45 protein-coding genes, 1 tRNA gene and 2 pseudogenes (2 of these 48 cut by a window edge) are annotated in these 57,671 nt (G+C 73.8%); 22 read left to right on the forward strand and 26 right to left on the reverse strand.

The annotated features are described in order from the left end of the window. The 3 genes and pseudogenes from ACIO92_RS04950 to ACIO92_RS04960 form a co-directional block, all read right to left on the reverse strand. A protein-coding gene (locus ACIO92_RS04950; RefSeq protein ID WP_402282264.1) for a DUF2637 domain-containing protein crosses the window boundary here: on the reverse strand, positions 1-198 show its beginning. Its footprint begins 594 nt before the window's first position; only the first 198 of its 792 coding nucleotides appear in the window; its start codon is at positions 196-198; the stop codon falls past the left edge of the window. Between the two features lie 108 nt (positions 199-306). Next, a pseudogene (locus ACIO92_RS04955) lies at positions 307-1,009 on the reverse strand (ATP-binding protein). Continuing rightward, a pseudogene (locus ACIO92_RS04960) lies at positions 1,006-1,913 on the reverse strand (hypothetical protein). Before ACIO92_RS04960 ends, ACIO92_RS04955 begins: the two co-directional pseudogenes overlap by 4 nt. Before the next feature lie 268 nt (positions 1,914-2,181). Between ACIO92_RS04960 and ACIO92_RS04965 the strand changes: the two are divergent. The 3 genes from ACIO92_RS04965 to ACIO92_RS04975 all read left to right on the forward strand — a co-directional run bounded on the left by ACIO92_RS04965 (position 2,182) and on the right by ACIO92_RS04975 (position 4,208). After that, a complete protein-coding gene (locus ACIO92_RS04965; RefSeq protein WP_402282266.1) occupies positions 2,182-2,466 on the forward strand; it encodes a helix-turn-helix domain-containing protein in 285 nt (94 codons plus the stop codon). A 111-nt stretch (positions 2,467-2,577) separates the two neighbouring features. Then, positions 2,578-2,790, forward strand: coding sequence for a helix-turn-helix transcriptional regulator (locus tag ACIO92_RS04970; protein WP_402282268.1), 213 nt, complete (start codon positions 2,578-2,580; stop codon positions 2,788-2,790). Then, complete coding sequence (locus ACIO92_RS04975) at positions 2,787-4,208, forward strand: tyrosine-type recombinase/integrase (RefSeq protein ID WP_402282270.1); 1,422 nt, start codon at positions 2,787-2,789, stop codon at positions 4,206-4,208. Before ACIO92_RS04970 ends, ACIO92_RS04975 begins: the two co-directional genes overlap by 4 nt. A 55-nt stretch (positions 4,209-4,263) precedes the next feature. On the opposite strand, the gene ACIO92_RS04980 is transcribed toward ACIO92_RS04975, so the two are convergent. Beyond that, on the reverse strand, positions 4,264-4,632 hold the full coding sequence (locus ACIO92_RS04980) for an Imm21 family immunity protein (RefSeq protein WP_402282495.1): 369 nt from the start codon (positions 4,630-4,632) through the stop codon (positions 4,264-4,266). A 360-nt stretch (positions 4,633-4,992) separates the two neighbouring features. On the opposite strand from ACIO92_RS04980, the gene ACIO92_RS04985 reads away from it, so the two are divergent. Further along, entirely contained in the window at positions 4,993-5,712 is a 720-nt protein-coding gene (locus ACIO92_RS04985) for a DUF317 domain-containing protein (protein ID WP_402282272.1), read from the forward strand. A gap of 187 nt (positions 5,713-5,899) precedes the next feature. Here the strand turns inward: ACIO92_RS04985 and ACIO92_RS04990 are convergent. Then, a tRNA-Arg gene (locus ACIO92_RS04990) sits at positions 5,900-5,972 on the reverse strand. Between the two features lie 302 nt (positions 5,973-6,274). Here ACIO92_RS04990 and ACIO92_RS04995 point away from each other — a divergent pair. From ACIO92_RS04995 to ACIO92_RS05035, 9 genes are all read left to right on the forward strand, one after another. Next, positions 6,275-7,885 (forward strand): dynamin family protein, encoded by a 1,611-nt coding sequence (locus tag ACIO92_RS04995; RefSeq protein ID WP_366440681.1) that lies wholly within the window; start codon positions 6,275-6,277, stop codon positions 7,883-7,885. A 502-nt stretch (positions 7,886-8,387) separates the two neighbouring features. Beyond that, positions 8,388-10,160: a GTPase gene (locus tag ACIO92_RS05000; protein WP_402282497.1), complete on the forward strand. Its 1,773-nt coding sequence runs from the start codon at positions 8,388-8,390 to the stop codon at positions 10,158-10,160. 406 nt (positions 10,161-10,566) lie between these two features. After that, positions 10,567-11,070, forward strand: a complete 504-nt coding sequence (locus ACIO92_RS05005; protein ID WP_402055692.1) for a single-stranded DNA-binding protein — start codon at positions 10,567-10,569, stop codon at positions 11,068-11,070. A gap of 222 nt (positions 11,071-11,292) precedes the next feature. Then, entirely contained in the window at positions 11,293-12,759 is a 1,467-nt protein-coding gene (locus ACIO92_RS05010; protein WP_366440629.1) for an LAETG motif-containing sortase-dependent surface protein, read from the forward strand. A gap of 307 nt (positions 12,760-13,066) precedes the next feature. Further along, positions 13,067-14,731, forward strand: a complete 1,665-nt coding sequence (ettA, locus tag ACIO92_RS05015; RefSeq protein ID WP_366440628.1) for an energy-dependent translational throttle protein EttA — start codon at positions 13,067-13,069, stop codon at positions 14,729-14,731. Positions 14,732-14,736: 5 nt separating this feature from the next. Beyond that, complete coding sequence (locus ACIO92_RS05020; RefSeq protein WP_366440627.1) at positions 14,737-15,162, forward strand: thioesterase family protein; 426 nt, start codon at positions 14,737-14,739, stop codon at positions 15,160-15,162. Next, positions 15,159-15,833 (forward strand): hypothetical protein, encoded by a 675-nt coding sequence (locus ACIO92_RS05025; RefSeq protein ID WP_366440626.1) that lies wholly within the window; start codon positions 15,159-15,161, stop codon positions 15,831-15,833. The genes ACIO92_RS05020 and ACIO92_RS05025 overlap by 4 nt, the downstream gene beginning before the upstream one ends. Beyond that, positions 15,830-16,006, forward strand: coding sequence for a hypothetical protein (locus tag ACIO92_RS05030; RefSeq protein WP_402282276.1), 177 nt, complete (start codon positions 15,830-15,832; stop codon positions 16,004-16,006). Before ACIO92_RS05025 ends, ACIO92_RS05030 begins: the two co-directional genes overlap by 4 nt. After that, positions 16,003-16,260 (forward strand): GNAT family N-acetyltransferase, encoded by a 258-nt coding sequence (locus ACIO92_RS05035; protein ID WP_366440624.1) that lies wholly within the window; start codon positions 16,003-16,005, stop codon positions 16,258-16,260. Before ACIO92_RS05030 ends, ACIO92_RS05035 begins: the two co-directional genes overlap by 4 nt. A 41-nt stretch (positions 16,261-16,301) precedes the next feature. On the opposite strand, the gene ACIO92_RS05040 is transcribed toward ACIO92_RS05035, so the two are convergent. The 18 genes from ACIO92_RS05040 to ACIO92_RS05125 form a co-directional block, all read right to left on the reverse strand. Continuing rightward, entirely contained in the window at positions 16,302-17,291 is a 990-nt protein-coding gene (locus ACIO92_RS05040; RefSeq protein ID WP_366440623.1) for an ABC transporter ATP-binding protein, read from the reverse strand. Continuing rightward, positions 17,288-20,122, reverse strand: a complete 2,835-nt coding sequence (locus ACIO92_RS05045) for an FtsX-like permease family protein (RefSeq protein ID WP_402282279.1) — start codon at positions 20,120-20,122, stop codon at positions 17,288-17,290. Before ACIO92_RS05045 ends, ACIO92_RS05040 begins: the two co-directional genes overlap by 4 nt. Positions 20,123-20,595: 473 nt before the next feature. Next, complete coding sequence (locus ACIO92_RS05050) at positions 20,596-23,949, reverse strand: FtsX-like permease family protein (RefSeq protein WP_402282281.1); 3,354 nt, start codon at positions 23,947-23,949, stop codon at positions 20,596-20,598. A 226-nt stretch (positions 23,950-24,175) separates the two neighbouring features. Further along, on the reverse strand, positions 24,176-24,580 hold the full coding sequence (locus tag ACIO92_RS05055) for a globin (protein WP_366440621.1): 405 nt from the start codon (positions 24,578-24,580) through the stop codon (positions 24,176-24,178). Positions 24,581-24,698: 118 nt separating this feature from the next. Then, a complete protein-coding gene (locus ACIO92_RS05060) occupies positions 24,699-26,312 on the reverse strand; it encodes an FHA domain-containing protein (protein WP_402282283.1) in 1,614 nt (537 codons plus the stop codon). 41 nt (positions 26,313-26,353) lie between these two features. Next, the gene (locus ACIO92_RS05065; RefSeq protein WP_366440619.1) at positions 26,354-27,685 is read right to left on the reverse strand and encodes a VWA domain-containing protein; all 1,332 of its coding nucleotides are present in this window, start codon (positions 27,683-27,685) and stop codon (positions 26,354-26,356) included. Between the two features lie 62 nt (positions 27,686-27,747). Beyond that, complete coding sequence (locus ACIO92_RS05070; RefSeq protein ID WP_366440618.1) at positions 27,748-29,043, reverse strand: PP2C family serine/threonine-protein phosphatase; 1,296 nt, start codon at positions 29,041-29,043, stop codon at positions 27,748-27,750. A gap of 2 nt (positions 29,044-29,045) precedes the next feature. Continuing rightward, positions 29,046-31,616, reverse strand: coding sequence for a tetratricopeptide repeat protein (locus tag ACIO92_RS05075; RefSeq protein ID WP_402282286.1), 2,571 nt, complete (start codon positions 31,614-31,616; stop codon positions 29,046-29,048). Further along, positions 31,616-32,890, reverse strand: a complete 1,275-nt coding sequence (locus ACIO92_RS05080; protein ID WP_366440616.1) for a hypothetical protein — start codon at positions 32,888-32,890, stop codon at positions 31,616-31,618. Before ACIO92_RS05080 ends, ACIO92_RS05075 begins: the two co-directional genes overlap by 1 nt. A 70-nt stretch (positions 32,891-32,960) precedes the next feature. Beyond that, positions 32,961-33,998, reverse strand: a complete 1,038-nt coding sequence (locus ACIO92_RS05085) for a glutamate ABC transporter substrate-binding protein (protein WP_366440615.1) — start codon at positions 33,996-33,998, stop codon at positions 32,961-32,963. Between the two features lie 11 nt (positions 33,999-34,009). Then, positions 34,010-35,443, reverse strand: coding sequence for a hypothetical protein (locus ACIO92_RS05090; protein ID WP_402282289.1), 1,434 nt, complete (start codon positions 35,441-35,443; stop codon positions 34,010-34,012). A gap of 402 nt (positions 35,444-35,845) precedes the next feature. Then, positions 35,846-36,835, reverse strand: coding sequence for an N-acetylglucosamine kinase (locus ACIO92_RS05095; RefSeq protein WP_401237927.1), 990 nt, complete (start codon positions 36,833-36,835; stop codon positions 35,846-35,848). Further along, positions 36,826-38,091: a 6-phospho-beta-glucosidase gene (locus ACIO92_RS05100; RefSeq protein WP_402282292.1), complete on the reverse strand. Its 1,266-nt coding sequence runs from the start codon at positions 38,089-38,091 to the stop codon at positions 36,826-36,828. The genes ACIO92_RS05095 and ACIO92_RS05100 overlap by 10 nt, the downstream gene beginning before the upstream one ends. An 8-nt stretch (positions 38,092-38,099) precedes the next feature. Further along, entirely contained in the window at positions 38,100-38,987 is an 888-nt protein-coding gene (locus ACIO92_RS05105; RefSeq protein ID WP_366440611.1) for a carbohydrate ABC transporter permease, read from the reverse strand. Between the two features lie 3 nt (positions 38,988-38,990). Further along, the gene (locus ACIO92_RS05110; RefSeq protein WP_401237931.1) at positions 38,991-39,989 is read right to left on the reverse strand and encodes a carbohydrate ABC transporter permease; all 999 of its coding nucleotides are present in this window, start codon (positions 39,987-39,989) and stop codon (positions 38,991-38,993) included. A gap of 13 nt (positions 39,990-40,002) precedes the next feature. After that, complete coding sequence (locus ACIO92_RS05115) at positions 40,003-41,349, reverse strand: ABC transporter substrate-binding protein (RefSeq protein WP_366440610.1); 1,347 nt, start codon at positions 41,347-41,349, stop codon at positions 40,003-40,005. Between the two features lie 65 nt (positions 41,350-41,414). Next, positions 41,415-42,629 (reverse strand): ROK family transcriptional regulator, encoded by a 1,215-nt coding sequence (locus ACIO92_RS05120; protein WP_366440609.1) that lies wholly within the window; start codon positions 42,627-42,629, stop codon positions 41,415-41,417. A gap of 309 nt (positions 42,630-42,938) precedes the next feature. Beyond that, positions 42,939-44,000 carry a mechanosensitive ion channel family protein gene (locus ACIO92_RS05125; RefSeq protein WP_366440608.1) on the reverse strand — a complete coding sequence of 354 codons (1,062 nt, stop codon included), beginning with the start codon at positions 43,998-44,000 and terminating at the stop codon, positions 42,939-42,941. A gap of 258 nt (positions 44,001-44,258) precedes the next feature. On the opposite strand from ACIO92_RS05125, the gene ACIO92_RS05130 reads away from it, so the two are divergent. Beyond that, complete coding sequence (locus ACIO92_RS05130; RefSeq protein ID WP_366440607.1) at positions 44,259-44,822, forward strand: HNH endonuclease; 564 nt, start codon at positions 44,259-44,261, stop codon at positions 44,820-44,822. 315 nt (positions 44,823-45,137) lie between these two features. Here ACIO92_RS05130 and ACIO92_RS05135 read toward each other — a convergent pair whose 3' ends face one another. Beyond that, entirely contained in the window at positions 45,138-48,368 is a 3,231-nt protein-coding gene (locus ACIO92_RS05135; protein WP_402282499.1) for a beta-N-acetylglucosaminidase domain-containing protein, read from the reverse strand. A 260-nt stretch (positions 48,369-48,628) separates the two neighbouring features. Here ACIO92_RS05135 and ACIO92_RS05140 point away from each other — a divergent pair, with 260 nt between their 5' ends. From ACIO92_RS05140 to ACIO92_RS05150, 3 genes are read left to right on the forward strand one after another with little or no spacing between them, the layout of a single operon-like run. After that, complete coding sequence (locus ACIO92_RS05140; protein WP_366440606.1) at positions 48,629-48,826, forward strand: hypothetical protein; 198 nt, start codon at positions 48,629-48,631, stop codon at positions 48,824-48,826. Position 48,827: 1 nt separating this feature from the next. Then, positions 48,828-50,969, forward strand: coding sequence for a 4-alpha-glucanotransferase (gene malQ, locus ACIO92_RS05145; RefSeq protein WP_401237937.1), 2,142 nt, complete (start codon positions 48,828-48,830; stop codon positions 50,967-50,969). A gap of 20 nt (positions 50,970-50,989) precedes the next feature. After that, on the forward strand, positions 50,990-51,217 hold the full coding sequence (locus tag ACIO92_RS05150; RefSeq protein WP_351791975.1) for a hypothetical protein: 228 nt from the start codon (positions 50,990-50,992) through the stop codon (positions 51,215-51,217). 256 nt (positions 51,218-51,473) lie between these two features. On the opposite strand, the gene ACIO92_RS05155 is transcribed toward ACIO92_RS05150, so the two are convergent. Next, positions 51,474-51,986, reverse strand: coding sequence for a MarR family transcriptional regulator (locus tag ACIO92_RS05155; RefSeq protein WP_366440604.1), 513 nt, complete (start codon positions 51,984-51,986; stop codon positions 51,474-51,476). A gap of 141 nt (positions 51,987-52,127) precedes the next feature. Here ACIO92_RS05155 and ACIO92_RS05160 point away from each other — a divergent pair, with 141 nt between their 5' ends. The 5 genes from ACIO92_RS05160 to alc all read left to right on the forward strand — a co-directional run bounded on the left by ACIO92_RS05160 (position 52,128) and on the right by alc (position 56,082). Further along, the gene (locus ACIO92_RS05160; RefSeq protein WP_366440603.1) at positions 52,128-53,165 is read left to right on the forward strand and encodes an EamA family transporter; all 1,038 of its coding nucleotides are present in this window, start codon (positions 52,128-52,130) and stop codon (positions 53,163-53,165) included. A gap of 22 nt (positions 53,166-53,187) precedes the next feature. Further along, positions 53,188-53,559: a hypothetical protein gene (locus tag ACIO92_RS05165; protein WP_402282511.1), complete on the forward strand. Its 372-nt coding sequence runs from the start codon at positions 53,188-53,190 to the stop codon at positions 53,557-53,559. A 22-nt stretch (positions 53,560-53,581) separates the two neighbouring features. Then, a complete protein-coding gene (locus ACIO92_RS05170) occupies positions 53,582-53,872 on the forward strand; it encodes an EamA family transporter (RefSeq protein ID WP_402282501.1) in 291 nt (96 codons plus the stop codon). 10 nt (positions 53,873-53,882) lie between these two features. After that, positions 53,883-54,800: a LysR family transcriptional regulator gene (locus ACIO92_RS05175; protein WP_366440602.1), complete on the forward strand. Its 918-nt coding sequence runs from the start codon at positions 53,883-53,885 to the stop codon at positions 54,798-54,800. Positions 54,801-54,945: 145 nt separating this feature from the next. Beyond that, positions 54,946-56,082 carry an allantoicase gene (gene alc / locus ACIO92_RS05180; RefSeq protein ID WP_366440601.1) on the forward strand — a complete coding sequence of 379 codons (1,137 nt, stop codon included), beginning with the start codon at positions 54,946-54,948 and terminating at the stop codon, positions 56,080-56,082. A 187-nt stretch (positions 56,083-56,269) separates the two neighbouring features. Here alc and pepN read toward each other — a convergent pair whose 3' ends face one another. Beyond that, positions 56,270-57,671: the 3' portion of an aminopeptidase N gene (gene pepN / locus ACIO92_RS05185; RefSeq protein ID WP_366440600.1), read on the reverse strand. Its footprint extends 1,172 nt past the window's final position; 1,402 of the gene's 2,574 nt are visible here — the last part of the coding sequence; its start codon lies beyond the right edge, outside the window; the stop codon is at positions 56,270-56,272.

The following is a 57,671-nucleotide window of genomic DNA, read 5'->3' on the forward strand; positions in this document are numbered from 1 at the left end:
GACGACGAAGGCGTCGAGGGTGGCGGGCCAGGCCCACATGCGGGCGGGGGAGTTGCCGAGGCCGTGTTCTCCGGCGACCTCGGCGAGGTGGGCGCAGGAGAGCCAGAAAGATACGGCGGTAAGGGCGATGATCACGGCACCGGCGGAGAGGAGGACGTACCGGTCGGCGGGGTGCGGGGCAGGGGAAGGCGTGGTCAAGCGGAGATGCTCCAAGGGCAGGGCAGGGCAGGGCAGGGCGTGATGGCGAGGTGTCCGTGGCGATGGGACCGGATAGCCGGGAGAGGGGCCGCGATAGAGCGGCGGGCGTCAGGCGGCGGGTCTGGTGCGGCGGCGGTCGGGGCCGTCGAGGGTGACGCGCTCGGTCATCTGAGCCAGGCGGGAGGCGACGCGGTCACCGAGGGCCGCCCGCAGGGTCTCGGTGGTGAGGTTGCTGGTGATCAGGGTGGGGCGCAGGTGCTCGTACCGGTGGTTGATCAGCCGGTAGGTGAGCTCCTCGGTCCACTCGCTGCTCTTCGCCGCGCCGAGGTCGTCCAGGAGCAGCAGCGGGCAGCGCATCAGGCCCTGCAGGTCGCGCTCACTGTCGAAGCCCGGACGGGGGCGTAGGCGGGCGTACAGGTCGGCGGCGGTGACGGCTTCCCACCGCAGGCGGACCCCGGCGGCCAGCAGGGCGCGGACGGCTCCGTACGCCTGGTGGGTCTTGCCGGTACCGGTCGGGCCGACGATCCGCAGCGAAGGCCCTTCCGCGATGCCCGGTGCGCCGGCGGGGCCGGGGCGTCCGGCGCGGGCGATCTCGTCCACCCAGGCGGTGATCTGGGGGTGGTCGGCGAGGGCGTGGCGATAGCGGGCGGGGATACGGGCATCGGCCAGTTCCAGTGCAGTGACCCGGCTCAGGTACTGGCTCCTGGGCGGCAGTGCCGGGGGCGATGCCGCGCCGGGCCAGGATGTCGCCGAGCCGGCCGGTGATCCGGGCGGGCTGCTGCGGAGCGCGGGTGAGGGCGGTGGTGGTCAGAGGTCGCCTCCGTAGGCAGCGGCGGTGTCGGTGGGGTTGGTCCACGGCCTGTGAGCAGCGGCGGCGGGGGTGGCGTTCATGGTCTCGTGCACGAGGCTCGCGTGCAGGCCCTTGGCGCGGTGGCGGTCGAGGCCAGCGCGGATGTGGTCCGGGGCGATGCCCTCGTCGAGGAGCTTGTTCACCTCGCGGCCGAGGTGGCCGAGCACGTCCTGTGGCGGGCGATGAGGGCACGCGGCGGCGTACTCGCCGATCAGATCCTTCGCCGAGACCGAGTCGGGCGCGGGGGCGCTCGCGCCCCCAACGGAGTAGATCCTAGATCCCTGTTCCTAGGTCCTAGATCCGGACGGTGAGGGCTCATGGAGGGCTCGGGGAGTCCTCCATGAGACTGCGGCGAGTGCTCATGGAATCGGGCCTGACCTGCGGATTCGCCGTCCACGGAGGGCTCGGTCAATCCTCCCGGTCGTGTCACGGAAGGCTCAGTGAGTCCTCCTGGACGACTCGCGGAAGTCTCCGCGAGGGTTCCCCGCATCTGCGGTGAGGGCTCGCGCGGAATCCCGAGATCATGGTGCGGGCACGGGGAAGTGCGGACACCGCTGGGCCGGTTGATCTTCTGGTGCTGGGCGAAGGTGACGATGTGCAGGTACCGCTTGCCGTCTCCGCCCTCGTACCGGCAGATCAGCCCGGCCCCGTCGAGCTGGATGAGGTCGTCCTCGACCGCCTCGGGGCCGTGCTCGCGGCGCAGCGACCACAGCTGGCCGGCGATGACGGCGGCCTGGTCGCGGAACCGGCCCTGATCGTCGGCCTGGGTGAGCAGCCCGAAGAAGGTCCGCTCGGCGGACAGGGACACCGCCGCGAGCGACTCGGACGAGAACGCCTCGGGCTTGATGGTGCGGATACGGGCGATGGCGATCGACCACCTTTCGGGAGGGGGAGGGGAATCCGGTGTCGCCGGGGTGCATGGCCAACACAGCCACACCTGGTGCGCAGAAGTCCAGACTTTTCTGGGAATTCTGAGCAACTTTCCGGCGTACCGCGCCGACGGGTTCGGTCACTGTAGGGCCGAATTCCCGGTTGGCGAAATCACCGACGGAAATTGCTATGCGGTCCGCATCGCTCACGGCAGACAGGAATCCCCTTCCGGACCGGCGGGCGTGCAAGCTACAACACCACCCATGCCGCCACGCCCTCTCGTCATCGGACCCGCCGGCCACGCCGCCGCTCACGCCATCGAACGCACCCGCACCGCCCGCGGCTACTCCCAGCGCCAGCTCGCCGCCCGCGTCACCGCACTCGGCCGGCCCATGACCTTCACCGCGCTCTCCCGCATCGAACGCACCGTCCGCCGCTGCGACATCGACGACCTCGTCGCCATCGCCGCAGCCCTCGGAATTGCCCCGCAGATGCTTCTCGTCGAGGCCCTCACGTGCTCAGGGGTGGCCGGACTGGGCGAAACATAGCCGACGATCCCCGGTTTCCCTAACCGGGGATTCTCCGGATCATTGTGCGTCCCGGAACGCCCGTCGTGCCGGTCCCTGCCAGAGCCATGCCCTTTTCCCGAAAGAGACACCTTGCGTCGACCCCCGATAACCACCACCCGCCGCTCCGAAGAAAAGCTCGCCGTCGACGAGCTCTGCGAAGAGCTCCGTATTTCCCGGTCGACCTTCTACGACTGGCGCCAGAAAGGACGCGCACCCCGCTGCGTGAAACTCCCGAACGGCAGCCTGCGCGTTCGCCGCAGCGACCTGGAGAACTGGCTCACCGACTGTGAGGCCGCTGCGTGACCAATCGGTCCTACAAGGTCCGGTTCCGTAAGACCGAGGTCTACAAGGGGAAGCGCGGCACCACCTACACCGTGCGATGGTCGGTCGACGGCCAGCGCCACGGAGAGACCTTCAAGACGAGCGCTGCCGCAGACTCCTTTCGCGCCACCCTCCTCGTCGCCGCCAACAACGGTGAGCCCTTCGACCAGAGCACCGGTCGGCCGGTCTCCCACGCAGCACCGGCGGCCGGGACCACCTGGTACGACTTCGCCCTGCAGTACGTCGACATGAAGTGGCCACGGATCTCGGCGAACAACCGCATCAGCACCGCCAAGGCCCTGACCAAGGTCACGCTCGCGCTCCTGCGGACCGAGCCCGTCCAGTACGAGGGCGTCGACGTCCGCAAGGCGCTGCGCGAGTACGCCTTCAACAGGAACCGCCGGGACGAGGCCCCGCCCGAGTACCGGGCGATCTTGGCTTGGGTCCGGCGCAACTCGCTGCCGATGAGCGCCTGGGAGGACAGCAAGTACGTCGACGCCGTCCTCCAGGCCCTCGACACCATGCTCGACGGCACGCCGGCCGCCGCCAGCTCGGCCAAGCGCTACCGCCGGATCCTGAACGTCGTCCTCAACTACGCCGTCCGCCAGAACGTCCTCGAGTCCAACCCCATGCCCAAGGGGAAGGGCGAGAACACGGCCCCGAGGACGTCCGGCGCCGTCGACAAGCGCTCCCTCCTCAATCCCCACCAAGTGGCCGCCCTGCTCACCTGGATCGCGGCCCGCCCCCGCACCGGTCACCGGCTCATGCCCTTCTTCGCGACCCTCTACTACGCAGGGCTGCGCCCCGAGGAAGCGGTCGCGCTGCGAGTCGAGGACGCCGTGCTCCCGCCGAACGGCTGGGGCGAGCTCCGGGTGCACACCGCCGAGCCCGAGGTCGGCAGCCACTGGACCGACGACGGCGAGGTCCACGAGACCCGCGACCTCAAGGGACGGGCGTCCGGTGACACCCGCACCGTCCCCATCCACCCTGCACTGGTCGCGCTCCTCCGTGCCCTCGTCGCCCGCGACGAGCTCAAGCCCGGCGATCTCCTCTTCTCCGGTGAGAAGGGCGGCCTCCTCGCCGGCTCCGTCTACCGGCGGGCCTGGGCCAAGGCCCGTGAGGCCGTCCTGCCCGACCATGAGTTCACGTCGCCCGTCGGTAAGCGTGTGTACGACCTCCGGCACACCTGCCTGACAACCTGGCTCAACAACGGCATACCGCCAGCTCAGGTCGCCGAATGGGCCGGCAACAGCGTCCCGGTCCTGCTTTCCACATACGCCCGCTGTATCGCCGGTCAGCTTGCCGAGCTCCAGCAGCACATCGAGGGACCCCAGACACTCCCCGTCGCCGCCGGCTCTCCGACTTCCGGGGCTGCCTCCGGTGCAAGACGTAGGGGCTGAGGTTGTCGTAGCCCCAGACCGCATCCCGTCAAAGCAGGAGCAGCCCAGGGACTGGCTACTCGGGCAGCAGCCGGTCCAGCATGAACTGTGTGGTCGGGTCGGGGTCGATGGTCAGCGACTGGACCTGGTAGTGGCCCGGCAGCAGTTCGACGCGAAGCGCCTCCGCCTGCCGCTGAGTATCCCGCAGCGAGCCGATGACCCTGTCTCCCTCGTAGGCGGCGTCGGCCAGGACGTATCGTCCCCCGAGTTCGAGGGAGTAGACGTCCCTCCAGCTGTCGGATACTGCGGCGTCCTGGACGGCGGGGATCAGGCCTGTGTCGTCGTCGGCGTAGCACCAGCGTGCGAACGCGAGGTGCTCGGCGAGCCAAGTGGCGGACAGCGGCTCGGCTCCGAGTGTCAGGACGTCGCGGCCGGCCAGGCGCAGGGCCGCGACGTACTAATCGATCACCTCGTCGGCCTCGATCCCTTGCCGTGTCGGACGGAGCTCCTCCGGGATGAGCGCGTAGCGGGCGGAGTCGGTGTGATGGAGCCAGGTAGTCATGGGGGCGGATCATCACACTGCGTCTGACAGGCGCCACGAGCGGGTGCGGTGCAGGAACCAGAGGGGCTCGGACACGGCCGAGTCCCTCTGCCGTGTCAGTTCGCCGGAGGCAGACGAGGAAGTAGTCGACAGGACTGGATGCGGCCTCGGACCCATGTCAACGTGGACGACCGCCGAGAACCTCAACTGCATGGAGGCGCCCTGTACCTGCACCATCACGACGACCGTCCCCACCCTGACCCGGTGTACTGGGTCACCCCTCGCCATCTGGCGGGCGACGACGAGGCTCTCACCGACCAGGTGGGCGCCGCCCTCTCGTCCGCCGGTTGGCGGATGTGGCCGACCGCACGCGACACCTTGCTCTACACGAGTCCCGACGGGCTGAGCGGTGCCGAGTGGACTCGCGCCGCCTGCCCCTTCGAGCTGGGCGACCTGCCGGTCGCCTGGCAGGTCTCGGCCCGGACCTGTCCGGACAGCGCCCTGGCGGAATGGAACGCGTACTTCACCGCCGGCGTCCCTCACGAGGCGCTGACCGACTTCCTTCTGGCCCTTGATGCCCGCACGGAGCCCACGTTCTCTTTCGACGGACCCGAGACCGTCGTGGAAGCGGTCTGCGCCCAGGGGTGGGCTCGCGACATCGACCGTCCTCAGACCGCTGCCCTCGCCCTCGGGCTCTCGGCCGGCATCTCTTTGGAGGAGGTGCCCCCGCTTGTTCGTGACGCCGACCTGCGGCCCGGAAGGTTCGGCTGGCAGGCGTGGGCAGAGCCCGTCGTCGGAGGGACCTACCTGTGGTGCGCCACCTTCAGCAGCAGCGTGCCGCATGAGCTGGTCGCCGTCTTCGCTTCCTCGCTCGCCTCGCCGCATCCCGTGCAGCGTGCCTGCCTGCCGACTGGAGTCGAGGGGCAGCTGACGGTCATTCGGCCGGGGGAAGATCGTCAGCGGAAGGCGCGCGGGGCAGAGTGAGGCGGCCAGTGGGCGGCCCGAAACTTCGGGCCGTTTTCGGGCCGGTCGGCCGCCGGGAGCCGCTTCTGATCGGTTTCAGCCGGACAGATCGAGCCACTCGGGTCACTCCCTCGCGGCCCCGGCCCAGCCGCTCGAAACCAGCCACGACCAGCGAAAAGACCCTCCCGAAGGAGGGTCTCTCGTCGTGCGCCCCCGGCAGGACTCGAACCTGCGGCCAAGTGCTTAGAAGGCACCTGCTCTATCCACTGAGCTACGGGGGCCGGGTGGTGGCCGTGTGGCCAGGAGCCCCTTGTGGGTGGGGTGTGGCCTGCCGGGACAAGGATAGGGCTCCGATCGCCTTGGCCTGGTTGCTTCACCTGCGTGGCACGATGTGGAGGTTCGGTGAAGCGGAACGATAATCGCAGGCAGGTGCGATTCGCGCAGCGCTTTTTGCCATGCTCGGGGCGGGTGTTGTGCACTCGTTATGCCTGAGCCGCCGGTCACCACTCTTCTCTTCGGCGCGCAGGGCCCCAATAGGCTTCAAAAACACTCATAAATTGGGCATTCTTCGCATGTGGTGACCTTGGACGAACGGCCTCAGCTGATCGACGCACTCTCCGCCCTCCGCGACCGGGTCGCCGCCGTGCGTCTTCCCCTCCCCCTGCCCGGCACGCCGCGCGCCCGGCAGACCAGGGCCGAGCTGCTCGCGCAGCTCGACGACTACCTCGTGCCCCGGCTGAAGGACCCCGAAGCCCCGCTCCTCGCCGTCGTCGGCGGCTCCACCGGCGCGGGCAAGTCCACCCTCGTCAACTCCCTTGTCGGCCGCCGCGTCAGCGAGTCCGGCGTCCTCCGGCCCACCACCCGCACCCCCGTGCTCGTCTGCCACCCCGAGGACCACCACTGGTTCGCCGGGATGCGCGTCCTCCCGCAGCTCACCCGCGTCTGGCTGCCGCAGACCGACGAGGCCCACCACGCCGACGACGCTCCCCCTCAGGAGAACGCCCTGCGCGTCGAGACGGCCGCCTCCGTCCCCCGCGGTCTCGCCCTCCTCGACGCGCCCGACATCGACTCCCTCGTCGTGGAGAACCGTCTCCTCGCCGCCGAGTTGATCTGCGCCGCCGACATCTGGGTGATGGTCACCACCGCCTCGCGGTACGCCGACGCCGTGCCCTGGCACATGCTCCGTACCGCCAAGGAGTACGACGCCAGCCTCGTCACCGTCCTCGACCGCGTCCCGCACCAGATCATCGGCGAGGTCTCCCGCCAGTACGAGGCCCTGCTCGACCGGGCCGGGCTCGGCGGCGTACCCCGCTTCACCATCCCCGAACTTCCCGAGTCCGCGGGCGGCGGCAGGGGCCTGCTGCCCGACAGCGTCGTCGCCCCCCTCCGCGCCTGGCTCATCCACTGCGCCGAGGACCCCGCCGCCCGCCAGCAGGCCGCCTTCCGCACCGCCACCGGCATCATCGACTCCCTCGACGCGCGCCTCCCCGAACTGGCCGGAGCGGTCTCCGCCCAGTACGCGGCCGCAGGCCGTCTCGGCGGCGCCGTCGCCGCCGCGTACGGCACCCAGGGCAAACGCGTCCGCGAGCAGCTCGCCCGGGGCACGGTCCTCGCCGGGGACGCCCGCACCCGCTGGCGCGCCTACCCCCGTGACAGCACCGCCGACGAACTCCTCGACGCCCTGACCGAGTCCCTCGCCGCACTCCTCCACTGCGCGGTCTCCGCCGCCGAGGAGCGCGTCCGCGACGCCTGGCGCCGCGAACCCGCCGCCGGAGCCCTCGGCCCCGCCCGCACGGGCGGGGGCCGCGACACGGTGGGACGGATCGGCGTGGAGGTGCGCCGCTGGCGCCGCGTCCTCGAAGAGCTGGCCGAGGAAGAGGTACGGGACGTGGAACGGCCCCCCTCCTCCCGTACCGCCCTGCCCGACCCCGAGACCGCCGCCGCGCTCCTCGCCGCCTCCCTCCTCGGCGGCCGTCGCGCACGGCCCGCCGGTGAACGCCTCGCCGAACTCCTCGGCGCCCAGGCCGCCCTGCGACTGCGCGACAAGGGCGGCGCCCTCGTCCTCACCTACGTCGACAGGGTCCTGCACGCCGAACGCGATCTGCGTCTCGCGCCCCTCGAAGCACTCGACGTGACCCCCGAGCCGCAGGCGGAGCTGATCGCCGCGCTCTCCGTACTGCAGAAGGAGAAGTGACGTCGTGGACGCGGACGCCGGTGTGGGTGTGGGCGTAGGTGTGAGTGCGGATGAGCGTGGGGACGTGGACCTGGAACCGGGCGGTGAGCAGCGACGCGACCGGGACCCCGGTCGGGACGGGCAGGAGGCCGATGCCCGGCGAGAAGGCAGGGGCGGAGGCAGTGATGAGGAGAGGGGCGGGAGCAGGGCCGAGGGCGGGGAAGGCGGGGAGGGCGGGTCCGTGACGGACCTCGGAAGCCCGGCCCCCCGAAGCCAGCCCCCCGGTACCCCGGCCCCCGGTACCCCGGCCCCCGGTACTCCGGCCCGCCCCGCCCAGGCCCGCCCCGCCCGGACCACCACCACCCCACCTCCCGACCGAGAAGGTCCCCCGGAGCGGAATCCGGGCGGACGGGACTCCCAGGACCCCGGCGCTCCTGGCGCCCCGGGCGCCCCGGGCGGTGACAGTGCTCGTGACGGCGCTCGTGGCGCCAGCCGTGACGGCGGTCGCTGGGACGACGGGCTCATCGCCCGCCGCGCCGCCGAACGCATCCCCGCCTCCGTCCCCACCTCCGTCCCCGCCTCCGACGCGCCGACCGGTGCCGGGGAGCCGCAGGACCCCGACACCCTGCCGCCCCTCGGGGGCAGCTACGGCGGCCCCCTCCGTACCCGCCTCGACGCCCTCCACGAACTCGTCGGGCTCTCCCGTACGCGGGTCGACGGCGAGGCCCTCGCCGAAGCCGGGCGGGTCCTCGACGAGGCCGCCGCCCGCCAGCGACTCTCCTCCCGGCACACCGTGATCGCCATCGCGGGCGCCACCGGCAGCGGCAAGTCCACGCTCTTCAACGCCTTCGCCGGGGTCTGCGTCTCCGAGACCGGACTGCGCCGCCCCACCACCTCCGCGCCCATCGCGCTCAGCTGGTCCGAGGGCGCCGCCGGACTGCTCGACCGGCTCGCCGTCCCCGGCAGGCTGCGGCGCCGCCCCCTCGCGGGCGGCGCCGTCGACACCGCGCTCCAGGGGCTCGTCCTCCTCGACCTGCCCGACCACGACTCGGCCGTCACCGCCCACCGCGACACGGTCGACCGGGTCCTCGGCCTCGTCGACGCCGTCATCTGGGTGGTCGATCCCGAGAAGTACGCGGACGCCGCCCTCCACGAGCGCTACCTGCGTCCGTTCGCCGGGCACGCCGAGGTCACCTTCGTCGTCCTCAACCAGATCGACCGGCTCGGCACCGAGGCCACCGACCTCGTCCTCGACGACCTGCGCCGCCTCCTCGACGAGGACGGCGTCGCCCTCGGCGAACACGGCGAACCCGGCGCCACCGTCCTCGCCGTCTCCGCCCTCACCGGCGAAGGCATCGGCGAACTCCGCGATCTGGTGGCCCGTTTCGTCCAGGAACGCACCGCCCCCGAACGCAGGCTCGCCGCCGACGTCGACGCGGCCGCCGCCCGGCTGCGCCCCTCCTACCTCGCCGACGGCCGCCCCGGCCTCGACGAACGCGCCCGGGACGTCTTCACCGACCGCCTCGCCGTCGCCGTCGGAGCCCAGGCGGCGGGCGAGGCCGCCGAACGCGTCTGGCGCCGGGGCGCGATCCGCGCCTGCGGAACCCCCTGGCTGCGCCTCTACCGCTGGTACGAGCGGCTGCGCGCGCACGGCCCGGTGGATCCGCGCCCGGCGCCCCCGGAGGACGAACTGACGGCGCGCCAGCGTGTCGAACAGGCGGTGCGGAGCGTTGCCGACGAGGCCTCGCACGGACTCCCGGCGGCCTGGGCGCAGGCCGTCCGCGAAGCCGCCGAGCGCGGTGCGGACGGACTGCCCGAGGCCCTGGACGAACTGACGGCCGACCTCGGGGACCCCGCGGCCCGGCCGCCCCGCCCCGCCTGGTGGCCCGCCGCCGTCCTCGCCCAGGCGGTGATGACGCTCCTCCAGGTCTTCGGCGCGCTCTGGCTGGTGGGGCAGATCGCCGGCGTCGTGGAACCGGGACTGCTGCCGCCCGTCCTCGTGATGCTGGCCGGGATCGTCGGCGGCCCGCTCGTCGAATGGGCCTGCGAGGGGGCGGTGAAGGGACCGGCCAGGCGGTACGGGCAGGAGGCCGAGCGCCGCCTGCGGGAAGCGACCGCGTCCTGCGGCCGGGCCCGCGTCCTCGACCCGGTGGCGGCGGAACTGATGCGCTACCGGGAGGTCAGGGAGCAGTACGCGACCGTGGTGGGCACCCGGCAGGCGCCCAGGATCGTGGGCGGCGCACGCGGCGGCACGACCCGGCTGGGCGCCACCAGGGCGGGCACGCGCGCACGGTAGCCGGTGCCCGGTGCCCGGTGCCCGGTGCCCGGTGCCCGATGCCCGGTGGGCAGGGGCCCGCGCCCTTGCCTCCGTACGGGCACGGGCACGGGTGCAGGCACGGGGTTACGGGCAACGGGCCCGTGCTCTCCCTCCCCACTGCCCGGACGCGACCGTACGAGGGCGGGGGACGGCCCCTCCCCGCGATCTTCTCGGCAGGGTTCCCCACCCCAACCCACCCCACCCCCCTCGCCCCGCGCCCAACCGTCCCACCCTCTCCCACCCCCTCCGTTTCCCCTCCCGGGTGATGGAGTTGTGCACAGTCGTCCGCTTGTCCACAGGTCTCAGCGGGTTTCTCCGGGCACCTCCAGGATGGAGGGGACAGGAGAAGAGACAGCAGGGTGAACGCGAGGGCGGGGGACGGATGATGAACGAGACGACCGTGACGCTGGTGGGCAATGTGGCGACGGCGGTGGAGTACCGGGACACCGTGAGGGGCGGGGTCGCCAGGTTCCGCTTCGCGGTGACCGGGCGGCGCTGGGACCGGGAGCAGGGGCTCTGGACCGACGGGCCCACCAGCTTCTACACGGTGTCGGCCTGGCGCTCCCTCGGGGCCAATCTCGCGGCCTCGGTCTCGGTGGGCGAACCGCTCGTGGTGCACGGCAGGTTGCGGGTGCGGGAGGACGAGCGGGACGGGCAGCGGAAGACCTTCGTGGATGTGGCCGCGCTGACGGTGGGCCACGATCTGAGCCGGGGAACGGCGGCCTTCCGGCGTGCGGCGCGGGCGGAGCCGAAGGCGCCGCCCGAGCCTTCCCCGGCGCTCGCTCCGGCCTCCGGCGGAGACCCGTGGGCGGTGGCGCCGGAAGCCGCGGGAGAGGGCGGGGAAAAGGCCGGTGGAGAGGCGGGAACCCGTTTGGTGACGGCCTCCTGACCTTCTGTTGTGGAGATTTGTCGACCAACTCGCTTATGCGATAACGATTCCGAGTCGGAATGGTTATCTGACCGCATGGCCGGGCACCAGGGGGTTCCGCATCCCTAGGATTCCCGAGTACTCATGTGGCACGTGAGCCCATCGGGTCTGTGATCTGCTGGCGTGCGCTCCCCCCACGCGAAACGACATGTTCGCGGAGCTGCGCGCCCGGAGGGGAATGCAATGTTTTCAGTTCGTGGGCGCGGCGTTGCCCGCCTTGCCGCCGCGACGCTGGTGTCCAGCCTCGTCGTGGCCGGAGCGATAGCGACCGCCGGTCCGGCGTTCGCCGACGACGCCGCCGGTACCGGCGGCGTGACGGCGAAGCTCGGCGGCATGACCGACCGTGATTCGGTCAAGATCACCGAGAATGACGGCTCGACCTGGTCCGTCCAGGGCGGCCTCTTCAAGATGCAGGTCGAGGGTGGGGGCACCCTCCAGACCTACTGCATCGACCTCCGCACGGAGGCCAAGCACGACTTCGACTACAAGGAAGTCGGCTGGGGCGAGTCCTCCCTGCACAACAACGAGAACGCGGGCAAGATCCTCTGGGTCCTGGAGAACGCGTACCCGAAGTTCTCCGCCGAGGCTCTCGGCGCGAAGCTCGGCGTCGACCTCTCGAAGAACGAGGCCGCCGCGGGCACCCAGGCCGCGATCTGGACCTTCTCGGACGACGTGAAGGCGGTCCCGCGCAACGGGGACGCCAAGAAGCTGACCGAGTACCTCCTCAAGGAGGCCGTCAAGCTCGAGGAGCCGAAGGCCTCCCTCTCCCTCTCTCCCTCCTCCGTGGCGGGCAAGGCCGGTGACCGGCTCGGCCCGATCACCGTCAGCACCAACGCGGAGACCGCCAAGATCACGCCCGCGCCCGGCACCCCCGCCGGGGTGAAGATCGTGGACGCCCAGGGCAACACGGTCACCGAGGCCAAGAACGGCGCCGAGCTCTTCTTCGACGTCGCGGCCGGCACCGCCGACGGAACCGCCGAGCTGAGCGCCTCCGCCACCACCAAGGTCTCCCTGGGCCGCGCCTTCGTCTCCATCGACGGCCCCTCGCAGACCCTGATCCTGGCCGGTTCCAGCGACTCCACCGTCACCGCCAAGGCGTCCGCCGCCTGGGCGAAGAAGGGTGCGGCCCCGGCCGTCACGGTCGCCAAGGACTGCGCCAAGGGCGGCCTGGAGGTCATCGCCTCCAACAAGGGCGACGACGCCTGGACCTTCGACCTGAAGGGCACCTCGCACACGGTCGCCCCCGGTGAGACGAAGACCATCGCGGTCCCGCTCGCCGAGGACGAGGCGTACAAGTTCACCATCACCGGCCCGAACGGCTTCGAGGAGACCTTCGAGGGCGTCCTGGACTGCAAGACGGCCCCTCCCGGCCCCAAGCCCTCCGAGACTCCCACCACGGAGCCCTCGACCCCAGCCCCGTCCCCGTCGACCCCGGGCACCACGACCGGTGACACCACGGGCGGCACCACCGGTTCGACCGGCACCACGGGCGGCACCGCCGGTGGCTCCACCACCACCGGTGGCGGCGACCTCGCCGAGACCGGTGGCTCCAGCGCCACCCCGATGATCGCGGGCATCGCCGCCGCGCTCGTCGTGATCGGCGGCGGCGCGGTGTTCGTCCTCCGCAAGAAGAAGGCCGCCGCTCACTGAGCAGCGACCCCCGGCACCGGCCCCGCGCCGGCGCCGGGGGACCACCCTCCACGAGGTGATCCGCGTCACACCGGACCCGCCGCGTGACCCCGCCCGACCCCGGACCGCGCCAGCGCCCGGGGTCGTCGCACGTCCGGAGCCCCGTTCCGCCCCCTTACCGACCGGTACGGCCCCGGCCACCGGCCGGTACGCCCCCACCGCGCCCCCGCGCGGGCCCGCCCTCCGCCCTCGCCGGTTTCCTCCCGGGGCTGGCGGTCAGGCAAGATGGGGTGTATCTGCCCACTCACTCTTCGCCGGACGGTTTCTCTTGGCTGAGTTCATCTACACCATGCGCAAGGCGCGTAAAGCGCACGGCGACAAGGTGATTCTCGACGACGTCTTCCTGAACTTCCTGCCCGGCGCCAAGATCGGTGTGGTGGGCCCGAACGGTGCCGGCAAGTCCACCGTTCTGAAGATCATGGCCGGGATCGAGCAGCCGTCCAACGGTGACGCCTTCCTCTCGCCCGGTTACAGCGTCGGCATCCTCATGCAGGAGCCGGAGCTCGACGAGTCGAAGACCGTCCTGGAGAACGTGCAGGACGGCGCCGCCGAGCAGATGGGCAAGCTCAAGCGCTTCAACGAGGTCGCGGAGCTCATGGCGACCGACTACTCGGACGCGCTCATGGAGGAGATGGGCAAGCTCCAGGAAGACCTGGACCACTCCAACGCCTGGGACCTCGACGCCCAGCTGGAGCAGGCCATGGACGCGCTGGGCTGCCCGCCCGGCGACTGGGCCGTCACCAACCTCTCCGGTGGCGAGAAGCGCCGCGTCGCGCTCTGCAAGCTGCTCATCGAGGCCCCGGACCTGCTCCTCCTCGACGAGCCCACCAACCACCTCGACGCCGAGTCGGTGAACTGGCTGGAGCAGCACCTCTCGAAGTACGCGGGCGCCGTGGTGGCCGTCACCCACGACCGGTACTTCCTGAACAACGTCGCCGAGTGGATCCTGGAGCTCGACCGCGGTCGCGCGATCCCCTACGAGGGCAACTACTCCACGTACCTGGAGAAGAAGGCCACCCGCCTCAAGGTCGAGGGCAAGAAGGACGAGAAGCGCGCCAAGCGCCTCAAGGAAGAGCTGGAGTGGGTGCGGTCCAACGCCAAGGGGCGTCAGACCAAGTCCAAGGCCCGTCTCGCCCGCTACGAGGAGATGGCGGCCGAGGCCGACAAGATGCGGAAGCTGGACTTCGAGGAGATCCAGATCCCGCCGGGCCCGCGTCTGGGCTCCATCGTCGTCGAGGTCGAGAACCTCTCCAAGGCCTTCGGCGACAAGGTCCTCATCGACGACCTCAGCTTCACCCTGCCCCGCAACGGCATCGTCGGCGTGATCGGCCCGAACGGCGCGGGCAAGACCACGCTCTTCAAGATGATCCAGGGCCTGGAGACCCCCGACTCGGGCTCCATCAAGGTCGGCGACACGGTCAAGATCTCGTACGTCGACCAGAGCCGCGCCAACATCGACCCCAAGAAGACGCTGTGGGCCGTCGTCTCCGACGAGCTGGACTACATCAACGTCGGCCAGGTCGAGATGCCGTCCCGCGCGTACGTCAGCGCCTTCGGCTTCAAGGGCCCGGACCAGCAGAAGCCCGCGGGCGTGCTGTCCGGCGGTGAGCGCAACCGCCTCAACCTGGCGCTCACCCTCAAGGAGGGCGGCAACCTGCTGCTCCTCGACGAGCCCACCAACGACCTCGACGTCGAGACCCTGTCGTCGCTGGAGAACGCCCTCCTGGAGTTCCCCGGCGCCGCGGTCGTGATCTCCCACGACCGGTGGTTCCTGGACCGGGTCGCCACCCACATCCTCGCCTACGAGGGCGAGTCCAAGTGGTACTGGTTCGAGGGCAACTTCGAGTCGTACGAGAAGAACAAGATCGAGCGTCTCGGCGCGGACGCCGCCCGCCCGCACCGCGCCACGTACAAGAAGCTCACCCGAGGCTGAGGTCAGTGGCCAGACACCTCTACAGCTGCCCCCTGCGCTGGTCGGACATGGACGCCTTCGGGCACGTCAACAACGTCGTCTTCCTGCGGTACCTGGAAGAGGCGCGGATCGACTTCATGTTCCGGCTGGCGCCGGGGGACGGCTCCCCGTCGTTCTCCGGCGGGTCCGTCGTGGCCCGGCACGAGATCGACTACCTGAGGCCCCTGGTCCACCGCCACCAGCCGGTGACCGTGGAGTCGTGGGTGACGAAGATCGGCGCGGCGTCGCTGACGATCGCGTACGAGATCAAGGACCCGGACGTCACCTACGTACGGGCCTCGACGGTCGTCGTGCCCTTCGACCTGGAGGCGCAGCGCCCCCGGCGGATCACCGCCGAGGAGCGGAGCTTCCTCCAGGAGTACGTCGACGACGGGATGACGTCCACCGCATGACCGTGCTCGCCCCGCTCCACTTCGACGACGCCAGGGAGGCGGCGGCCCTCGCCGCCTTCCTGACCCGGCTCGTCCACTACGACCGGGCCGCCGCCGTCCGCCTCCAGGCGGGCGGCGGGGCGCTCGCCGTCTTCGGCCGCCCCCCGTCCTTCGAGGTCCTCGCGGTCCGCACGGCCCGTCTCGTCGACGCCGTCGACCTGGACGTCACCGTCTCCGCCGGTGAACTCCTCGACGGCGTCGACGAGACGGCGGGCAAGGCGGCCGTACCGGACGCCGTCACCGGACCGCCCTGGACCGGGGTGCTCCCGCCGCGCGCCGGATGGCGGCCGGTCGCCGGACTCCCCGGCACCGCCGAGATGCGCGGCGCCGTCTCCGCCGCCGTCGCCGAGTTCCGTACGCGGGACGAGGAACTGCCCGAGGAGCGGCGCACCAGGGCCGAGCGCGACCTCATCGGCCGCGCGATCTGGTCCCGCACCCTGGCCGCCACGGGCCTGCCGCTGCGCGCCGTGCACGCCGCCCAGTCGCTGGGGTTCCTGCCGCCCGCCGGGACGGGCGAGACGGTCGCGCTGTTCGCGTCCGGCCCGTGGCTGCGGCTGCGGACCCCGTACGGCTCGATCGCCCTCCGTACCGTCCCCACCGGCCTGACCGTCACGCCCGGCCTCTCCGGATGACGGAACCGGCCGCGCGCCCCACCGGTACGGCCCCGGGCGCGCCCGTCGGCGTGGAGGTCCTGGTCGACGGGAACCTCACCGGCGAGGAACTCAACACGCTCTTCCGCGCGGCCTGGCCCGACACCGGGACACCGACTTCGGGCCGGTCCTCGCCCGCAGCCTGCTCCGGGTGACCGCCCGGCACTCCGGACGGCTCGTCGGCCACGTCGACGTCATCGGCGACGGCGGGGCGCACGCCTTCCTGCTCGACACCACCGCCCATCCCGGAGCCCGCCGTACGGGCCTCGGCACCGCCCTCGTCCGGGCCGCCGCCGAAGCCCCCGGCGGCGCGGCGCGCACTGGCTCCACGTGGACTTCGAGCCGCACCTCACCGGCTTCCACGAGCGGTGCGGCTTCCGTCCCGCCGCCGCCGGACTCATCGACCTGACCGGCCCCCGGGGCTGAGTCCGGGACTCCCCGGGCGGGGGGTCAGCGGTCCGTGTCGTCCGGCCACACCCCGATGTGGTCCTGCTCCAGTTCCAGCGCCACCCGGTGCTCCATGCCGAGGGCCTGGGTGTAGTCCGCCGGGAGCTGGAGGCGGCCCGCGCGGTCCAGCATCGCGTACTCCCGTGCCACCAGGGACTCCTGGCCCTGCTCGTCCACCTCGGTGCGGCGCAGCACCTCGGAGGAGGTGCGGCCGTCGCGGATGGCGACCGTGCGGCGGACCTCGGTGGCGACCGTCTGGTCGTGGGTGACGATCACGATCGTCGTGCCCAGTTCCTCGTTGGCCCGGCGGAAGGCGGCGAAGACCTGCTCGCCGGTGGCCGAGTCCAGCTCGCCGGTCGGCTCGTCGGCGAGGAGCACGGACGGGTTGTTGGCGAGGGCGACCGCGATGGCCACCCGCTGCTGCTGGCCGCCGGAGAGCTGGTTCGGCCGCCGGTCGCGGATCTCCGAGATGCCCAGCATCGCGAGCAACTCCTCGGCCCGCTCCGCCCTCTGGGGGGTGCGACCCCGCAACTGCATGGGCAGCGCCACGTTCTGAGCGGCCGTCAGGTAAGGAAGGAGGTTGCGGGCGGTCTGCTGCCAGACGAAGCCGACGATCTCGCGGCGGTACCGCAGCCGTGCCTTGCCGTCCATGGCCAGCAGGTCGCAGCCCGCCACCCGGGCCGCACCCGCGGTCGGCACGTCCAGGCCCGCGAGGATGTTCATCAGCGTCGACTTGCCCGAACCGGACGCGCCGACCAGGGCCATCAGCTCGCCCTCCTTCACCAGCAGGTCGAGCCCCTGGAGCGCCTGCACCTCCACTCCGTCGGTGGTGAAGATCCGGACCAGCCGGTCACAGGCGATGAGCGCGTCATGACCGTACGAGAGTCGGTCGCGGTGTGCGGTCGCCCGCCGCTCCAGCTCCTCCAGGGTGGTGGTGTCCGCGGCGGACGCCGTCCCGCCGGCCTCCCGGCTCGACGTCTCGGTCTTCGTCATCGTGCGTCTCCTGCCCTGAGTTCCTTGATCGAGCCCCTGCGTCCCGCCCACCACGCCTGTCCGGCCGCGGCCGCGGCCGTGATCAGCACGACCGCGACGGCGGGCACCACCAGCGACCACGGGTCCGCCCGCAGCGGGGCGGCGTCCAGCGGGGCGAAGCCCGGGGTCGTCGCGAGCGCCAGCCGGAACAGGTCGATGCCGGGGGCGAGCAGCGGCACCGTCGCCCAGCCGACCAGCACACCGCCGACCGCGGCGAGGACCGCCTGCGGCAGCGCTTCGAGGCCGAGCAGCCGCCGCCCCTGCTTCCGGGTCAGGCCCATCGTCCGCAGCCGGGCGAGGAGCGTGGTCCGCTCCGGCGCGTTCTGCATCAGCGAGAGCAGGACGGCCACCACGGCGAATCCGGCGCCCGCGCCGATCGCGCCGAGGTACATCCGCTCGGCGCCCGACTGGAGCGGCGAGTCGACGTACGTGGAGCGTTCCTCGGTGCGCATCGTCACCAGGAGCGTGGCGGACTTCGCCTTCACGGCGGCGCGCAGCGCGGTCCCGTCCTGGGAGCCGGTGACGAGCAGCGCGGTGTTCGTCCGGTGGGTGAGGTCGGCGGCGTTGACGACGAGGAAGTCCGCGCCGGGCAGGGCCGGGGTGGCGGCCCGGACGGCGACCACCTTCACCCGGAACACCCCGGCGGCCGTCACGATCTCCTGAGGCGCGTTCCCGAGCCGTTCGGCGACCGACGGCGAGGCGACGGCGGGCAGCACCCGTCCGGTGTCCGCCGCGACCTCCTTGCCGCCCTTGCCGGTCGAGGCGAGCAGCCCCGGGGGGAACGCGCCGAAGCCGGTCCTGGCCGAGAGCCGGGTGTACGAGCCGGGCTCGACGCCCACCAGGGCGCCGCTCATCGGCGGGGAGGTGGTGCCGTGCGCGGACGGCAGCGACACGCCGTACTCGATCTGGAGCGGTGCCACGTCCCGTACGCCCCGGGTGGTGCGGACCGAGTCGACGAGTCCGGCGGGCAGCGGCGTCCACTCCACGGAGCCGTCGATCCGGGCGTCGGCGCCGATCGCGAGGAGCGCGGCCCGGTCGCGGGCGTCGGCCACGCCCGCGAGGACCGAGCCGCCGAAGGCCGCCGTGGTCAGCGCGAGGACCAGCGCGAGCAGCGGGAGCGTGCCCGCGGTGGAGGAGCGTCCGGCGCGGGCCAGGGCCAGCGGGCCGACCGCGCCGCGCAGCCTCCGGGCCGGGCGGCCCGCCCACCGCAGCGGCAGCGGATAGACCCGGACGAGGAGCATCGCGGCGATCAGACCGACGAGCACCGGCGCGGCGCTCACCAGGAGGTCGCCGGACTCCCCGGTGCCGCGCAGCCGCAGTGAGGCGACGGCGCCGACGGCGAGGACGAGCAGGGTGAGTTCGAGGACGGTGCGGCGGGTCGAGGGGCGGGCCGTCAGCAGGTCGTCACGGCCGCCGTGCAGCCGGGGATGCCGGTGCCGGACCATGGCCCGCACCGGCAGGACCAGCATCGCGACCAGGGCGACGGCCGTGACGGCGAGCAGGGACGGCAGCAGCGGGACGCCCTCGGAGCCGGTGGCCGGTCCGGCGCCGGGGCCTGCGGCGGGCGCCCTCACGGTCAGCACGGCCAGGCCGAGGGCGAGGGCCGCGGCCGGTACGGCGACCGCCGTGGTCTCGCCGAGGAGCCGGGTCCCGATGCCGGTGAGCGAGGCGCCCCGGGAGCGGATCAGGGCCAGCTCGTGGTCCCTGCGGCCGACGAACAGACCGCCGGTCATGGCGAGGACGACCGCGGCGACGGCGCCGATCCCGAAGACGGCGACGGCGACGACCGGGGTGATGGCGTCGCGCATCGACCGGTAGGAGTCGACGATCGCGTCGAGTCCGGTGGTCATCGTGCCGGTGGGGCCGACGACCTCGCGCATCTTCACCAGGTCGGGGCCGCCGGTCGCCGAGTCGAGGGCGGCGGTGAGCGCTTCGGCGTCCCGGCCGGTGAGGTGGTCGGCCACGGGCAGGTAGCGGAAGAAGACCTCGGGCTCGCCGGTGGTGGAGAGCAGCGCGGGCGCGGAGGCGGGGGAGACCAGCAGGGCCCCCTGCCAGTAGTACTTGACATCGTCGCCGATGATCGGGGCCAGCGCGGGGGTGCGCAGCAGCGGTTCGACGGACCAGTAGGCGGCCTCGGGGCCGCGGGGTTCGACGATGCCGGTGACGGTGAAGGCGATCGGTTCGGCGCTGATCCGGCCGGGGACGTGGACGACGGAGCCGGGCTTCAGGTGCAGGGCCTCGGCGGTCTTCGCGGTCACCACCGCCTCCGGGCGGCGCGCCGTGCCCTCGGGGAGGCGGCCCGCGCGGAGGGTGGAGTGGTCGGCGAGGCCGGACGGCGAGGAGAGCAGGAACTGGGGGGAGAGGCCGTCGGGCCGGGGCAGCCAGGAGTCGACGCCCTCGACGCGCTTGACGGTACGGACTCCGTGGGAGGTCTGCCGGGGGTCGGTCCGCAGCAGGTCGGGCAGCAGCCCGCGCACCTTCTCTTGCTGCTTCTTCAGGACGGCGGGGGCGAGCTGTGACTCGCGTACGGGGAGGTCGAGTTCGAGGCCGGGTGCCTCGGCGGTCAGGCCGAGGACGCTGTTGCGGGGGATCGCGGTGCTGATGTCGTGCCGCAGGCCCTCGGTCTCGTACGCGTCCATGACACGCGGCAGCGCGGCCGCGAGGTAGGCGGTGACCAGGACGAGGAGGGCCAGCGAGGCGGCGGCCCAGGGCGCGGTCCGGAGCCGGGTCCGCACCCAGGGCGCCACGGCGCGGGCGGGTCTGTCGGACCGGGACGACCGGGGCCGGGTCATGTCGGTGGCCTTCCTGGGTACGGAGGGGGTGCCGGGGTTCTCCCGTGCGGGGGCGTCCGGGCGGTCCCCGACGGTCTTCGGGGCCGTCCCGGGGGACGGGCCCGGGGACTTTCCGGCAGGTGCGCCCGGGGCGCGGGGCCCGGCGGACTCGTCCGGGGCGTGCCCGGCGGGCGGGCGCGGGGCCGTCCCCGGGGCGCCCCCGTCGGGAGTGCCCGGGGCTTCCCCGCCGGGGGCGCCGGGGTTCTCCCCGGCGGCCACCGGGGCCGGTCCCGGTGATGTGTCCGGGGTGTCCGGGGTGTCCCCGGGACCGGACCCGGAGACCACCGGACTGTCGGGGGAGGGCTCCTCCGGTGTGTCCGGGCGGGCCCCGGGCGAGGGCCTGTCGGCCCGGTCGGGGGTGCCCGGGTTCCTCCCGGTGCTCTCCGGGTTCTCCCCGGTGTTCTCGTGCGGGTTCTCCCCGGTGGCGGGCGGCATCAGCTGGCCCCCTGGTGGCGCAGGGTCGCGGCCGGGTCCGTACGGCGCAGGGCGATGCCCGCGACGATGGCGACCGGCAGCGAGGCCACCCCGGCCATCAGCAGGGCCACCTGGCCGAGGGGCAGTTCGACCAGGACCGGGGGCACCGGCCGGGCCGCCTGGCCGGTCAGGACGACCAGCGGGACGACCGTACGGGCCAGCAAGGTGCCGAGTCCGGCGCCGATGAGCAGACCGATGCCGATGAGGAGGCCCTGCTCGGCGGCGATCAGCCGGGCCAGGCGCCGTTGCGGTGTGCCGAGCGCCCGCAGGACGCCGAACTCGGCGGACCGCTCCCGCATCGCACCGGCCGAGCCGACCGCGAAGCCGACGGCGGCGAGCGCGGCGGCGGCCGCCGCGACCGCCATCAGTGCGGCGTTGGGGCCCGCGCCCAGCGGGTCGCCGAGGAGTTCGTCGGCGACCTCGTCACGGACGACGACCTGGGCGGGGTCCGCGTTGGGGCGGGCGCGCAGGGCGGCGGCGACCTCGGCGGAGCGGCCGGGGTCGACGGTCAGCCACCACTCGGTCGCCGGGACGGTGGAGGCCTCGTCGGTGGACAGGTACTGGTTGACCGAGGCCAGGTCGAGGAGGATCGTGCCGCCGTCGTCGGGGGCGGCGACCGTGCCGGCCGCGGAGGCCGCGCGGGCGCCCGCGCCGGTGGTGGGCAGTTCGTCGACGACCCGGCCGACGACCACGTTGACCCGGCGTCCGCCGAGGTTGACCTCGAGGGCCTGGCCGGGCGTGGCCCCGGCGGCCGTCATGAAGGCCGTCGTGGCCACGGCCGTCAGCCGGCTGGGGGCCTTCGGACCGGGCGCGTTCATCCGGACCGTGTAGTCCTCCTGGCGCCGGAAGGGGTCGTCGGCGGCAGCGCCGGTGAGGGAGAAGGTGATGACGTACGGGGCCGGGCGGGTGCCCTTCGCGTCGCCGGGGACACCGGACGCGGGGACGCCGTCGCGGGCGTCGCCGTTCTCGGTCTGCTCGAAGGTGTGCGCCCAGGAGGCCAGGACCTGCCCGGGGGAGTGGACCCGCTCGCCGCCGTCGGCGCGGACGACGCCGAACCGCTCGACGTGGAGGGTCTGGCTTGTCCGCTCGCCCGGCTCGACCGTACCGGCGAACTCCAGGCCGACGAGGGTGAGCAGACCGGTGGAGCCCCGGTTCCCGTTCTCGCCGGGGGCCGCCGTCAGCGCCGCCAGGTCGAGGGCCAGCCGGTGGGTCCGGCGGTCGGCGGGCAGCGTTCCGAGGGACTGGCGGTAGGGGACCCCGTTCGGGTCCTCCAGGACGGCGGTGACCCGGGCGGACGCCACGGACTCGCCGAGCCGCAGGTCGGCGGTGAGCGTCCGGGTGCCCACGGGCAGCGGGAGCCCGGGACGGGTCGTCGCCGTCCTGGGCGCGAGCGGCGCGAGCAGGGAGCGGACGGGCACGTCGGCGAGGTCGGCGCGCAGCAGCAGACCGTCGGTGGCGTTACGGGTGTCCAGGGCCAGGACGGTCGCGGTCTTCCCCGAGAGGTCCATGGTGGTGCGGTGCAGGGGGGCGACCGAGCGGACCCCGGGCACGGAGCCCAGCTGCTCGGTCTGGGTCGGCTCGCCGGGACCCGCGCTCAGGACGCGGACGTCGGCGCCGATCCGGAAGTCGGCCTGGTCGCGCTGCGAACGCTCCCACGAGTTGCTCTGCCCGATGGCCAACATGCCCATCGCCACGGCGAGGACGAGGAGGAGGACGGGTCCCGCGCCGCGCAGCGGACGACGGCTGAACTGCCAGCCCGCGAGGGCGGCGGAGAGCCCGCGCCCGCCCGCCGCGCGCCGCTCGGCCAGCTTGGCGGCGGGCGGCAGCAGACGCAGGGTCAGGACGGTGCCCGCGAGCAGGGCGAGGGCGGGTGCGGCGACGAGCACCGGGTCGACGGAGCCGCCGCCCGGGTCGTCGGCGCCGAGGGTGCCGCCCGCGGCGGCGGGCCGCTGGAGCTGCCAGTAGGCGACGGCGGCGACGGCCAGCAGACCGATGTCCGCCCCGGCCCGGACGGGTCCGGGCAGCGACGCCGAGCGGACCTTGCGCAGCGAGACGGCGGAGTCGTCCCCGGCGGCGAGCGCGGGCGCGACGACGGCGGCGGCACAGCACAGGGCCACGGCGGCGGCGACCAGCCACACCGTGAGCGAGGGCGCCGTGTCGAGACGGACGCCGAGCGAGGAGAGCGCGGACCGGTCGGCGAAGAGCCGGGTCAGCGGGCCGGAGAGCAGCGGGGCGGCGACGGCGGCGGGCAGCGCGAGGAGCAGTGCCTCGACGCCGGCGAGCCCGGCGATCCGGCGCCGCGAACCGCCCCGGGCCCGCAGCAGCGCGGTCTCGCCGGAACGTTCGGTGCTGAGCAGCCGGGCGACGAGCAGCAGCGCGTACGCGGCGAGGAGCACCAGCTGGACGGCGACGATCAGCAGCGTCGAGCGGGAGACGAGCAGGGCCCGCTGGGTCTGGTCCAGGACGGTCGGCAGCGCGGTGGACGCCGAGATCGTCGTACCGAACGCCCCGGTGGCCCCGGCCAGTTCCTTCGGGCCCTCGGCCGAGGCGGCGCGCAGCGCGGCCATGCGGTCGGTGGTGAGGCCGGTGTAGTCGGCGGAGCCGAGCCAGGAGGTGTCGCCCGCGCTCACCGCCCGTGCGGTCAGGACGGCGGGGTCGACGAGCAGCGGTCCGTACGTCGTGAAGGCGACGGTGCGGACACCGCGCCCGCCTGCCGGGTCGAGCTGCCAGTACAGGTCGTGGGTGTCGACGGGCCGGTAGACGCCGGTGATCCGGGCCTTCACCGCCGGGCCGTCGAGCCGGTCGGAGAGGTCGAGGACGGTGCCGGGGCCGACCCGCAGCCTGCGGGCCGCCTCCTCGGGCAGTGCCGTCTCGACGACGCCCGAGGTGCGGGCGGCGGACGGCCAGGCGCCCTTGACGAGGGTGAGCCGCGAGCGGTCGAGCGCGGCGAAGTGGGTGAGGTCCGGGTCACCCGAGCGGGCGGCGGGCGGCTGGAGACCGCGGGGCAGCGCGTACGGTCCGGAGCGTTCGAGCCGCCGGACGGTCACCGGCAGTCCGTCGAAGGTCCGCCGCGCGCCCTCCTGGACGGCCGTCTCGGCGGAGGCGCGCTTGGCCTCCGGCACCTGTGCGGTGACGAGCAGCGAGGCGGCGGCCGCCGAACGGCCCCGCAGCCCCGCCTGGAGCGCCGCGTCGCCGATCGCCCCGGAGAAGGAGGCGAGGGTGGCGAGCACCGAGGTGGTCAGGAGCACGGCGAGGAGCGCCGCGGCCAGCAACAGCCGGTGCGCCCTGACGCGCAGAAATACGAACCCCGTCACCCATCCCCCTGGCCACCCTGATCACGGTGCGCGCGGTGGTCGTTCCGCGCGCTCCCGAAACTTCTCTCGGATGCTTTCAGACTGCATGTGCGGCTGGAAACCGCTTACGGACCGACCTTGATGGGATCGTGACCGTTATCCGGGGTTCCGTTTCCGGAATGTGTTCATCCATGATCGGAGAGAGGTCGCAAAAGGGTGGGAAAAGCAAAAAAGGGAGAGAAGCGGATCAGCCCGCCGAGTTGACCATCGAGGCCGCCGCGTAGGTCAGATAGCGCCAGAGCTCGCTCTCGTGCTCGGGGGCCAGCTCCAACTCGTCGAGAGCGGTCCGCATGTGCCGCAGCCAGGCGTCGTGGGCCGCCCGGTCGACGACGAACGGGGCGTGCCGCATCCGCAGCCGGGGGTGTCCCCGGTGGTCGCTGTAGGTGCGCGGGCCGCCCCAGTACTGCATGAGGAAGAGCGCGAACCGCTCCTCCGCGGGGCCGAGGTCCTCCTCGGGGTACATCGGGCGCAGCAGCGGGTCCTCCGCGACGCCCTCGTAGAAGCGGTGGACCAGGCGGCGGAAGGTCTCCTCGCCGCCGACCTGCTCGTAGAAGGTCTGCTCCTGCGCTGTTTCCCCGGGAATCTCGTTCACCGTTCCATCGTCTCAGACGACCGGTCCTAGGACCGGGGAACCAGGACTGCCCCGGGGGCCCGGCGGGCGGCCCCGGAGGACCGCGCGCCGGGCCCCCGGGGGCGGGCGCGGGACGGCGTCAGCCGAGCCGGACCGTGATCGTCGTCCAGGCGCCGACGTGCACCCGGTCGCCGTCCTGGAGCTGGACGGGGACGTACGGCTGGATCGGTTCCTCACCGCCGTTGACCGTGGTGCCGTTGGTGGAGTTCTGGTCCACCACCGCCCACGAGCCGTCCGGCTGCTGCACGAGCACCGCGTGCTGGTGCGAGACGCCCGGGTCCTCCGGCGGCACCGACAGGTCGATGTCGGGGGACTCGCCGGTGGAGTGCCTGCGGCGCCCGACGGAGATCTGGTTGCCCTGGAGCGGCAACTGCTTCGCGGGCGAGTACGCGGGCAGGTTCAGGCCCGTCGCCTCGGGGCCGCTGCGCTGCATCATCGCCAGGAAGTAGTCGCGGTCGGGACCGATGTACGCCGTCCAGGTCCCCGGCTGCCGGGGTGGCTGGAACTGCTGCTGAGGAGGTCCCTGGTGCGCGGGAGGCTGCGGGGGCCCCTGGTGAGGGGGCGGCTGAGGCGGCTCGTGGCGCTGCGGCGGCTCGGAGTGCGACGGCGGCGACAGCACCCAGTCGTCGTCCCCGCGCGGCTGCGGCGGGGACTGGAGGGGTGCGCCGGGCGGCGCTGCCGGGCCCTGGAGGTACGCGGGGGGCTGCTGCCCGGGAGCACCGGGCTGCTGCTGTGCCGGGGGCCGCCGCGACGGCGCCTGGTGGTGGGTCGGCTCGGCGCCCAGGGGCTCGGCGGGCCGGTTGACCTGCGAGGGCCGCGAACCGTGGTAGCCGAACGGGTCCTCCTGCCGCCCCTGCGGGGGCGGCGAGGACTGGAAGCCCGGCGGCAGGTTCGGACCGGGCGGCGGACCGGGCTGCGGGGGCGCCGGGGCGTGCGGGGCCGGGGGCTGCGGCGCGGCGGTGCCGCGCTGCGCGTTCTGCGGGGCCAGCGGGGTGTACGAGGTGGCCGTGTGGGTGAGGAAGTTCCAGCGGCACTCCTCACAGAACGGCGCCATGTGCTCGCGCGGGGTGCGGCACTGCGGGCAGAGCTCCGCCTGCGCGGTCGCGTTCGAGTCACCACCGGGTCCGAAGCCGCCGGGTCCGGGGCCGTGACCGCCGGGGCCGGGCCCGTTGCCGAAGCCGCCGGGTCCGGGACCGCCGGGTCCGAAGCCGCCGGGCGCGGGCGGCGGACCACCGCGGTCGGATCCTTCACCGGGTCCGAAACCGCCGTGACCGGGACCGTCACCGGGTCCGAAACCGCCGTGACCGGGACCGTGGCCGGATCCGTCACCGGGACCGAAACCGCCGTGACCGGGTCCGCCCGGTCCGGGCCCGTCGCCGGGTCGGAAGCCGCCCGGCGGGGGCGGCGGGCCGCCGTGGCCACCGGGGCCGGGGTAGCCGTAGCCGCCCGGGGCGCCGGGGCGCTCGGGAGCGGGGTAGCCGTAGCCGCCCGGAGCACCGGGGCCGTCGGGGCCGGGGTAGCCGTAGCCGGCCGGGCCCTCGGGGGTGCCGGGTCCTGGGTGTCCGTAGGCGGGCGGCGGCGGGGGAGGCGGCGGTACGGCACCCGTCGGCGCACCCGCCCCGGCCATGCGATGGCCGCAGACCTCGCACCAGTCGTCGGAGACCGACTGGTGTCCGTTCGGGCAGGTCGGCATGTCGGTGCTTCCCCCTCTCGTCGTCCGGCCCGCTGGCCGGGCTACCTCTTGACGCGAACGGTCTTGGTGGAGCGGGTTTCGAGTGTCATCTCGTCCGCTTCCGCGACCTTCGCCTTCAAACGCACAGTACCGGTCGCCGCATCGACCACGTCGACCACCTTCGAAAGGAGTTTCGCGGTATCCGCGTTGCCCGAGGCCGCCGCGAGCTGCACGGCCCGGCCCAGTTTCGCCGTCGCTCCGTCGTGGTCGCCCGATTTGCGCGCGTCCAGACCCTGCTGGATGACGTCCGCGAGTTCGGCCTGGCCCGTGTAGTGCGCGACCTGCGGATTGATCGACGTCGACATGGCCAGGTCGTCCGTCCACACCGCCCGTACCAGGCCCTGGGACAGCGGGCGGAGCTCGCCGTCCAGGGGATCGGGCGCGATCAGGGAGACCCGGGCGGCCAGCATCTCCTGCCCGACCGAGGCCCGGGGGACCCGCACGGTCACGTGGTAGTCGCGGGACTCGTCGCCCCAGGAGCCCGTCGGGTAGTCCCCGGCGCGCGGCCCCGCCTCCGTACGCCGCCCGGTCAGGTCCTCGACGGTGGGCGCCACCTGCTTCACGAAGGCGATCTCCACCCCCACCGGGGTCCACAGGCGCAGGGCGACGTCCGCGACGCCCTTGCCCATCGCGTGCTCCATCATCGAGGTGAAGTCGGCGGCGAGAGCGGCCGGATCGGCCACGATGTCGGCGGTGCCGAGCAGCGCCGAGGCGATCCCGGTGACCTCCTTGACCTTCCAGTCGGTGCCCACCCCACGCGCGTCGCAGGTGAAGCGGCCCGCACAGGAGTCGAGCGCGGCCGTCAGCTCCTCCGGCGACTCGTGCTCGTTGCGTCCGTCGGTGAGCAGGATGCCGTGCCGGATGGTGAGGTCGGCGGAGGACAGCAGCCGGTCGGCGAGCCGCAGCCAGGTGCCGATCGCGGTGCCTCCGCCCGCGGTCAGCCCGCGCAGCGCCTCCTTGGCCTGGGCCCGGGTGAGGGCGTCGGCGACGGCCAGGCGCCCGTTGCGCGGGTAGACCTCCGTCGCCCGGTGCGTCCCGGCGACGACCGCGAACGAGGTGCCGTCGCGCAGGGTGTCGATCGCGGCGGCGGTGGCCTCGCGGGCGCCCCGCATCTTGGTGTCGGGGTAGTCCATCGAGCCGGAGCAGTCGACCATGATCACGACTCCGGCCGCGCCCGCGCCCGCCGGGCCGTACAGCCGCTGGCCGGTGGTGCCGCCCCCGGTGGAGGTGACCGTGACGATCGCGCTGACGTCCCGGCCGCCCTCCGGCAGGAACTCGTTCTGGTAGACGTCCACCGAGAACTGCGGCACGGTCGACTTGGAGAAGTTGGCCATCTCTTACGGCTCCTCGGGCAACAACGGTTTCGGGGACGGGGACCGGCGGCCGTTCAGGCGGATCATGCCCCGGGTGAGGTGACCGTGAACGGCACGAGCGCGACCGTGATGTTGTCGTGGCCGCCGCCGTCCAGGGCGTGGCCGACGAGCGTCCGGGCACTGTGCAGCGGACGGTCCGCCGCGTCGGCGGGGACGATCCGCGCCATGTCCCCGGCGCCCTCGGCGTAGTTCCACAGCCCGTCCGTGCAGACGACGACCACACCGGACCGGTCGGGCTTGAACGCGGCCGTGTGCGGCTCCAGCTCGTAGGAGTCCGCGCCCAGCCAGCCGGTGATGGCGTGGGCGCGCTCGTCCGCGTACGCCTCCGCCTCGTTCATCAGGCCCGACGAGACCATCTGGGCGGCCCACGAGTCGTCCTCGGTCAGCCGGGCGGGCGGCGCGGCCCGGTCGTCCGGCACCCAGTAGACGCGGCTGTCGCCGACCCAGCCCACGACGAGCAGTCCGCCCGTGACGACGGAGCCCACGATGGTGCAGGCGGGGGCGTTGCGGTGGCGGTGCGCCTCGGCCTCGGCCGGGCCCGTCCCCTCCGCGAGGGAGTCGACGGCCGCGGCGGCGGCCACGATCGCCTCGTGCATCGCCTGCTGCGGGTGGGTTCCCCGGGGCAGCGCGGCGAGCAGCGAGGCCCCGGCGGCCGCGGCGGCGGCGGCGGACGCCTCGTCGGGACGGGTCGCCGAGGACACGCCGTCGCAGACGATCGCGACGGTCGCGGGGGAGCCGTCCGGGAGGGTCGTCGCGGAGACGGCGAACGCGTCCTCGTTGCGGTGGTGGCGCAGCCCCCGGTCGCTGACGGCGGCGACACCGGCCAGCTCCCGCTCCATGTGGTCGCGCTCGCGCGGCTGGGCGTGCCCGCAGTTCTCGCAGTAGCCGTCGGTGTCCACCCGCCCCGCCCGGCAGGCCACGCACACGGCGGCGGCGGACGGCGGCGCCGGATCGGCCCGTACCGCCGTACGCGGATCGGGGGCCGGCAGGGGGAAGTCCCCGTCGCCGGTGGCGGTCCGTCCGGCGGGCGCCACCGGGGGCGGCCCGGCGGCCAGCTCCCGGCCGCCGGAGTCGGTGCCGGGCAGATCGCCCGGATGCTGGGTGGCGCCGGACGGCGAACCGGACTCCCGGTCCGGGACGTCCGGCCACGCCACCGGGGTGCCGATGGCCACGGTCGGGTGGTCCCGGCCGTCCCCGGCGGCCGGCACGGCCGTCAGGTCGTATCCGCACGCCCCGCAGAACCGGTCGCCCGGCTCCAGGGGTTCGGCGCACTCGGGGCACACGGTGAGTCCGTGCGACGGCTTCGGGTTCTGGGACATCCTCACACCCACGTCCGGGGGCGGAAGCGGTTGGCCCGCTCCACCAGTTCGATCCTCTCCTCGCCCCGCTGGGCGAGCCGGGCCAGCACCCGGTAGGAGCGTTCGAGGCCGAAGCGCAGTCCGCGCTCGTCCAGTTCACTGCCGAGCAGCAGCGCGCCGCCGCCCGGTTCCGCACCGGGACTCCCGGAGAGTACCCAGTCGAGGGCCGTTCCGAAGACCTCGGCCGACAACTGCTCCCTGCGCACCGCGTCCAGACCGAAGCCCCGCAGCGCGGACACCTGCGCGGCGGCGGCCGTCAGCTCGGGCCCGAGCGGCTCCGCCGCCGGACGCCGCCGCAGCCGCGCCCGCACGGCCGCCACCCGGGCCGCCGTGTAGTGGATCGACGACTCCGGTACGGACTCCAGGGTCCGTACGGCCCCGGCGCGGTCGCCCGCCGCCAGCCGCACCCGGGCGAGACCGAAGGCCGCGCTGACGAAACCCTGGTCGGTGGCCCACACCAGGCGGTAGTACTCGGCCGCGTTGTCCAGCTGGCCGAGGACCTCGGCGCAGATCCCGAGGGCCAGCTTCGGCGACGGCTCGCCCGGAAAGGCGTCGTACACCGCGTCGAAGGCGAGCGCCGCGTGCTCGTGGTCCCCGGTCACCAGGGAGGTCACCCCCCGGTACCAGACGATCCGCCAGTCGTCCGGGGCCCGTTCCTCCAGGGCCGCCAGGGTCCGTACGGCCGAGGACAGGTCGCCCAGCTCCAACTGGGCGCGCAGGGTGCGCAGCCGCAGCTCGACGGAGGGCGTGGCCGCTGCCGCGAGCGCGGCGAGCAGCTCGGCGGGCGCGGCGGCGGCGAGTCCGGCGAGCAGCCCGGCGTGCGGGTCGGAGACGTCGACGTGCGGCACGGGCAGCGCGAGCGCGGTCGCGGGCGCGTCGAGCGGCGCGAGCAGCGGCCCGAGCCCCGCCCCGGCGGGCAGGGCGACGGGCGCCGGACCGGAGGGACCGGACCGCTCCGAGGTCCGGCGCCCGCCCAGCAGCGACACGTCCTGCGTCAGTTCGGCGAACAGGCTCGTGTCGGTGACCCGCACCTCGGTGCCGAAGAGCGTCGACAGCGCCGGGCGCGGTCGGCCCGACTGGAGCGCCACCACCTCGCGCAGCACCCCGGTCAGCTGCTCCGCCATCTCCTGCGCGGAGCCGAACCGGCGGGCCGGATCCGGGTCGGTGGCCCGGACCAGGAAGCGGTAGAACGACTCGTAGGTCCGCAGGACCTCGATGTGCTCCGGCTCGGGCAGCGAGTCCACGAAGACGTTCGTGTAGCCCTGGAAGTCGAAGGTCATCACCGCGAGCGTGCGGGCCACCGTGTACAGGTCGCTGGCGACCGAGGGACCGACCTCGGCCACCTCGGGCGCCTGGTAGCCGACCGTGCCGTAGATCGCGGACTCGTCGTCGTCCATCCGCCGGACCGCGCCCATGTCGATGAGCTTCAGCTGGTCCTCGGTCTGGATGGCGTTGTCCACCTTGAAGTCGCAGTACAGCAGGTGTCTGCTGTGCAGGTGCCCGAGCGCCTCCAGGGCCTCGATCCCGTACGCGCAGGCCTGTTCGACCGGCAGCGGGTCGCGGCGGCCGTCGGCGGCGCGCCGCTCGTTGGCGATCTCCTTGAGCGACTTGCCGCCGACGTACTCCATGACGATGTAGCCGTCGAGGGAGCCGGTGCGCTGGTCGAGGTGCTCGACGAAGTTGTAGATGCGGACGATGTTGGAGTGCTCGATCTCGGCGAGGAAGCGGCGCTCGGAGATCGCGGCGGCCATCGCGTCCTGGTCACCGGTGTCGAGCAGGCCCTTGAGCACCACCCAGCGGTCGGAGACGGCCCGGTCGACGGCGAGGTAGACCCAGCCGAGACCGCCGTGCGCCAGACAGCCCGCGACCTCGTACTGGCCGTGGACGACGTCCCCGCCGCGCAGCTTCGGCACGAAGGAGTACGGGTGCCCGCACTTGGTGCAGAAGCCCTCGGTACGGCCCGGCCGGGCGCCCCGCGAACGGCCCACCGGGGCCCCGCAGTCGGAACGGGAGCAGAAACGCTTCCGCTCGGGCACCTCCGGGTTGTCCATCACCGCGCCCCGGGGGTCGGGACGCGGCACCTCGGGCATCGCCACCAGACCCGCGCCCAGCCGGTTGCGGGCGGACTGCCCGGACGAGGTGCCCGAGCTGCGCACCGACACCGAGGGCGCGGTGGAGGCGCCGGAGAGCGAGCGGGACAGGCGTCCGGAGACCGAGCGGCGGGAGGTCGAGGAACGCGACGACGCCCGGGACGAGGCCCGCGAACCGCTCCGCGCGGACACCGGGTCGGTCCCGGTGGAACCGGGCTCCCCGGCGGGACCGGTCGCCCCGCCCCGGCCCGTGCCCCTGCCGGGGACGGCCACGCCCGTCGCCGCCGAGACGACGAGCCCCGCCTCGGCGGCCGGGGACCCCGGGGGCGCGACCACCGGGGCGAGCCCGCAGGTGTCGCAGTACAGCTCACCGCCCCCCATGTCCTCGTACGAACCCCCGCACGAAGGACGCTGACAGCTCGCCACGCCCGTCTCCCCGCTCATCACTCGTGTCCTCCCGCGTCCCTCGGGCCGGACAGTGCGTCCGCCGCCGCCTGCTGATAGCGCAGCACGGCCTGTTCCGCGACCCGCAGATCGCAGGGCGCGCTCCACAGCATCCGGCGGGCCGCGTCGTACCGCTCCGTGAGCAGCGGGTCCTCCGCCGCGCCCAGCCGTGTCACCTTCGCCCGGTACGCGTCCAGTCTGCCCCGCAGCTCCGCCCGCACCGCGAGCGGCGCCGTGACGGACGTCAACGATTCCCGGGCCCGCAGCAGTTCGTCCTCCGCCTCCCGCTCCAGGGAGTCCAGGAGCGGGGAGAGCCGGTGCCACCGGGCGTGCCTGCGGTACTCGGCGGCGGCGGCCAGCCGCTCCTGGAGCACGATCGGCGGCCCGCCGACGACCGGCACCTCGGAGGCGGCGATCTTCGCCAGGACCTCGCCGCGCGCGGCCCGCGCCTCCGCCAGCGTCCGGTCCGCCCGGGACAGCACGTCCCGCAGCCGCAGCAGCCGGTCCTCGGAGTCCTGCCGGACCGCGAGCACCGCCTCCGTCTCCCGCCGCACGTCCTCCAGGGCCAGGGCCGCCCGGTCGTACCGGGTGGTGTCGGGGCGGCCCCCGCCGGGCGCCGAACTCCCCGCCGCCCGGCGCCAGAACGCCAGCGGGTCGGTCACCACCTGGGAGCGCAGCGCGGTCAGCTCGGCCGTGATCGCGGCCAGTTCGTCCCCGGCCGGATGCTCTCCCGGGCGCACGCCGACCGAGTGCGCCAGCGAACGCGTCCGGCCCAGTTCGGCGGCGAGCAGGTCGATCCGGGCGGGCAGCGCCGACCAGACCGCGTCGGCGGTGACCACCACGTCCAGCGAGGACGCGTACAGCTCGTTCATCCGGCGGACCAGGCCCTCCAGGGTGAACCGCTCCGACAGCAGCCCCCGTTCGCCCGCCCCGCCCGCCACGACCACGCTCTCGCCGCGCAGCCGCTCGGTCAGCTCCAGCAGTTCGTCCCGGCCGGGCCAGCGGCGCCTGGCCCGTACCCCACGGGCTTCCCGCAGCGCACCCGTGTACACGTCGAAACAGGTCCAGAGCAGGGTGATGTCCCGCTCGGCCGCCGCCCACCGGTCCCGGGTCGTGCCGGTCAGCTCGGCCCCTTCGAGCAGTCTGCGGCCCGCGTGGTCCTGGAGCGCGAGGAGCGAGTCCTCGACCGCCTTGTGCTCGGCGGCGAGGCGCGCCAGCGCACGGTCCGCCTCGTCCCGGTCCATCACCGGCCCAGGGGGTCCCGTGACGCCCATCGGTCACCTCTTCCTCTCCGTGTGCGGGCCGCCGCTACGGCGCCGCCCCCGGCACTGCCGGGGCGCGGCGCTACTTGTACAGCGGAGCGGGCGGGCCCGGTATCCCGGGCAGGTCCTTCTCCAGCCAGTCCTTGTACGCCTTCTGCCAGGGGCCCTGCCGGTATCCCACGAGCACCTGGTTGACCCGGCGCACCAGGTCGTCGTTGCCCAGCTTGGCCGCCACCCCGTAGTACTCCTTCGTGAACGGCTCGCCCTTCAGCTCGACCGCCGGGTCCTGCGCCGCCTGGCCCGCCGCGAGGGCGTTGTCCGTGACGACGGCGTCGACCTCGCCGAGCTGGAGCCGGGCCAGGCAGTCCAGCTGGTTGGGGACCGTCAGCAGGTCCTTGTCGTCCTTGGTGCCGTCGCCCTCGTCCTTGAAGACCGCGCCGAAGGAGTTCTCCACGAGGGCGTCGTAGGCGGTGGATCCCTCGGCGGTGCAGACCCGCTTGCCGCGCAGCGAGGAGTCGTACCCCGTGATGTCCCTGGCCGCCCTGGGCGCCAGGACCTGCTGTCCCGCCTGGAAGTAGGCGGTGGAGAAGGCGACCTCCCCGATCCGCTTGCAGTTGATCGTCATGGTCCGCACGACCAGGTCGATCGTGCCGCTGTTCAGCAGTTCGGTCCGCTGGTTGGTGGGGATCGCGCGGAGGATGACCGCGTCCCGGTCGCCGAGCAGGTCCGCCGCGACGGCCCGCGCCAGATCGATGTCGAAGCCCTCCAGGACGCCCTTCTCCGGGTTCCGGTAGCCCCAGCGGTAGCTGGACTGGTCGACGCCGACGACCAGCTTCCCGCGCTTCTTGATCGCCTCGACCGCCGGGCCGTCCGCCGACGACGGGGTCAGCGAGGCCTCCGGGCGCTCACAGGTCTCGGCCCTGACCTGGACGCCGGTGCCGATCCCGGGTCCCCGACCGTACGTCTCCGGGGCCGCCGCCGCGCCGCTCCCGCCGTGCGTCAGCGGCAGCAGGGTCAGGGAGGCGGTGAGCCCGCAGGCCACGGCCATCGCGGCCACCCCGCCCCAGCCCCGGAAGCGCCGCACGGTCCGCCGCGCCAGCGGGTACGCGCCGTTCGTCATCCCGCCCCCTCTCACCGGTACTCCGACAGTCTGCGGTTGACGCCGAGGACCGCGCCCGCCGCGCCCAGGACGCCGAGCAGCGCCGCGCCGAACGGCAGCAGGGCCAGCGCTCCACCGGCGGCCGAGGCGGCCCGGGTGAACTCGTCCCCCTCGTGCGCGAGGGCCTTCTCCAGGGCCGCGTCGACCTGGTCGAAGGCCTGCTCGGTGGAGTCCTTCGGCCCGATGATCCGGGTGAGGGCGGCCTCGTAGTCACCGGCTTCGTCCCGCGCGCGGGCGTCCTTGTGGCGCTGCTGCCACTCGCCGACGCGGGCGACCGCCTCCTGGACGGGGGTGCGGCCCTCGCTGTCGTCGGCCCGCTCGCCCGCCGTGGCGAGCGCCCGGGTCAGGGTGTCCATGCTGGCCGCGTAGTCCGTCTCGTACTTGTCCTTCCGCTTCGCCGGGTCGGGGTCCTCGGTGAGGACCGCGCCCCGGGCGACCAGCGTCAGGTTCTCGTTGGCGCGGGCGGTGAGCGAGCCGATCCGGGCGGTGTTGAGCGCCTGGAGGGACTCCTGGCCCCGGGTCCGCGCCTCGCTCAGATCGGCGCGGGCCAGGGAGTGCGCGGCGACCAGCCAGAGCAGGGCGACCACCGTGGCGGCGGTGGCCGCGAGCAGCCCCTGGTTGAACACCCGGTGGGTGTGGAGGTAGTTGCGGCGCTGGGCCCAGGCGAGGGCGGCGAGGACGGCGAGACCGAGGGCGACCGACGCCCAGGGCCAGGCGCGGGCCGAGGAGTCGTCCTGCCGCAGTCGCTCGGTCTCGGCCTCGTACAGCCGCTCGGCGGCCGGGAGCAGGGTGGAGGTCATCTGCTGGTTGGCGTACCGCAGATAGGCCCCGCCCAGCGGCAGGCCCTGCCGGTTGGCGGCCCTGGCCCGCTCGATCAGACCCGTGTAGCGCGGGAGTTGCTCGTTCAGGACGGCTATCTGCTCGGCCGACTCACCGGAACCGGAGCCGCCCGCCGAGGCCTCGACGAGGAGCCGGGCGGCTCCGGTGATGTCCCGGTCGTACTGCTCGCGGGACTCCCGCGGTTCGAGGGTGCCCGCGAGGAAGCCGCTGGCGGCGGTGGTGTCGGCGTCGGCGAGGTAGCGGTAGATCGAGGCGGCGTCGGCGGAGAGCGGACGGCTGCGGTGGACGACGTCGTCCACGGCGGACGCCCGGTCGTCGACCTGGAGGGCGGTGACCGCGCCGAACGCGACGAGGAGCACCGCGAGTACGGCCCCGAGGATCTGGAGCCTGCCGGGCTCGGTCGTCGTGACGGCCCGCAGCCGCTCACGGCCCGCGGACCGGGCGCCGCGCCCCGGGGCCGGGAGACCGGCGGGCGCGGGCGACGGCTGCGCGGGCACGCCTGCCGGGCGCGCGGGCGCCGTGCTCCGCGCCGCCGGGACGGCGGGCGCGTTCGGCGGGTGTGTCACTTGACCTCCCCCTCGGTCGCTGACGTCGGCCGTCCGGCCGGGTCCCGGTGCGGGCCGGTCACGGTGGACGACCACCCGGCCAGCAGTATGGCCGCAGGGGGCCTTCCGCACACCGGGATTGACTCGATCTTGTTCTTATCGTGCCGCACGCCCGTGGCGACCGCCCCGGGCGAACCCCCTCACCTTGAATACGTCGACGGGCCCGCACCGGTTCCGTATCCGCTGTCGCTCGAACAGGTGAACGTGTACCGGCGGGTTCCCTCCCGGCCCGCCGTCGAACACCCGCGTGAACGGCCCCGACGCGCCCGCGCCCGCCCCGTCGGCGGCCGGAGGGCACCCCCCTCGCACACGCCCGCGGGGCGCCCCTCCACCAGGAAGGGACGCCCCGCGGGCCGGGCCGGATCAGGCCCCGTAGTGCTTCCGCAGCCGGTCCGCCGCCTCCGGACCCGCCCCCGACTCGTCCAGCGCGAGCAGCCCCGCGCCGAGCACCGGCGGCGCCGTCACGAAACCGACGACGGCCTTCGGCGCCCGCTCCGCGAGGAGTTCCCTGATCCGGTCCTCCAACTGCGGGTGCCGCGCGGCGAGGACGCTGCCGCCCAGCATCACCGGCGCCTCCTCGTCGAGCAGTCCGAGCCGCCCGAGGGCGACCGCCGACATGGCCACGACCTCCTCGGCGAGCCGGTGCACCAGCGACAGCGCCACCGGATCGCCCTCGGCGCTCACCCGGAACAGCACCGGAGTCAGCTCGTGCCGCCGCTCGAACGGCACCAGACCCAGGTGCAGCGCCTCGATCAGCGCGTACATCGTCTCCAGGCCGAAGTGCGCGGGCAGCGCGACGGCCAGCGCGGACGGTTCGCCGCGCCCGTCCTCGGCCCGCGCGGCGCACCACAGCGCCTCCTCGGCCATGCCGCTGCCGCCGCCCCAGTCCCCCGAGATCTTCCCGATCGCGGGGAAGCGGGCGGTCCGCCCGTCGGGGGTCATCCCGACGCAGTTGATGCCCGCGCCGCAGACCACGGCGACACCGCGCGGCTCGTCGAGTCCGGCGCGCAGTATCGCGAAGGTGTCGTTGTGCACCCGCACCGACCGGCTCCAGCCCCGGCCCAGGATCTCGGTCTGGAGCGCGACCTCCTCGACGGGCAGATCCGCATTGGCCAGACACGCGCTGACGTGCGCGAACGCGGGCGGGAGCGCGGCCCCGCCCGCCTGTGCCCAGGCCCGCCCGACGATCTCCGCCAGGCTGTCGACGGCCGTCGACACGCCCACCACCGGGGGCTGGAACCCGCCGCCGCGCGCCGAGCCGAGGACGGTGCCGTCCGGTCCGACGACCGCGACGTCGGTCTTGCTGTTCCCCGCGTCGACCGCGAGGAGCGCGCCGTCCAGGTTCACGCCCACGCGAGGTGCTCCCGGTTGTGCGCGATCAGCCGGTCGGTGAGTCCCTCGGCGTACTCGTACTGGCCCACCAGCGGGTGTCCGAGGAGGGCCTTGAACACCCGGTCCCGGCCGCCGCGCAGCGCCGCTTCGAGCGCCAGGTCCTCATAGGCCGTGACATGGGCCATGAGCCCCGCGTACAGCGGGTCCACCGGGGCGACCGGCAGCGGCGCGGCCCCGTGGCCGCCGACCGACGCCTGCGTCTCGATGACGGCGTCGTCCGGCAGGAACGGCAGCGTGCCCCTGTTGTACGTGTTCACCACCTGGTACGGCGAACCTCCGCCGCCGAGCAGGGCGGCGGCGAGGTCCACGGCCGCCTCCGAGTAGAAGGCGCCGCCGCGCTTGGCGAGCAGGGCGGGCTTCTCGTCGAGCGCCGGGTCCCCGTACATCTCCAGGAGTTCCTTCTCCATCGCGGCGACCTCGGCCGCCCGCGAGGGCTTGGTGCCGAGCTCCCGGACGACCTCGTCGTGCGCGTAGAAGTAGCGCAGGTAGTACGAGGGGACGACGCCGAGCCGGTCCAGGACCTGGCGCGGCAGCCGCAGGTCGTCGGCGATGGTGTCGCCGTGCTCGGCGAGCAGCCGGGGCAGCACGTTCTCGCCCTCGGGCCCGCCCAGGCGCACCGCGCGCTCCCAGGTCAGGTGGTTGAGCCCGATGTGCTCCAGGTGCACGTCGGAGGGTGCCACGCCGAGGAGCCCGGCGAACTTGCGCTGGAAGCCGATGGCCACGTTGCACAGGCCGACGGCCTTGTGACCGGCCTGGAGCAGCGCGCGGGTGACGATGCCGACGGGGTTGGTGAAGTCGATGATCCAGGCGTCGGGGTTGGCGCGCCGGACCCGCTCCGCGATGTCGAGGACGACGGGGACCGTGCGCAGCGCCTTGGCGAGACCTCCGGCGCCGGTGGTCTCCTGGCCGACGCAGCCGCACTCCAGCGGCCAGGTCTCGTCCTGGAGCCGGGCGGCCTGTCCGCCGATCCGCAGCTGGAGCAGGACGGCGTCGGCGCCCTCGACCCCGGCGTCCAGGCCGGAGGTGGTGACGATCTTCCCCGGGTGGTCCTGCTTGGCGAAGATGCGCCGGGCGAGGCCGCCGACCAGTTCGAGCCGCTCGGCGGCCGGGTCGACGAGGACGAGTTCGGTGATGGGCAGGGTGTCGCGCAGGCGCGCGAATCCGTCGATCAGTTCGGGGGTGTAGGTGGAACCGCCCCCCACGACAGTGAGCTTCATGGTGTGCTTCAGCCCTTCACTCCGGTCAGTGTGACTCCCTCGACGAACGCCTTCTGGGCGAAGAAGAAGACGAGGATCACAGGGGCCATGACCAGGACGGTCGCGGCCATGGTCAGATTCCAGTCGGTCTGGTGCGCGCCCTTGAAGGACTCCAGGCCGTAGCTGAGGGTCCAGGCGGCGGGGTTCTCGGAGGCGTAGATCTGCGGCCCGAAGTAGTCGTTCCAGCAGTAGAAGAACTGGAAGAGGGCGACGGCGGCGATGCCGGGCTTCGCCATCGGCAGCACGATCCGGATCAGGGTGCGGAACTCTCCGCAGCCGTCGATCCTGGCCGCCTCGACGTACTCGTCGGGGATGGTCAGCAGGAACTGGCGCAGCAGGAAGATGGCGAAGGCGTCGCCGAAGGCCATCGGGATGATCAGCGGCCACAGGGAGCCGGAGAGGTCCATCTGCTTGGCCCAGAACAGGTACATGGGGATGATCACGACCTGCGGCGGCAGCATCATCATCGAGATGACGAGCAGCAGCGACAGGTGCCGGCCGCGGAAGCGGAACTTGGCCAGCGCGTACGCCACCGGGACCGAGGACACCACGACGAGGGCGGTGCCGAGTCCCGCGTACAGCAGGGAGTTCTTCCACCAGGTGAGGAAGCCGGGGGTCTCGAAGACCTCGACGTAGTTCTCGAAGTGCCAGGAGTTCGGCGTCAGGTCCCGGGTGAGCGCCTGCTGGTCGCTCATCACGGACGTCAGGAAGACGAAGACGAACGGGAGCACGAAGAACAGGGCCGCGGCGATGCCGAGCGAGTGCACGGCGATCCAGTGCAGCAGCGCCTTGCGGCGGGCCCGGCGCAGCGCGGGGTTCGCGGACGCGGTCCGGTCGGGGAGGGTTGCGGTCGTCATGGTTCAGTCACCCGAGCCGATCAGGCCGCCGCGCTTGCGCATCAGGAGCGCGGTGAAGGCCATGGAGAAGGCGAAGAGCACCAGCGCCACCACACAGGCCGCGCCGTAGTTGAACTGGCTGAAGCCGAGGCTGTAGACCAGCTGGGGGAGGGTCAGGGTGGAGTCGTCCGGGTGGCCGGGGACGAAGGTGACGCCGGAGCCGCCCATCACGCCCGAGGCGACCTTGGCGGCCACCATCGGCTGGGTGTAGTACTGCATCGCGCCGATGATCCCGGTGACGACCGCGAAGAGCACGATCGGCGAGATGTTCGGCAGGGTGATGAAGCGGAACCGCTGCCACCCGGAGGCGCCGTCGAGTTCGGCGGCCTCGTACTGCTCCTTGGGCACGTCGAGCAGCGCGGCCATGAAGATGACCATGAGGTCGCCGATGCCCCACACGGCGAGGACCGTCAGGGCGGGCTTGGACCAGCTGGCGTCGTTGAACCAGGAGGGGGCGGGAATGCCGATCGCCTCCAGGAGGGAGTTGACCGGTCCGGTGCCGGGGTTGAGCAGGAAGACGAAGGCGAGCGTGGCGGCCACCGGCGGGGCCAGGTACGGCAGGTAGAAGAGGGTGCGGAAGACTCCGGCGCCCGTCTTGATCTTGGTGATGAGCATCCCGATGCCGAGGCCGAAGAGGACCCGGCAGCTCACCATGACGACACAGAGCCAGAGGGTGTTCTGCAGGGCGGGCCAGAACTGCGGGAAGTCCGTGAAGACGTACGACCAGTTGTCGGTGCCCCGCCAGGTGGGCGGGTTGAGCCCGTCGTACCGCATGAACGAGAAGTACAGCGTGGAGAGGAGCGGGTAGGCGAAGAAGACGCCGAAGCCGATCAGCCAGGGCGACATGAACGCCAGGGTGCGCAGGGCGTTGCGGCGGCGCTTGGCGCGCAGCGTGTTGCGTCCTCCGGGAACGGCGGCGGCCGGGGCGGCCGCCGCCTTCGCGGGCAGGGTGTCCGTGCTCATGGGGTGCGGGCCGTCACTTCGCCGCTGCGATGTCGCGGTCGATCTGGGCCGCGGTGTCCGCGAGGCCCTTCCGCAGGTCGGCGACCTCGCCCTTCTCGTACTTCTGGGCGAACTTCTGGAGGGTGTCCTGGTAGGCGGAGCCGTTGATGGCGCCGTCGGAGGTGCTGGACTTCGGGTGGCGGGCGATGTCCAGGAAGACCTTGAAGCGCGCGTCCAGCTTCAGGTTCGGGGACTTCAGGGCCTCCAGGGTGGAGGGCACGTTGCCGATGTCGTTGGCGAACTGGACCACGGCCTCGGTGTCCGTGGTCATGTACTTGATCAGCTCCCAGGCGGCGTTCTGCTTCTTGCTCTGCGGAGCGATGCCCATGATCGTGCCGGAGAGGTAGCCCTTGCCGTACTCGGCGATCTCGTCGTCGGCGACCGGCAGCGGCGCGACGCCGATCTCGAAGGGCACCTTGGCGTTCTTGGCGAAGTTCAGCCGCCACTCGCCGTCGAGCTGCATGGCGACCTGGCCGGTGTGGAAGGGGTGCTGGGCGCCCCACTCGTCACCGAAGGTGGTGCGGTACTTGTCGAGCTTCTGGAAGCCGCCGAGGGCGTCCACCAGGGACTTCTGGTACGTCATCATCTTGGCGAAGCCCGGGTCGGTGGCGACGACGGACTTGCCGTCCTTGCCGAAGTACCCGTCGTGCTTCCACTGGGACATGTAGTGCGAGACGACGGTCTCGTAGCCGAGGTAGTTCGGCATGAAGCCGAGCTGCTCGTACGAGTCGCCCTTGGGCTCGGTGAGCTTCTTGGCGGCCTCGGTGAACTGCGACCAGGTCTTCGGCGGGGCCTCGGGGTCGAGCCCGGCCTTCTTGAAGGCGTCCTTGTTGTAGAAGAGGCCGTACGCGTCGGAGAGCAGCGGCAGGCTGCACCGCTTCCCCTCGAACTGGGTGTACTGCTGGAGGACCTTCGGGAAGGTCTTGTCGAGGTCCAGCTTGTCCTTCTCGATGAACGGCTTGAGGTCGGCGAGGGCGCCCGAGGCGCAGAACTTGCCGACGTTGGCCGTGGTGAAGGAGGACACGACGTCCGGCCCGTTGGAGCCGCCCGCGCGCAGCGCCTGGCCCAGCTTGTCGTCGTTGATGCTGCCGACGACCTTCACCTTGATGTTGGGGTGGGCCTTCATGAAGCGGTCGACGCTGGCCGTGATCGCCGCCACCTCCGACGGGGCCGCCCAGCCGTGCCAGAAGGTGATGGTGGTCTCGGCTTTGGGGTCGTCGCTCGCCGCGTTGTTCGCGGAGCCGGTACAGGCCGAGGCGAAGAGGGCGATCGAAGCGGTGGCGGCGAGCGCGGCGGCTGCCTTGCGCGGGCGTCCGGGCATGACGGTGTCTCCCTGTGGCGGAGGGGTTACGGGGGAAGGGGGAGGAAGCGGGGGCGGGCGGTGGGTCAGCGCGAGGTGTCGAAGACCTCGTCGCGCGTGGTGGCGAGGGCGCTTTCGAGGGCGCCCCTGACCACGGGGCGCACGGGCACGGCGGTGAGGACCAGGCGCGGCCGGGAGGCGGCGAGGTCGGCGAGTTCGGACTGCACGCGAGCGCGCAGGGGTTCGCCGCCGGCGACGAGGACCTCGCCGGACAGCACGATCAGTTCGGGGTCGAGGACCGCGACCAGGGACGCGAGACCGGTGGCGAGGCGTTCGGCGTAGCGGTCGAGCAGTTCGGCGTACCGGGGGTCCTCGCCGTGCGCCTCGGCGGCGTGCGCGAGCAGTCCGCTCGCCACCGGGACGTACGGCTGCTCCGGGGTGTCGATGCCGAGGGAGCGGGCGATCCGGGGGACGGCCTGCACGCCCGCGAGCTCCTGGTAGCCGCCGGAGTTGGCCTTGGTGACCTGCCGGACGAGCGGGGTGCCGGGCACCGGCAGGAAACCGACCTCGCCCGCGCCGCCGGTGAAGCCCCGGTGCAGTCGCCCGCCGAGGACGAGGGCGGCGCCGAGGCCCTCCTCGTTCCACAGCAGGGCGAAGTCCGTGTGGCCCCGGGCGGCGCCGACGCGCTGTTCGGCGACGGCGACGAGGTTGACGTCGTTCTCGTACTCGAACGGCATGGGCAGGGCCGCGGCCAGCTCCTCCAGGAGGGTGGGGGAGTGCCAGCCGGGCAGGTGGGAGGCGTACCGCAGCCGCCCGGTGGCCGGGTCGAAGGCGCCGGGGGTGCCGATGACCAGCCGCCGGACCTCCTCGCGGGTGATCCCGGCCGCCTCGACGGCCCCGTCGAGGGCGTCGGTGACCTGACGGACCACGCCGGAGGCGGCGCGGCCGGGGGTGCGCAGTTCGTACTCGCCGACGATGCGGCCGGTGACGTCGGCGACGGCGGCGTGGATACGGGACTGGTTGACGTCGAGTCCGGCGGCGTACGCGGCCCGCGGGTTGACCGCGTAGAGCTGGGCGTTCGGTCCGGGACGGCCCTCGGTGGTGCCGGTGGCGACGACCAGGCCCGCGGCTTCGAGGCGGGCGAGCAGCTGGGAGGCGGTCGGCTTGGACAGGCCGGTGAGCTTGCCGATCCGGGTGCGGGAGAGCGGGCCGTGCTCCAGGAGCAGATCGAGGGCGGCCCGGTCGTTCATGGCGCGCAGGACGCGCGGTGTGCCGGGGGTTCCCGGGGTCGTACCGGCCATGAGGTCGCACCTGCCCTTCGACGCTTTCGGGCCATTCTGCTGCCTGAGCGCTGCCCGGCGGCGGAACCGTTCACCCACTGCACTGTTAGGAAAGTTTCCTATTCGGTGGGAGGAAGGTAAGGCGGACGTCACGGAGCCGTCAATACCCGGGGACGACAAACGCCCCCGAAGGCAACCGAAGCGTTACCCGAGGGGGCGTTTCCGGAGCCCGGCGGAAGAGGCGCTCCCCGCCGGGCGGGGCCGGTTCCTTCCGGCGGCCGGGGGTTCCCGGCCGCCGCGCGATCCGTCCCGCCTCCCGCGCCGCCGGGCCTACTTGGTGAGGTCCGTCCTCGGCAGCGGGGTCGCCGCCGCCGACTGGGGGGAGGTCGCCGAGGCGAACGCCGACGGCGCCGCCATGCCCGCGGTCGGATCGGCCGCCGCCTCCTCCGCCTGCGCCGGGAGCCCGCCCACGATCCGGATGCCCGCCTCGTCCAGCCCCCGCTTGATCCGCCAGCGCAGCTCGCGCTCCACCCCGAGCGCCTTCCCCGGCATGGTCTTCGCCGAGACCCGGACGGTCATCGAGTCCATCAGCACCTCGACCAGACCGAGCACTTCCACCGGGCCCCACAGGCGCTCGTTCCACGGCTCCTCCTTCGCCATGGACTCGGCCGCCTCCGTGATGACGGCCCGCACCTTCTCCAGGTCCTCCGTCGGCCGGACCGTCACGTCGACCGCCGCCGTCGCCCAGCCCTGGCTGAGGTTCCCTATCCGCTTGATCTCGCCGTTGCGCACGTACCAGATCTCGCCGTCCACCCCGCGCAGCTTCGTCACCCGCAGACCCACCTCGACGACCTCGCCGGAGGCCACGCCCGCGTCGACCGAGTCACCGACCCCGTACTGGTCCTCCAGGATCATGAAGACACCGGAGAGGAAGTCCGTCACCAGGTTCCGGGCGCCGAAACCGATCGCCACACCGGCCACACCGGCCGAGGCGAGCAGCGGCGCCAGATCGATCTGGAAGGCGCCGAGGATCATCAGTCCCGCCGTGCCCAGGATCAGGAACGACGCCACCGAACGCAGCACCGAACCGATCGCCTCCGAGCGCTGCCGCCGCCGCTCGGTGTTCACCAGGAGACCGCCCAGGGCCGTCCCCTCCACCGCCTGCGCCGAGCGGTTCATCCGGTCGATCAGTTTCGTCAGGGCACGCCGTATGACCATGCGCAGCAGCAGCGCCACGACCAGGATCAGCACGATGCGCAGCCCGGTGTTCAGCCAGGTGGACCAGTTCTGCTCCACCCAGCTCGCCGCGTTCGTCGCCGTCTCCGCGGCTTCGTCCAGGGTCACCGGAATGGGCTCGGGTTCGGTGGCAGCCGCCAGGGCGGACCAGGACACGGGACAACCTCCAAGCATTGCGGACGCGGATCCTCCACAGTAACGGGGCCTCTCGCGTGGTCTCGTTGCCGTGTTCGAGGGAGAGACCGGCCTCACCCGGGCAGAGAAGAGGCAAGACATGCCGGTGTGGTCGAGAACACGCCCGGCCCGTCCACCCCGAGCGCGGTACGTGGTGGCGTTCCGACCAGGCATGAGGAGAGACTGAGAGCAGTTCGTCCCGGCGCGAGCCACGCGCCGCCGGCGTCATAGGAGGCATCCGTGCCGCATGTCCTGGTCCTCAACGCGTCGTACGAGCCGCTCGGCGTCGTACCGCTCCGCCGCGCGCTCGTCCTCGTCCTGGAGAACAAGGCCCTCTGTCTTGAGGAGTCCGGCGCCTTCCTGCACAGCGAGACCCAAGTCGTCTCCGCGCCCAGCGTGGTGCGGCTGAAACGCTTCGTGCGGGTCCCCTACCGGGGGCCCGTTCCCTTGACCCGCAGGGCGCTCTTCGCCCGTGACGGCGGGCGCTGCATGTACTGCGGGGCGGTGGCGACCAGCGTCGACCACGTCGTCCCGCGCAGCCGTGGGGGCACCCACGCCTGGGACAACGTGGTGGCGGCCTGCCGCCGCTGCAACCACGTCAAGGCCGACAGACACCTGCGGGAGATCGGCTGGCGGCTCCGCCACCAACCGGCCCCGCCGACCGGCCTGGCCTGGCGGATCATCGGGACCGGACACCGGGACCCCCGCTGGCTGCCGTACCTCCAGCCGTACGGAGCCGAGGACGTGATGGCCCGGATCGACTCCGTCGCCGACGCCCCCGTGAGGGCGCTGACGACGGGTTGAGCCGGGCCTTTCGCGTACGCGGGGCCGGGTGCGCGGAGCGGCACACCCCCAGGGGGCGGGCCGCTCCTCAGCCACGCCCCCGGCCGGTCCGCGCCCCGGCCGGTCCGCTCCTCAAGCCGCGCCCCCCCGGCCGCGCCGCCGGGAGCGCCGCCGGAGGCCCCACCGGGGCCACGGCCGTCCGCCCGACCCCCGACCCCCGACCCCCGCCCCGCGGCTACCCGTCGCCGCCGTGCCCGGTCCGGTGGAGCCCATCGGGTCCAGGGCGCCGGAGCGGCCGGTGGTGCCGGAGCGGCCGGGTCAGCCGGTGGTGCCGGGTCAGCCCGTGGTGCCGGAGCGGCCCGTGGCCCCGGGAGGTGTCCTCCCCGGCTCTCCCGCCCTCCCTTCCTCCCCGTCCCCTCCCGTCTCTCCGGTCGTGCCCGCCCCGGCGGTCCGCCCCGCCCCCGCGGTCCTCCCGGTCTCCCCGGCGGAGACCTCCGGCGCCACCGCGTACGCCTCCACCGACCAGAGCGAGTAGCCGTACCGGGTCGCGCGGGCCTCGCCCCGCACCCGCAGGAACCGGGTGTCCGGGGCGTCCGTGCGGACCGGCTCCCGTCCGCCCCGGCCGTCCCTCACCGTCGCCGCCGTCCGCCAGGACCGCCCGTCCGCCGAGACCTCGATCCGGTACCGGGAGGCGTACGCGTCCTGCCAGCGCAGCACCACCTGCCCCAGCCGCACCGGCCGGGGCAGTTCGAGCAGCAGCCAGGCGTCGTCCTCGGCGGGGGAGGACCAGCGGGTCGCCGGGTCCCCGTCCACCGAGGCGGCGGCGGGGAAGTCCGGCGTCTCGTCGCCCGAGGAGGACGCCGTCGCCGCCCGCGCCAGATCCCCGCCCGCCGTACGGGGGAACGCCCGCACCGTCAGCACCCGCTCCAGGCCCGCGAACGACACCGCGACCCGGTAGGCGCCCACCGGCGTCCCCGGCGCCACCGACACCTCCAGCGGGACCGTCGCCCGCGACCCCCGCTCCACCACGGCCCGCTCCGGCAGCCGTACGGCCAGGCCCGCCGGGGCCCTCGCCGTCAGCGGCCCCCGCACCTCCCGCGCGCGCCGCCCCGACAGCTCCACGTCCACCCGCGCCGCCGGACCGCCGATCACCGCGTCCGTCTCCGTCCTGGCCAGGCCGAGCCCCGCGCGCGGCCCGTCCGCGAACCACGGCACGAGCGCCCGCACCCGGGGCCGCGCGCCCCCGCCGTCCCACACCACCCGCAGCGCGTCCGCACGCAGCCCCGGGGCCCCGGTCTGCGTCCACCCGGACGCCGACAGCGGACCGAGCGCCCGCCAGCCGCCGCCCGGCACCCGCGCCTCCACGCGCGCGCGGCCCCCGTCCGCCGCGCCCGGCTCCGCCATCACCGTCAGGGCCTCCAACGGCCGCGCCCGGCCGAACCGCACGGTGTACGAGCCCGGGGCCCGCTCCGCACCGGCCGCCGGGGCCCGGTCCGCACCGGTCCAGGCCGCCGCCCGCTCCACCACGCGCGCGAGGAACGGGTCGAGGACCCCCGCGCCGACCGTCACCCGGCTCGCCGCCAGTTCCTTCCGCAGCGCTTCGAGGCGCAGCTGCGCCCGCCAGGCCGCGGCGCCGTCGCCGCGCGTCTGGGCCAGCAGCAGATCGACGGCGGTCTCGCCCGCGAGGCCGTACCGGGAGAGGAGACCGAGCCAGGGTCCGGTCTCCTCGCCGAGGGCGCCGCCCGCCGTGTCCGCCAGCCGCCCGGGGGCCTCCCGCATCACGGTGAACGCGGCCCGCAGCGCGCGCGCCGCCTCCGCCCGCCGGTCGGCGGCGCCGGACCCGGGGGCCCCGGGCGACCCGCCGCCCGGGGCCGCCCTGGGCTCGCCGTCCCGGCCCCCGCCCGGCTCCTCCGGGCGCTCGCGGGACGCCCAGAACGCCGTCAGGAGCGGCTTCAGGAAGGCCGATTCGCCCGTCGGGTCGAGGACCGAGGAGGCACTGTTCCCCGCGAGGGCCGCCAGCGCCCCGCGGGCGCCGGGCGCCGGGCCCGCGAGGTCGTCCACGGCCGCCCGCCAGGACTCCGGGGGCCGGTAGCCGCGCGGGTTCCAGGCGTAGTCGGCGGCGGTGAACAGCGGCACGCGGGAGGCCACCGGCTGCTCCATGGCGTACGAGAGGAACGCGGCGGAACCGGCGGCCACACCCGGCTCGCGGCCGGTGACGGGGCCGAGGAACAGCCGGTCCTGCGCGTAGTCGTTGACCGGGTAGTCGTCCATGGTGACCAGCGGATGGCGCAGCGCGTCCCGGGCCGCCGCCAGCTCACCGCCGGTGATCGCGCGCGGTACGACGCCGACGCCGGTCCACGCCACCCGCACCCGCGCGCCGAGCGCCCCGGCCAGCTCCGTGCGGTACTCCGTCGCCCCGTCCTGGTAGTACTCCGTCGGCAGCACCGTCAGCGGCTCGCTCCCCGGGTGCCGTCCGGCGAGGTGCCGGGCGACGGCACCCGCCACGCGCGCGTGGGCGGCGGCAGCGGCCCCGGGACCGCGCCCGAAGACCTCGGCGTCCCGCTCGCAGTGCCACTCGTCGTACGAGGCGTCCTGGAACTGGAGCTGGAAGAACCGGAACCCGAGGTCCCACATCGCGTCGATCTTGCGGGTCAGCGCCGCCGTGTCACGGTCCGAGGACAGGCACATGGACTGGGCGGGCGCCACGGCCCAGCCGGGCAGCACGTGCCGGGCGCGGGCCCGCTCGGCCAGGGCCCGGAACCCGGCCCGCTGCTCCGCCGGGTAGGGCTCGCGCCACTGGACACCCCGGTAGGGGTCGTCGCCGGGCGCGTACAGATAACGGTTCTGCTTGGTCCTGCCGAGGAAGTCGAGCTGGGCCAGGCGCTGCTCCGTCGTCCAGGGACGCCCGTAGAAGCCCTCGGTGACCCCGCGTCCGGCCGTGCCCGGCCAGTCGCGGACGACGGCCCCGGGGACCTCCCGGCCGCTCCCCAGGAGCTGGCGCAGCGTCTGGACCGCGTGGAACAGGCCGTCCCCGCCCACCCCGTCCAGGACCACGGTGTCCCGCCCCCGGAAGCGGCCGGTGGCGAGCCGGTAGCCGCCGTCCGGCAGGCCGAGCCGGTCGGGCACCCGCAGGGCGGCCAGTGCCTCCCGGGCGGCCCCGCCGCCGGGTCCTGCGGCCACCAGCACCGGCCCCCGGCCCGGGAGCCCCCCGTGGACGGTCCGCACCCCGGCGGTCGCCAGCAGCGCGCGCAGGGCGGCGAGCGCGTACGGATCGGCGTCCCCGTCCGCCACCAGCGTCACCTCGTCCCCGAGCCGTACGGAGGGCCCGGCGGCGGCCAGGGACTGCGGCCGGGGCCACACGTCGGGCAGCGCGCGCGCCGGGGCGGGCGCGCGGGGAGCGTCCGTCGGGGAGGCGGCCGGCACCTTCGGGAACGCCCCCGCCGCGACCCCCCGCGCCGGAACGGCCCGCGCCGGGACCGCCACCGTCCCGCCGAGCAGACCGCCGAGGACGGCGACGGCCACCACCGTCGCGGCGCGTCTCCCGCGCCGGGGGCGCACGAGGTGCACGGGGCGCACGAGGTCTCCCTTCGGCGGGACCGGCCGCTCCGCCGGTCCGGTCACGAGTAGGTCACGAGCCCACCACCGGCGTGCGGAGGTGTCAACGAGAGAGACCCTCGTGTCGGCTTTGCCCGGTCAGTTCCGTTTTGCGCGGTCGGTTCCGGCGAGGTGACGTCACTTCGTCACGTTCCGCCGGTAGAACGAGGAGCGGTGGGTAGGGCTCAGTCGTGACCCAGGTCCCACCTGTCGAGACGAATCGGGAGACCCCCGTGACCACGACCGCCCACCACCTCGGACGGATACGGATTCCGCAGCAGGCCCGCACCGGCGAACCGCTCACCAGCGAGCCCCCGCTCCCCGACGCGGCTCCCCTCACCAGCGAACCGCCGCTCACCACGGCGGCCCCCCTCACCAGCGAAGCCACCGCCCCCGGCAGCGCGGGCGGCGCGGAGTCCCCCGGAGTGTGAAGTGACCCTGGCCCGTCTCGCCGCCCGTCACGGCGTCGCCACCGCCCACAGCCCGTCCGAAGGCGTCACCGTGCCGGTGCCGGAGGCGACCGTGGTCGCCGTCCTCGGCGCCCTCGGCGTGGACGCGGCCACCCCGGAGGAGGTCGCCGCCGCCCTCGAAGCGGCGGAGCGGGCCGACCGGGAGCGACTGCTGCCCCCGACCCTGGTCCGGTGGCGGGACGCGGAGCCGGTCCACCCCCCGGCCGACCTGCCGCACGGCACCCGGCTCCGGGTCACCACCGAGGACGGCGCCGTCGTCACCGGCCGGGACTGGGAGCGGCTGCCCCCCGGCGTCCACACCGTCGAGGCGCAGGCCCCCGACGGGCGGACGGCCACCGCGACCCTGATCGTGAGCCCCGCGCGCGTGCCCGCCCCCCGACACCGCTCGTACGGGCTCCTCGTCCAGCTCTACTCGCTGCTCTCCACCCGCTCCTGGGGCATGGGCGACCTCGGGGACCTGCGCGAACTCGCCACCTGGGCGGGCCGCGTCCACGGCGCCGGGTTCATCCAGGTCAACCCCCTGCACGCGGGCGTCCCCGGGGCGCCGAGCGACCCCTCCCCGTACCGCCCCTCCTCCCGCCGCTTCCCCGACCCCGTCCACCTGCGGATCGAGGAGGTCCCCGAGTACGCGCTGGTCGGCCCCGAGCGCCGGGAGGAACTCGACGGCATCCTCGCCGAGGCCGCCGAACTGCGCGAACGGGTCCTCACCAAGGGCGCGCCCGTCGACCGGGACGCGGTGTGGGAGGCCAAGCGGCGGGCCCTGGAACTCGTCGTCGCGGACGTCGACCTCGGCCCCGGCCGACGCGCCGACTTCCACGCCTTCCTCGCGGCCCGGGGCCGCGCCCTGGAGGACCACGCCACCTACCAGGCCCTCGCCGAGCGCCACGGACCCCACTGGCGGAGCTGGCCCGAGGCGCTCCGCGACCCGCGCACGGCCGGGACCGCCGTCCGCGAGGACCCGGCCCTGGCCGCCCGGGTCGACTTCCACTGCCGTCTCGCCTGGCTGACGGACCGGCAGCTGGCCGCCGCCGCCGAGGCCGCCCGCGAGGCCGGGATGGCGGTCGGCATCGTCCACGACCTCGCGGTCGGCGTCCACCCGGAGGGCTCCGACACCTGGGCCCGGCGCGGCGACTTCGCCACCGGCATGTCGATCGGCGCCCCGCCCGACGCCTTCAACGCGCGCGGTCAGGACTGGGGCCTGCCGCCCTGGCGCCCCGACGCCCTCGCCGCCACCGGCTACGCCCCCTACCGGGGGCTCCTGCGCGAACTCCTGCGCCACGCGGGCGCGCTGCGCATCGACCACGTGATGGGCCTCTTCCGCCTCTGGTGGGTGCCGGAGGGCCGCGAGCCCACCGAGGGCACGTACGTCCGGTACGACGCCGACGCGATGCTCGCGGTCCTGGTCCTGGAGGCCCACCGGGCCGGGGCCCTCGTCATCGGCGAGGACCTCGGCACGGTCGAGCCGGGCGTCCGCGAGGAACTCGCCGGACGCGGGGTGTTCGGCACCTCCGTGCTCTGGTTCGAACGGGACTGGGCGGGTGGCGGGCGCCCGCTGCCACGGGACGCCTGGCGCACCGCGTGCGTGGCCACCGCCACCACCCACGACCTGCCCCCGACCGCCGCCCGGCTCTCCGGCGACCACGTCACCCTGCGGCACCGGCTCGGGCTGCTCACCGGTGACCTGGAGCGCGAGCGGGCGGTGGACGCGGCGGAGACCGCCGAGTGGCTCGGTCTGTTCCAGCGGCTCGGGCTGCTCCCGGAGGGGCCGGGCGAGGAGGAGGCCGAGATCGTCGCCGTCCACCGGTTCCTGCTGGACACCCCGGCCCGGATGGTGGGGGTGTGGCTGCCGGACGCGGTGGGGGACCGCAGACCGCAGAACCTGCCGGGCACCTGGGACGAGTACCCCAACTGGCGGCTGCCGCTGGCCGGTCCGGACGGGCAGCCGTTCACCCTGGAGCGGCTCGCGGCCTCGCCCCGCGCGCACGCGCTGCTGCGCGAACTGCACGCGCGCACGACGGCCCCGGACGCCCCGGCGGCTTCCGCGGACACCCCCGCGACCGGGCGGAACGCCCGTACGGCACCCCCGGACGCGCGGGCCGATTAGCTGTTCGCTACGTTTGCACCGTGGACAAGAAGAACGCTCTGCGCGCCGGTTCGATCGCGGCCGGTACGACGCTGATGATGCTGCTCATGTCGTCCCCCGCGCTCGCGCTCACCCGCGACGACGGCGACGACCCGGCCCCCAAGCTGGAGGTCATCGAGACCCTCGGCCTGTTCGTCGCGGCACCGCTGGTGCTGTTCCTGGTGATCGCCGGCCTGGTGATGGTGCTCGACAAGTCCAAGAAGGTCTGACCACCGCTTCCTTCGCTCCGCCGAGGGCGCCGCACGGCACCGAATTGTGCCGTGCGGCGCCCTCGTGCGCGTTTCCGGGGCCCCCGGCGACTCCGGGCCGCCCCACGGCCTCCCGCCCGCCGGGCCCCGGCCGGGTGCTCCGCCGGGACCCCGGCCGGTCCTCCCCGCTCGTCCCCGAGGCCCAAGGGCCAAGGCCCAAGGCCCAAGCCCCCGAGGCCCAAGCCCCCGAGGTCCCCGGTGTCTCAGGCCCGGGGCCTCAGACCGAGGACGCGAGCAGTTTGCGCAGCAGTCCGGTCAGTTGCGCCGCCTCCTCGTCGGTGAGCGCGCCCTCCAGGGCCGCCCGCTGTTCCGCGAGGCCCGCTTCCACGGCCTGGTCGACCAGTTCCCTGCCGCGCTCGCTGAGAGTGACCCGCAGCCCCCGGCGGTCGTTCGGGTCCGGGCTGCGGGTGAGCAGTCCGGCCTTCTCCAGCTTGTCGAGACGGCCCGTCATCCCGCCGGTCGTGATCATCAGCGTGGCGGTCAGCTCGCGCGGCGAGAGCGTGTACGGCTCCCCTGACCTGCGCAGGGTGGCGAGCACATCGAACTCCCCGAGGGCCATGCCGTAGGGCGCGTACGCCTTGTCGACCCTGCCGCGCATGGCGTTGGCCAGGCGGTAGATCCGCCCGAAGACCGCCATCGGCACGGTGTCCAGGTCGGGGCGGACCACCGCCCACTGGTCGGCGATGGCGTCGACGGCGTCGTGGGCCGGTCCGGGGTTCTTCGTCTCCATGCGCACAGTCTCCTCTCTCCACAGAGTCGATGGCAAGAAAGCCACTTGCAAGCAAGTAGCTTAATGGTAAGTTAATTACTGCCAAGCCGGTCCGGCCCTGCGAGGGACCGGCGCCGCATCCGTGTCAGGGGGGAACCCGTCATGTCCCGCAAAGCAGCAGTCGTCGCGCTGACCGCCCTCGCCCCGATCTCCTGGGGCTCCACCTACTTCGTCACCACCGAGTTCCTGCCGCCCGACCGGCCGCTCTTCACCGGCCTGATGCGCGCCCTGCCCGCCGGACTCCTCCTCCTGGCCCTCACCCGCAAGCTTCCCCGGGGCGCCTGGTGGTGGAAGTCCGCGGTCCTCGGCGCCCTCAACATCGGCGCCTTCTTCCCGCTCCTCTTCCTCGCCGCCTACCGGCTCCCCGGTGGGGTCGCCGCCGTCGTCGGCTCCGTGGGCCCGCTCCTCGTCGTCGGTCTCGCCGCCCTCTTCCTCGGCGACAAGCCCACCGCGAAGTCCCTGATCACCGCCGTCGCCGCCGCCTTCGGCGTCAGCCTCGTGGTGCTCAAGGCCGGAGCCGCCCTCGATCTCGTCGGAGTGGTCGCCGGACTGCTCTCCGCGCTCTCGATGTCGGCGGGTGTCGTCTTCACCAAGCGCTGGGGCCGCCCCGAGGGCGTCGGAGCCCTCGCCCTCACCGGCTGGCAGCTCACCGCGGGCGGCCTGGTCATCCTGCCCGTCGCCTTCCTGGTCGAGGGCGCACCGCCCGCCCTGACCGGCGCCAACCTGGCCGGATACGCCTACCTCGCCTTCGGCAACACCGCGATCTCGTACTTCCTCTGGTTCCGGGGCATCGAGCGGCTGAGCGCCTCCTCGGTCACCCTCCTCGGCCCGCTCTCCCCGATCACGGCCGCGATCATCGGCTGGGCCGCGCTCGGCCAGGCACTCGGCCCGGTGCAGCTGCTCGGCATGGCCATCGCCTTCGGCGCCACCCTCGCGGGCCAGCTGAGCCCCCGCACCCGCAAGGGCGGGAAGGCCGGTGGGGTCGGTGAGGCCGGTGAGGCGCGGGCCGGAAAGGGCGGGGAGGCCGTGGAGGCGACTCCGGAGGCCCGCGCCGTCGCAGCGGCCCCATCGTTCAGCCCCACTGAAAAGAACGGTCGGAAGGTTTCGATGGACCTGGAGGTTTCGGCGGTGCGACGGTAGGCCGCCGACGGAGAGGAACCCGATGGCCCTGCTGGACCCACCGACCGCCCCGAGCAGTGACACCGAAGAGCCGGCGACCGTGCGGAACCGCGCGCGGGGCGTCGGCCTCGGCGTTCTCCTCGCCCTGCTCGCCCTGCTCGCCCTGCTCGCCACGGTCGTCCGGTCCGGCAGCTTCGTCACCGCCCGCGCCCTCCACGACACCGCCCCCCGGTCCAGGCCGCCTTCTGGCGCTGGATCGTCGCCCTCCTCGCGGTCGCCCCGCTCGCCGCCCGCGAGACCTGGCGGCAGCGACGGCTCGTCCGCCGCCGCCCCGCCGCCCCGCCGCCCCGCCGTCCCGCCGCCCTCGGCGGTCTCCCCCTTTTCCTCCTCGTCACCTTCGCCCTCGGCGCCCTGATGCTGCTTCCCGCCCCCATGCGCTGAGCCTCGCCGTCCAGGGCGGCTTCACCCCCACCACCGGCACCGTCGGCCCCCTCGTCTACGTCGGCGTCTGCTCCTCCGCCGTCGCCTTCTTCGCCTGGAACAAGGCCGTCGAACTCATCGGCGCGGCCCGCGCGGGCAGCGCCCACCACCTCCAGCCGGTCTGCGTCGCCCTCCTCTCGTACGCGCTCATCGGCGAGGAACTCGGCCTCCTCGGCGTCCTGTGCACGGCGCTGATCCTCGGTGGGGTCGTCCTGGCCTCCGCGCCCGGGAAACGGAAGGGGGGATAGGTTGCGCCCCATGACCGAGTGGGACGTCAAGAAGCTCCAGATCCTCCGCACCCTCCGCGACCGGGGCACCGTCACCGCCGCCGCCGAGGCCCTCCTCCTCACCCCCTCGGCCGTTTCGCAGCAGCTCACCAACCTCTCCAGGCAGCTCGGCGTACGGCTCCTGGAGGCCCAGGGCCGCCGGGTCCGGCTCACCGACGCCGCCCATCTGGTGCTGCGGCACGCGGAGGTGGTGTTCGCCCAGCTGGAGCGCGCCGACGCCGAACTCGACGGCTATCTGCGGGGCGAGGCGGGCCAGGTGCGGGTGGCGGCCTTCTCGACCTCCGTGACCGCGCTCGTCGTGCCCGCCGTACGGCAGCTGCGGGCCGCGCACCCCGGGCTCGACGTCCGCGTCCGGGAGGCCGAGGCGGCGGAGGCGTACGAACTCCTCGCGGCGGGCCAGGTCGATCTGGCGCTCTCGCTCGCCGCCCACGCGCCCTCCGCCCGCGACCCCAAGTTCAGCCGGGTGCCGCTGCTCGCCGACCCGCTCGACGTGGCCCTGCCCGCCGGACACCCGCACGCCGACGCCCCCGGCCTCCGGCTCGCCGACCTGGCGGCGGAGCCCTGGATCTTCGGCGGCTCCGGACCCTGGTCGGAGATCACCACGGCCGCCTGCGAGGCCGCCGGGTTCGTGCCCGAGCAGGCCCACAGCGCCTCCGGCTGGACCGCGATCCTCGCCATGGTCGAGGCGGGCATGGGCATCGCCCTGGTCCCCCGGATGGCGGCGGCGGAGCGCCGGAGCGGCACCGGGGTCGTCATGCGGGTCCTCGCCGCCGACCAGCCCCGCCGCCATGTCGTCGCCGCCGTGCGGCGCGGCGCGGAGGAGGGCCCCGCGGTGGCCCGGGTGCTCACGGCCCTCCGCCGGGCCGCCGCCGCCCGCGAGACGGTCTGAGCCGCCGGGCGCCCCTCGTGCCCTCGGCGCACCGGCCCCCGCCCACCCCTCCCGGGGACCTTTCAGAGGACCTTTCAGAAGAACTGAAAAGCAACCTCGAAAACATTCGATGGACCGGGGATCCGGGGCGCGGGAGAGTCGGGGCATGAGCAGCCTCGAAGCGAACGCCGCGCCCCAGGACGACCCGCACGCCAACGACGCCGCCCCCTACGCGGGAGGTGACCCGTACGCCGACTACCGCGCCGGTGACTTCCCCTTCACCGAACTGGTCGACCTCGCCGACCGGCGGCTCGGCGGCGGGGTCGTCGCCGCCGAGGACGAGTTCTTCGCCGAGCGCGAGAACCTCCTGGTCCGCGAGCGCGCCGTCTTCGACCCGGAGCACTTCGGCCACAAGGGCAAGGTCATGGACGGCTGGGAGACCCGCCGCCGCCGGGGCGCCGACGCCGAGAACGTCTTCCCCGCCCCCGAGGACCACGACTGGGCGATCGTCCGCCTCGGCGCCCCCGGCGTGATCCGCGGGATCGTCGTCGACACCGCCCACTTCCGGGGCAACTACCCGCAGCGGGTGAGCGTCCAGGCCACCTCCGTGGAGGGCTCGCCCACCCCGGAGGAACTGCTCGACGCGAAGTGGGAGGAGCTGGTCCCGCCCACCCCCGTCCGGGGCCACGCCGCCAACGGCTTCGAGATCAGCGCCGAGCGCCGCTGGACCCATGTGCGGCTCTGCCAGCACCCGGACGGCGGCGTCGCCCGCCTCCGCGTCCACGGCGAGGTCGTCCCCGACCCCGAGTGGCTGGAGCTGCTCGGCACCCTCGACCTGATCGCGGTGCTCAACGGCGGTTCCTACGAGGACGCCTCCGACCGCTTCTACTCCTCACCGACCCAGATCATCCTGCCCGGCACCTCCCGCAAGATGGACGACGGCTGGGAGAACCGGCGCCGCCGGGTGCGCGGCACCAACGACTGGGTGCGCTTCCGGCTCGCCGCGCAGGGCGCTGTCCGCGCCGTCGAGATCGACACCGCCTGCCTCAAGGGCAACTCGGCGGGCTGGATCGCCCTCCAGGGCCGCGACGGCGAGAACGGCGAGTGGTTCGAGATCATCCCCCGGACCAGGCTCCAGCCCGACACCCCGCACCGCTTCAAGCTGCCCGCCCACGCCGTCGTCACCCACGTCCGGCTGGACGCCTTCCCCGACGGCGGGGTCGCCAGGATGCGGCTGCACGGGGAGCTGACGGAGCAGGGCGCGGCCGGACTGCGCGCCCGGTTCACGGCGCTCGGCGGCTGACCGGACCGGAAGACCTCCGCCCGGCGGAGCGGCCGCGCGCCGACGCCCGCCCGCCGGGCGGACTCCAGACTCCCCCGCTCCGAGACCCGGACCGCCGCCGACTCCGACCGCCGCCGCCCCGGACCACCACGGCACGACGAAGGGGCGCCCCCTGAGGGAGGGCGCCCCTTCACCGGGTCCTACGGGACTACTGGGCGGCCGCGTCCGCCGCCTGTGCCTTCAGGGCGCGCTCGACGCCCGCGCGGCACTCCGTCACCAGACGCCGCAGCGCCGGGGCCGGGGCGTGCTCGGCGATCCACGCGTCGGTGGCGTCCAGCGTCTCCCGGGAGACCTGGAGCGCCGGGTAGAGGCCGACCACGATCTGCTGGATCATCTCGTGGCTGCGGGTCTCCGAGACGCCCTTGATCGCCGCGAAGTACTTCTCCGTGTACGGGGCGAGCAGCTCGCGCTGGTCGGACTGGACGAAGCCGCCGATGACGGCCTCCTGCACCGCGTTGGCCAGCTTGTCGTCCTCGACGACCGAGGCCCAGGCCTCCGCCTTCGCCGCGTCCGTCGGACGGGCCGCGCGGGCGGTGGCCGCGTGCCGTTCGCCCGCCGCCGTCCGGTCGCGCTCCAGCTCGCCCGCGATCTCCGTCTCGTCGTAGACGCCGGTCGCCGCGAGGCGCTGCACGAACGCCCAGCGCAGCTCGGTGTCGACGGCCAGGCCCTCGATCGTCTCGCGGCCCTCCAGGAGGGAGGCGAGCAGATCGAGCTGCTGCGGGGTGCGCGCGGTCGCCGCGAAGGCCCGCGCCCAGGCCAGCTGGTGGTCGCTCGCGGGCTCGGCCGCGCGCAGGTGCGCCAGGGTCGCGTCGGTCCAGCGGCTCAGGCCCGCCTCGCGCCACTCCGGCGCCGCGTACAGGTCCACGGCGGCCTTGGCCTGGCCCTGGAGCGACTGGACGACGCCGATGTCGGACTCCTTGCCGACGCCGGAGAGCACCAGCTCCAGGTAGTCGCGGGTGGCCAGCTCGCCGTCGCGGGTCATGTCCCAGGCGGAGGCCCAGCACAGGGCGCGGGGCAGGGACTCGGCGAAGTCGCCGAGGTGCGCGGTGACGTTCTGCAGGGACACCTCGTCGAGGCGGACCTTGGCGTACGACAGGTCGTCGTCGTTGAGGAGGACGACGGCCGGGCGGCGCTTGCCGTGCAGCTGCGGCACGGCGGTCAGCTCGGCGGCGGCGATGTCGAGTTCGAGGCGCTCGACACGGACCAGCTTGCCGTCCGCGTCCAGGTCGTAGAAGCCGATCGCGATCCGGTGCGGGCGCAGGACGGCCTCGCCCTTGGCGCCCACGGGCAGCGCGGGGGCCTCCTGGCGGACGGCGAAGGCGGTGATCGAACCGTTCTCGTCGGTCTCGACCTCAGGGCGGAGGATGTTGATGCCGGCGGTCTCCAGCCACGCCTTCGACCAGGTCTTCAGATCGCGTCCCGAAGTCTCCTCCAGGGCGCCGAGGAGGTCGGAGAGGCGGGTGTTGCCGAAGGCGTGCGCCCGGAAGTAGGCCTGGACGCCCTTGAAGAACTCGTCCTGGCCGACGTAGGCGACGAGCTGCTTGAGCACA

The organism is Streptomyces sp. NPDC087215, from assembly GCF_044744885.1.
In the GTDB taxonomy this organism is placed as follows: domain Bacteria; phylum Actinomycetota; class Actinomycetes; order Streptomycetales; family Streptomycetaceae; genus Streptomyces.

Excerpts from the sequence above, each read along its gene's own strand:
- ACIO92_RS05100 (WP_402282292.1), bottom strand. The coding sequence starts at position 38,091 with ATGAAGCTCACTGTCGTGGGGGGCGGTTCCACCTACACCCCCGAACTG.
- ACIO92_RS05025 (WP_366440626.1), top strand. The coding sequence starts at position 15,159 with ATGACCGTGCTCGCCCCGCTCCACTTCGACGACGCCAGGGAGGCGGCG.
- ACIO92_RS05105 (WP_366440611.1), bottom strand. The coding sequence starts at position 38,987 with ATGACGACCGCAACCCTCCCCGACCGGACCGCGTCCGCGAACCCCGCG.
- ACIO92_RS05115 (WP_366440610.1), bottom strand. The coding sequence starts at position 41,349 with ATGCCCGGACGCCCGCGCAAGGCAGCCGCCGCGCTCGCCGCCACCGCT.
- ACIO92_RS04965 (WP_402282266.1), top strand. The coding sequence starts at position 2,182 with ATGCCGCCACGCCCTCTCGTCATCGGACCCGCCGGCCACGCCGCCGCT.
- ACIO92_RS05070 (WP_366440618.1), bottom strand. The coding sequence starts at position 29,043 with ATGTCCCAGAACCCGAAGCCGTCGCACGGACTCACCGTGTGCCCCGAG.
- ACIO92_RS05165 (WP_402282511.1), top strand. The coding sequence starts at position 53,188 with ATGGCCCTGCTGGACCCACCGACCGCCCCGAGCAGTGACACCGAAGAG.
- ACIO92_RS05080 (WP_366440616.1), bottom strand. The coding sequence starts at position 32,890 with ATGGGCGTCACGGGACCCCCTGGGCCGGTGATGGACCGGGACGAGGCG.
- ACIO92_RS05005 (WP_402055692.1), top strand. The coding sequence starts at position 10,567 with ATGAACGAGACGACCGTGACGCTGGTGGGCAATGTGGCGACGGCGGTG.
- ACIO92_RS05075 (WP_402282286.1), bottom strand. The coding sequence starts at position 31,616 with ATGAGCGGGGAGACGGGCGTGGCGAGCTGTCAGCGTCCTTCGTGCGGG.
- ACIO92_RS05160 (WP_366440603.1), top strand. The coding sequence starts at position 52,128 with ATGTCCCGCAAAGCAGCAGTCGTCGCGCTGACCGCCCTCGCCCCGATC.
- ACIO92_RS05065 (WP_366440619.1), bottom strand. The coding sequence starts at position 27,685 with ATGGCCAACTTCTCCAAGTCGACCGTGCCGCAGTTCTCGGTGGACGTC.
- ACIO92_RS05085 (WP_366440615.1), bottom strand. The coding sequence starts at position 33,998 with ATGACGAACGGCGCGTACCCGCTGGCGCGGCGGACCGTGCGGCGCTTC.
- ACIO92_RS05010 (WP_366440629.1), top strand. The coding sequence starts at position 11,293 with ATGTTTTCAGTTCGTGGGCGCGGCGTTGCCCGCCTTGCCGCCGCGACG.
- alc (WP_366440601.1), top strand. The coding sequence starts at position 54,946 with ATGAGCAGCCTCGAAGCGAACGCCGCGCCCCAGGACGACCCGCACGCC.
- ACIO92_RS05175 (WP_366440602.1), top strand. The coding sequence starts at position 53,883 with ATGACCGAGTGGGACGTCAAGAAGCTCCAGATCCTCCGCACCCTCCGC.
- ACIO92_RS05030 (WP_402282276.1), top strand. The coding sequence starts at position 15,830 with ATGACGGAACCGGCCGCGCGCCCCACCGGTACGGCCCCGGGCGCGCCC.
- ACIO92_RS05155 (WP_366440604.1), bottom strand. The coding sequence starts at position 51,986 with ATGGAGACGAAGAACCCCGGACCGGCCCACGACGCCGTCGACGCCATC.
- ACIO92_RS05040 (WP_366440623.1), bottom strand. The coding sequence starts at position 17,291 with ATGACGAAGACCGAGACGTCGAGCCGGGAGGCCGGCGGGACGGCGTCC.
- ACIO92_RS05110 (WP_401237931.1), bottom strand. The coding sequence starts at position 39,989 with ATGAGCACGGACACCCTGCCCGCGAAGGCGGCGGCCGCCCCGGCCGCC.
- ACIO92_RS05045 (WP_402282279.1), bottom strand. The coding sequence starts at position 20,122 with ATGACCCGGCCCCGGTCGTCCCGGTCCGACAGACCCGCCCGCGCCGTG.
- ACIO92_RS05060 (WP_402282283.1), bottom strand. The coding sequence starts at position 26,312 with ATGCCGACCTGCCCGAACGGACACCAGTCGGTCTCCGACGACTGGTGC.
- ACIO92_RS05120 (WP_366440609.1), bottom strand. The coding sequence starts at position 42,629 with ATGGCCGGTACGACCCCGGGAACCCCCGGCACACCGCGCGTCCTGCGC.